The 57,671-nt window shown below is 34.0% G+C and carries 50 protein-coding genes and 1 other RNA gene (2 of these 51 running past the window's edge); 21 read left to right on the top strand and 30 right to left on the bottom strand.

What is annotated here, in order from left to right; all coding sequences use genetic code 11:
* The 6 genes from ACTSKG_RS04500 to ACTSKG_RS04525 form a co-directional block, all read right to left on the bottom strand.
* Window positions 1-125: the 5' end (the start) of a sensor domain-containing diguanylate cyclase gene (locus ACTSKG_RS04500; protein WP_464756953.1), read on the bottom strand. Its footprint begins 1,417 nt before the window's first position; the window shows 125 of its 1,542 coding nt (coding positions 1-125); the start codon lies at window positions 123-125; its stop codon lies off the left edge, out of view.
* A gap of 129 nt (window positions 126-254) precedes the next feature.
* The gene (locus ACTSKG_RS04505) at window positions 255-962 is read right to left on the bottom strand and encodes an ABC transporter ATP-binding protein (RefSeq protein ID WP_464757971.1); all 708 of its coding nucleotides are present in this window, start codon (window positions 960-962) and stop codon (window positions 255-257) included.
* Window positions 955-1,743: an ABC transporter ATP-binding protein gene (locus ACTSKG_RS04510; RefSeq protein WP_464756954.1), complete on the bottom strand. Its 789-nt coding sequence runs from the start codon at window positions 1,741-1,743 to the stop codon at window positions 955-957. Before ACTSKG_RS04510 ends, ACTSKG_RS04505 begins: the two co-directional genes overlap by 8 nt.
* Window positions 1,733-2,683 carry a branched-chain amino acid ABC transporter permease gene (locus tag ACTSKG_RS04515; protein ID WP_464756955.1) on the bottom strand — a complete coding sequence of 317 codons (951 nt, stop codon included), beginning with the start codon at window positions 2,681-2,683 and terminating at the stop codon, window positions 1,733-1,735. Before ACTSKG_RS04515 ends, ACTSKG_RS04510 begins: the two co-directional genes overlap by 11 nt.
* A 13-nt stretch (window positions 2,684-2,696) precedes the next feature.
* Complete coding sequence (locus tag ACTSKG_RS04520; protein WP_464756956.1) at window positions 2,697-3,572, bottom strand: branched-chain amino acid ABC transporter permease; 876 nt, start codon at window positions 3,570-3,572, stop codon at window positions 2,697-2,699.
* 86 nt (window positions 3,573-3,658) lie between these two features.
* The gene (locus ACTSKG_RS04525) at window positions 3,659-4,837 is read right to left on the bottom strand and encodes an ABC transporter substrate-binding protein (RefSeq protein WP_464756957.1); all 1,179 of its coding nucleotides are present in this window, start codon (window positions 4,835-4,837) and stop codon (window positions 3,659-3,661) included.
* A 438-nt stretch (window positions 4,838-5,275) separates the two neighbouring features.
* On the opposite strand from ACTSKG_RS04525, the gene pepF reads away from it, so the two are divergent.
* Window positions 5,276-7,087, top strand: a complete 1,812-nt coding sequence (gene pepF, locus ACTSKG_RS04530; RefSeq protein ID WP_464756958.1) for an oligoendopeptidase F — start codon at window positions 5,276-5,278, stop codon at window positions 7,085-7,087.
* Between the two features lie 964 nt (window positions 7,088-8,051).
* Here pepF and ACTSKG_RS04535 read toward each other — a convergent pair.
* Entirely contained in the window at window positions 8,052-9,521 is a 1,470-nt protein-coding gene (locus ACTSKG_RS04535) for a DHA2 family efflux MFS transporter permease subunit (RefSeq protein ID WP_464756959.1), read from the bottom strand.
* Between the two features lie 184 nt (window positions 9,522-9,705).
* Here ACTSKG_RS04535 and ACTSKG_RS04540 point away from each other — a divergent pair, with 184 nt between their 5' ends.
* The 3 genes from ACTSKG_RS04540 to ACTSKG_RS04550 all read left to right on the top strand — a co-directional run bounded on the left by ACTSKG_RS04540 (window position 9,706) and on the right by ACTSKG_RS04550 (window position 12,867).
* Window positions 9,706-10,587, top strand: coding sequence for a TetR/AcrR family transcriptional regulator (locus ACTSKG_RS04540; protein WP_464756961.1), 882 nt, complete (start codon window positions 9,706-9,708; stop codon window positions 10,585-10,587).
* Window positions 10,584-10,856: a hypothetical protein gene (locus ACTSKG_RS04545; protein WP_464756962.1), complete on the top strand. Its 273-nt coding sequence runs from the start codon at window positions 10,584-10,586 to the stop codon at window positions 10,854-10,856. Before ACTSKG_RS04540 ends, ACTSKG_RS04545 begins: the two co-directional genes overlap by 4 nt.
* A 748-nt stretch (window positions 10,857-11,604) precedes the next feature.
* Window positions 11,605-12,867 (top strand): MFS transporter, encoded by a 1,263-nt coding sequence (locus ACTSKG_RS04550; RefSeq protein WP_464756963.1) that lies wholly within the window; start codon window positions 11,605-11,607, stop codon window positions 12,865-12,867.
* Window positions 12,868-12,946: 79 nt separating this feature from the next.
* Here the strand turns inward: ACTSKG_RS04550 and ACTSKG_RS04555 are convergent, their stop codons facing one another.
* From ACTSKG_RS04555 to ACTSKG_RS04565, 3 genes are all read right to left on the bottom strand, one after another.
* The gene (locus ACTSKG_RS04555; RefSeq protein WP_464756964.1) at window positions 12,947-13,522 is read right to left on the bottom strand and encodes a YitT family protein; all 576 of its coding nucleotides are present in this window, start codon (window positions 13,520-13,522) and stop codon (window positions 12,947-12,949) included.
* A 92-nt stretch (window positions 13,523-13,614) separates the two neighbouring features.
* A complete protein-coding gene (locus tag ACTSKG_RS04560) occupies window positions 13,615-14,091 on the bottom strand; it encodes a PaaI family thioesterase (protein WP_464756965.1) in 477 nt (158 codons plus the stop codon).
* Between the two features lie 24 nt (window positions 14,092-14,115).
* The gene (locus tag ACTSKG_RS04565; RefSeq protein WP_464756966.1) at window positions 14,116-14,895 is read right to left on the bottom strand and encodes a carbon-nitrogen family hydrolase; all 780 of its coding nucleotides are present in this window, start codon (window positions 14,893-14,895) and stop codon (window positions 14,116-14,118) included.
* 85 nt (window positions 14,896-14,980) lie between these two features.
* Between ACTSKG_RS04565 and ACTSKG_RS04570 the strand changes: the two genes are divergently transcribed.
* The 7 genes from ACTSKG_RS04570 (at window position 14,981) to ACTSKG_RS04600 (ending at window position 20,696) form a co-directional block, all read left to right on the top strand.
* On the top strand, window positions 14,981-16,144 hold the full coding sequence (locus tag ACTSKG_RS04570) for an aminotransferase class I/II-fold pyridoxal phosphate-dependent enzyme (RefSeq protein ID WP_464756967.1): 1,164 nt from the start codon (window positions 14,981-14,983) through the stop codon (window positions 16,142-16,144).
* 154 nt (window positions 16,145-16,298) lie between these two features.
* The gene (locus tag ACTSKG_RS04575) at window positions 16,299-16,865 is read left to right on the top strand and encodes an SLOG family protein (RefSeq protein ID WP_464756968.1); all 567 of its coding nucleotides are present in this window, start codon (window positions 16,299-16,301) and stop codon (window positions 16,863-16,865) included.
* Entirely contained in the window at window positions 16,862-17,443 is a 582-nt protein-coding gene (locus tag ACTSKG_RS04580; protein ID WP_464756969.1) for a branched-chain amino acid aminotransferase, read from the top strand. The genes ACTSKG_RS04575 and ACTSKG_RS04580 overlap by 4 nt, the downstream gene beginning before the upstream one ends.
* A gap of 185 nt (window positions 17,444-17,628) precedes the next feature.
* Complete coding sequence (locus tag ACTSKG_RS04585; RefSeq protein ID WP_464757972.1) at window positions 17,629-18,276, top strand: spore coat protein; 648 nt, start codon at window positions 17,629-17,631, stop codon at window positions 18,274-18,276.
* Between the two features lie 106 nt (window positions 18,277-18,382).
* The gene (locus ACTSKG_RS04590; protein WP_464756970.1) at window positions 18,383-19,042 is read left to right on the top strand and encodes an HAD family hydrolase; all 660 of its coding nucleotides are present in this window, start codon (window positions 18,383-18,385) and stop codon (window positions 19,040-19,042) included.
* A 715-nt stretch (window positions 19,043-19,757) separates the two neighbouring features.
* Complete coding sequence (cdaS, locus tag ACTSKG_RS04595) at window positions 19,758-20,384, top strand: sporulation-specific diadenylate cyclase CdaS (protein WP_464756971.1); 627 nt, start codon at window positions 19,758-19,760, stop codon at window positions 20,382-20,384.
* 186 nt (window positions 20,385-20,570) lie between these two features.
* Window positions 20,571-20,696 (top strand): YjcZ family sporulation protein, encoded by a 126-nt coding sequence (locus ACTSKG_RS04600; protein ID WP_464756972.1) that lies wholly within the window; start codon window positions 20,571-20,573, stop codon window positions 20,694-20,696.
* A 222-nt stretch (window positions 20,697-20,918) separates the two neighbouring features.
* Here ACTSKG_RS04600 and hisF read toward each other — a convergent pair whose 3' ends face one another.
* From hisF to ACTSKG_RS04615, 3 genes are all read right to left on the bottom strand, one after another.
* Window positions 20,919-21,692: an imidazole glycerol phosphate synthase subunit HisF gene (gene hisF, locus ACTSKG_RS04605; protein ID WP_464756973.1), complete on the bottom strand. Its 774-nt coding sequence runs from the start codon at window positions 21,690-21,692 to the stop codon at window positions 20,919-20,921.
* A gap of 13 nt (window positions 21,693-21,705) precedes the next feature.
* A complete protein-coding gene (hisH, locus tag ACTSKG_RS04610) occupies window positions 21,706-22,305 on the bottom strand; it encodes an imidazole glycerol phosphate synthase subunit HisH (protein WP_464756974.1) in 600 nt (199 codons plus the stop codon).
* A 239-nt stretch (window positions 22,306-22,544) separates the two neighbouring features.
* Window positions 22,545-23,093, bottom strand: coding sequence for an NADPH-dependent FMN reductase (locus ACTSKG_RS04615; protein WP_464756975.1), 549 nt, complete (start codon window positions 23,091-23,093; stop codon window positions 22,545-22,547).
* Window positions 23,094-23,490: 397 nt separating this feature from the next.
* On the opposite strand from ACTSKG_RS04615, the gene ACTSKG_RS04620 reads away from it, so the two are divergent.
* From ACTSKG_RS04620 to ACTSKG_RS04630, 3 genes are all read left to right on the top strand, one after another.
* Complete coding sequence (locus tag ACTSKG_RS04620; RefSeq protein WP_464756976.1) at window positions 23,491-24,666, top strand: amidohydrolase; 1,176 nt, start codon at window positions 23,491-23,493, stop codon at window positions 24,664-24,666.
* A 220-nt stretch (window positions 24,667-24,886) separates the two neighbouring features.
* Window positions 24,887-26,149, top strand: a complete 1,263-nt coding sequence (gene ilvA / locus ACTSKG_RS04625) for a threonine ammonia-lyase IlvA (protein WP_464757973.1) — start codon at window positions 24,887-24,889, stop codon at window positions 26,147-26,149.
* Window positions 26,150-26,314: 165 nt separating this feature from the next.
* Window positions 26,315-27,793, top strand: a complete 1,479-nt coding sequence (locus tag ACTSKG_RS04630; RefSeq protein WP_464756977.1) for a catalase — start codon at window positions 26,315-26,317, stop codon at window positions 27,791-27,793.
* A gap of 98 nt (window positions 27,794-27,891) precedes the next feature.
* Here the strand turns inward: ACTSKG_RS04630 and ACTSKG_RS04635 are convergent, their stop codons facing one another.
* The 5 genes from ACTSKG_RS04635 to rlmN all read right to left on the bottom strand — a co-directional run bounded on the left by ACTSKG_RS04635 (window position 27,892) and on the right by rlmN (window position 32,895).
* Window positions 27,892-28,689: an ABC transporter ATP-binding protein gene (locus tag ACTSKG_RS04635; RefSeq protein ID WP_464756978.1), complete on the bottom strand. Its 798-nt coding sequence runs from the start codon at window positions 28,687-28,689 to the stop codon at window positions 27,892-27,894.
* On the bottom strand, window positions 28,682-29,716 hold the full coding sequence (locus ACTSKG_RS04640; protein ID WP_464756979.1) for an ABC transporter permease: 1,035 nt from the start codon (window positions 29,714-29,716) through the stop codon (window positions 28,682-28,684). Before ACTSKG_RS04640 ends, ACTSKG_RS04635 begins: the two co-directional genes overlap by 8 nt.
* Before the next feature lie 18 nt (window positions 29,717-29,734).
* Complete coding sequence (locus tag ACTSKG_RS04645; protein WP_464756980.1) at window positions 29,735-30,745, bottom strand: ABC transporter substrate-binding protein; 1,011 nt, start codon at window positions 30,743-30,745, stop codon at window positions 29,735-29,737.
* A gap of 510 nt (window positions 30,746-31,255) precedes the next feature.
* Window positions 31,256-31,636: a hypothetical protein gene (locus ACTSKG_RS04650; protein WP_464756981.1), complete on the bottom strand. Its 381-nt coding sequence runs from the start codon at window positions 31,634-31,636 to the stop codon at window positions 31,256-31,258.
* Window positions 31,637-31,827: 191 nt separating this feature from the next.
* Complete coding sequence (gene rlmN / locus ACTSKG_RS04655; RefSeq protein WP_464756982.1) at window positions 31,828-32,895, bottom strand: dual-specificity RNA methyltransferase RlmN; 1,068 nt, start codon at window positions 32,893-32,895, stop codon at window positions 31,828-31,830.
* Between the two features lie 459 nt (window positions 32,896-33,354).
* Here rlmN and ACTSKG_RS04660 point away from each other — a divergent pair, with 459 nt between their 5' ends.
* Window positions 33,355-33,723: a hypothetical protein gene (locus tag ACTSKG_RS04660; RefSeq protein ID WP_464756983.1), complete on the top strand. Its 369-nt coding sequence runs from the start codon at window positions 33,355-33,357 to the stop codon at window positions 33,721-33,723.
* Window positions 33,724-33,776: 53 nt separating this feature from the next.
* Here the strand turns inward: ACTSKG_RS04660 and ACTSKG_RS04665 are convergent, their stop codons facing one another.
* Entirely contained in the window at window positions 33,777-34,592 is an 816-nt protein-coding gene (locus ACTSKG_RS04665) for a sulfurtransferase (protein WP_464756984.1), read from the bottom strand.
* Window positions 34,593-34,596: 4 nt separating this feature from the next.
* Window positions 34,597-38,202: a dynamin family protein gene (locus ACTSKG_RS04670; protein ID WP_464756985.1), complete on the bottom strand. Its 3,606-nt coding sequence runs from the start codon at window positions 38,200-38,202 to the stop codon at window positions 34,597-34,599.
* Window positions 38,203-39,389: 1,187 nt separating this feature from the next.
* Here ACTSKG_RS04670 and ACTSKG_RS04675 point away from each other — a divergent pair.
* The 4 genes from ACTSKG_RS04675 to ACTSKG_RS04690 all read left to right on the top strand — a co-directional run bounded on the left by ACTSKG_RS04675 (window position 39,390) and on the right by ACTSKG_RS04690 (window position 42,428).
* The gene (locus tag ACTSKG_RS04675; protein WP_464756986.1) at window positions 39,390-39,842 is read left to right on the top strand and encodes a chemotaxis protein CheX; all 453 of its coding nucleotides are present in this window, start codon (window positions 39,390-39,392) and stop codon (window positions 39,840-39,842) included.
* A 182-nt stretch (window positions 39,843-40,024) separates the two neighbouring features.
* Window positions 40,025-40,147: a cytochrome c oxidase subunit 2A gene (locus ACTSKG_RS04680; protein ID WP_464756987.1), complete on the top strand. Its 123-nt coding sequence runs from the start codon at window positions 40,025-40,027 to the stop codon at window positions 40,145-40,147.
* 135 nt (window positions 40,148-40,282) lie between these two features.
* Window positions 40,283-40,759 carry a cupredoxin domain-containing protein gene (locus ACTSKG_RS04685; protein WP_464757974.1) on the top strand — a complete coding sequence of 159 codons (477 nt, stop codon included), beginning with the start codon at window positions 40,283-40,285 and terminating at the stop codon, window positions 40,757-40,759.
* Between the two features lies 1 nt (window position 40,760).
* On the top strand, window positions 40,761-42,428 hold the full coding sequence (locus tag ACTSKG_RS04690; RefSeq protein ID WP_464756988.1) for a b(o/a)3-type cytochrome-c oxidase subunit 1: 1,668 nt from the start codon (window positions 40,761-40,763) through the stop codon (window positions 42,426-42,428).
* A gap of 364 nt (window positions 42,429-42,792) precedes the next feature.
* On the opposite strand, the gene ACTSKG_RS04695 is transcribed toward ACTSKG_RS04690, so the two are convergent.
* The 10 genes from ACTSKG_RS04695 to ACTSKG_RS04740 form a co-directional block, all read right to left on the bottom strand.
* Window positions 42,793-44,292, bottom strand: coding sequence for a carboxypeptidase M32 (locus tag ACTSKG_RS04695; RefSeq protein ID WP_464756989.1), 1,500 nt, complete (start codon window positions 44,290-44,292; stop codon window positions 42,793-42,795).
* A gap of 47 nt (window positions 44,293-44,339) precedes the next feature.
* Window positions 44,340-46,241: an ATP-dependent DNA helicase gene (locus tag ACTSKG_RS04700; RefSeq protein WP_464756990.1), complete on the bottom strand. Its 1,902-nt coding sequence runs from the start codon at window positions 46,239-46,241 to the stop codon at window positions 44,340-44,342.
* 96 nt (window positions 46,242-46,337) lie between these two features.
* A complete protein-coding gene (locus ACTSKG_RS04705; protein WP_464756991.1) occupies window positions 46,338-47,465 on the bottom strand; it encodes a THUMP domain-containing class I SAM-dependent RNA methyltransferase in 1,128 nt (375 codons plus the stop codon).
* On the bottom strand, window positions 47,462-49,195 hold the full coding sequence (locus ACTSKG_RS04710) for a putative bifunctional diguanylate cyclase/phosphodiesterase (protein ID WP_464756992.1): 1,734 nt from the start codon (window positions 49,193-49,195) through the stop codon (window positions 47,462-47,464). The genes ACTSKG_RS04705 and ACTSKG_RS04710 overlap by 4 nt, the downstream gene beginning before the upstream one ends.
* Window positions 49,196-49,352: 157 nt before the next feature.
* Window positions 49,353-49,737, bottom strand: an RNA gene (gene rnpB, locus ACTSKG_RS04715) — RNase P RNA component class B.
* 63 nt (window positions 49,738-49,800) lie between these two features.
* Complete coding sequence (gene gpsB / locus ACTSKG_RS04720) at window positions 49,801-50,094, bottom strand: cell division regulator GpsB (protein ID WP_387580233.1); 294 nt, start codon at window positions 50,092-50,094, stop codon at window positions 49,801-49,803.
* 70 nt (window positions 50,095-50,164) lie between these two features.
* Window positions 50,165-51,460 (bottom strand): ribonuclease H-like domain-containing protein, encoded by a 1,296-nt coding sequence (locus ACTSKG_RS04725; RefSeq protein WP_464756993.1) that lies wholly within the window; start codon window positions 51,458-51,460, stop codon window positions 50,165-50,167.
* A complete protein-coding gene (locus tag ACTSKG_RS04730) occupies window positions 51,450-53,729 on the bottom strand; it encodes a DEAD/DEAH box helicase (protein ID WP_464756994.1) in 2,280 nt (759 codons plus the stop codon). Before ACTSKG_RS04730 ends, ACTSKG_RS04725 begins: the two co-directional genes overlap by 11 nt.
* Window positions 53,722-54,090 (bottom strand): YppE family protein, encoded by a 369-nt coding sequence (locus ACTSKG_RS04735; protein ID WP_464756995.1) that lies wholly within the window; start codon window positions 54,088-54,090, stop codon window positions 53,722-53,724. Before ACTSKG_RS04735 ends, ACTSKG_RS04730 begins: the two co-directional genes overlap by 8 nt.
* Window positions 54,091-54,165: 75 nt before the next feature.
* Entirely contained in the window at window positions 54,166-54,321 is a 156-nt protein-coding gene (locus ACTSKG_RS04740) for a hypothetical protein (RefSeq protein WP_387580223.1), read from the bottom strand.
* A 596-nt stretch (window positions 54,322-54,917) separates the two neighbouring features.
* On the opposite strand from ACTSKG_RS04740, the gene recU reads away from it, so the two are divergent.
* Both recU and ACTSKG_RS04750 read left to right on the top strand, forming a co-directional pair.
* The gene (gene recU / locus ACTSKG_RS04745; protein WP_464756996.1) at window positions 54,918-55,517 is read left to right on the top strand and encodes a Holliday junction resolvase RecU; all 600 of its coding nucleotides are present in this window, start codon (window positions 54,918-54,920) and stop codon (window positions 55,515-55,517) included.
* Window positions 55,518-55,538: 21 nt separating this feature from the next.
* On the top strand, window positions 55,539-57,671 hold the 5' portion of the coding sequence (locus tag ACTSKG_RS04750; RefSeq protein WP_464756997.1) for a PBP1A family penicillin-binding protein. The gene runs 504 nt beyond the window's last position; only the first 2,133 of its 2,637 coding nucleotides appear in the window; its start codon is at window positions 55,539-55,541; the stop codon falls past the right edge of the window.

The raw sequence follows: 57,671 nt of genomic DNA on the forward strand, positions 1-57,671 counted from the left end.
TCCAAAGAATTATTAATTAGACTTTTCTTTGTGACTAAATAACTAGAGAAAAAAGTACTAATTAATATTGCAATTAATGAAAAAGAAATAAGAGTAAGTATCCAAAATCTAAGAGTTTTAATCATTGTTCCTCCAAAAAAATGCATATTTTCCTATTATACCACTTAACATGTCAATAGAAGTACAAGAAAAAAGCTTTCATTAAGTTTTTTCACTTAATGAAAGCTTTAGATAAATTATTTAATGTGAATAGCTTAATGTCCACCTAAATAAGCTTGTCGTACTTCTTCACTTGTTTGTAAGTCTTTTGATGAACCAGAAATTACTACTCTCCCTGTTTCAATTACATAACCACGACTTGCAACTGATAATGCCATATTCGCATTCTGTTCTACTAGTAACACAGTTGTTCCATCTTGATTGATATCTTTTATTACTTCGAAAATTGTTTTAACCATTAATGGAGCAAGTCCCATCGATGGTTCATCTAATAATACTAGCTTAGGCTTTGCCATTATGGCACGACCCATCGCAAGCATTTGTTGTTCTCCTCCTGAAAGGGTACCAGAGTGTTGTTTTTTTCGTTCTAATAATCTTGGGAAAATCTCATATACTTTTTGCATGTCTGAATGAATGCCAGCTTTGTCTTTTCTTAAAAAAGCCCCTAATTCTAAATTTTCTTCAACCGTCAAATTTGCGAATACTCGACGGCCTTCTGGTACGTGCGAGATTCCTGATTTAACAATAGCTTGAGCTTGTTTTCCAGAAATAGATTTATCTAAAAACTCTATTGTTCCTTTTTTAGGCTTTAGCAATCCAGAAATAGTTTTTAATAGAGTACTTTTTCCAGCACCATTTGCACCAATAAGAGTAACTATTTCTCCTTCATTTACTTCGATTGAGACATCTCTTAGTGCCTGGATATTCCCATAAAACACATCAATATTTTCAATTTTAAGCATTGTCATCGTGGACTTCCTCCCCTAAATACGCTTCAATAACTTTAGGATGGTTACGGATCTCCTCTGGTGATCCTTCAGCAAGAAGTTGACCATGATCTAGCACATAGATTCTTTCACAAACACCCATTACTAAATTCATATCATGCTCAATAAGTAAAATGGTTAATTCAAATTTATTGCGTATAAAAGCGATTAAATCCATTAAATCTTTCGTTTCTTGAGGGTTCATACCAGCAGCTGGTTCATCTAATAATAGAAGTTGAGGACCGGCAGCCAATGCTCTAGCAATTTCTAATCTTCGTTGTTGACCATATGGTAGGTTCTTTGCTAGTTCATCTTTATATTTGTCTAGTTTAAAAATTTTAAGAAATTCAATTGATTTTTCTTCCATTTCTTGTTCACCCTTAAAATGAGAGGGTAATCGTAAAACCGAACTTAAAATAGAATGCTTCGCAAGAGAATGATAGGCAACTTTAACATTGTCTAATACAGATAAATCATTAAAAAGTCGAATATTTTGAAACGTACGACTTATACCTTTTCTTGTAACTTTATAAGGAGGTAACCCGTTGATACGTTCCCCATCAAACAAAATATCCCCTTCTGTCGGAACGTATACTCCTGTTAATAAGTTGAAACTAGTTGTTTTCCCAGCACCATTCGGTCCAATTAAACCAACTAACTCGCCTTGATTTAGCACCATATTTAAATTTTGAACTGCTTTTAAACCACCAAACTGAATACCTGCATTTTTCACTTCTAACAAAGGCTTATTTTCCATGTTGACCGCCTCCTTTTGGCGTTCTCCAAAGCTTGAAATAATCCGTAATTTCCATCGTACCCATTAATCCTTTTGGGCGATATAACATTACTAAGATTAATACAAGGCTATATATAATCATTCGAGTCTCCGGAAACCCTTGAAGATAAGTAGAAACTACGGTCAGCAAAATTGCAGAAAGAATTGCCCCTGAAATACTTCCAAGTCCACCTAGTACTACGAAAATTAGAATATCAAACGACTTCAAGAATCCAAATTGACTTGGTTGAATTATGTAGAAGTTATGTGCATATAAAGCTCCCGCTACACCAGCAAAGAAAGAACCTATTGCAAATGCTACTACTTTATAATAAGTCGTGTTAATTCCCATAGCATCTGCTGCAATCTCGTTTTCTCTTACCGAAATTGCTGCTATTCCATGCCGTGAATTTGTGAAGTTTACAATGACTATAATTGTAACTACTAAACAAACAAATGCATACGTCCATGTTGTTAAATGGGATACCTGCATACCAGCTGCACCACCAACATAGTCAATGTTTAAGAAAACAATACGAATTATTTCAGCAAAACCAAGTGTAGCTATTGCTAAATAATCCCCTTTTAATCTTAAACTTGGAATACCAACAACTAAACCAGCTAATGCAGCTACAATCCCACCTACCAAAATTGCTACTATAAAGGGAAGATGCAACTTCATGGTCACTATGGCAGACAAATAAGCTCCAACTGCTAAAAATCCAGCATGCCCTATTGAAAATTGCCCTGTGATACCGATTACCAAATGTAGGCTGACTGCTAAAATTATGTTAATGGCAATAAAAATCAGTGTATTAGAATAAAATTGATTCATCATTCCATTTGAGATAAGAACCTGAACAACTACATATACCAATACTGCCGCAATAACAAATGGCCAAAACTGTTTTGACTTTTTCATAATTATGTACCACCTACACTTTCTCTCGTGTATTTTTGCCAAAGATTCCAGATGGTCTGAAAATCAGAATTAATATTAAAATGACGAATGCCGCAGCATCTCTCCATAATGAGAAACCTAGCGCACTAACAACCGTTTCAACAACTCCGAGTACCAATCCACCTACCATTGCTCCAGGTATAATTCCAATACCACCAAGAACTGCGGCAACAAAAGCTTTTACTCCTGGAATAACACCCATTAGCGGATCAATCTTTGTATAATAAACTCCAAAAATAACACCGGCTGCTCCAGCTAAAGCAGAACCAATTGCAAATGTAGCAGAAATTGTGTTATCAACATTAATGCCCATTAATTTTGCCGCTTCAGTGTCATGTGAAACAGCCCTCATCGCTTTACCAGTTTTCGTTTTATGCACAATAAATTGCAATAAAATCATTAGTACTACAGAAACCGAGAGAATTAGAATAGATTGTATGCTAATATGAGCTCCCAAAAATTCAAATGAGCGTTTTGAAAATACATCCGGATATGCAACAGGTTGAGCCCCTCTAACATAAATAACACCATATTCAATTAGCAAAGATACACCGATTGCAGTTATAAGTGCGGCAATTCGTGTTGCATTTCTTAGACGTTTATATGCAATACGTTCAATAATAACACCGAATAAAGCACAAGCAGCCATCGATAAAATAAGAGCTGGAAAAAATCCTAATCCAAAGACTGTAATAGAATAAAATCCAATGAAAGAACCAACCATAAACACGTCACCATGTGCAAAGTTAATTAATTTTATAATTCCATAAACCATCGTGTATCCAAGTGCGATTAATGCGTATATACTTCCGAGTGAAATACCGTTAATTAATTGTTGCACCCATTCCATAAAGTTTCACTCCTTTAGTTCAAAATTTCAACTAGTTTAGAAATAGAAAAGGAGGGGCATTATCCCCCCCATATTGCTTGCTAATCTTAAGGATTAACTTTTGTGTTAAATACTTGTTTCCCATCAACAAACTCAATAATAGTAGCAGATTTAATAGGATGATGATTTTCATCAACAGAATATAGTCCAGTTACTAATTCTAAATTGTCTGTAGCTTCGATTGCATCTCTAATTTTTGTTCCATCTAGAGAACCAGCACGCTCGATAGCATCTTTTAATAGGTAAACAGTATCATATCCTAATGCATTAAATGAGTTAGGATCTTTACCATATTTCGCTTTAAACTTCTCAGCAAAAGATTTCGCTAAACCATCTGGATCTTCTGATGAGTATGCAGTAATAATGTAAGTATTATTTAATGCATCAGCTCCAGCTAAATCAACGATTGTCGGAGAATCCCAACCATCAGCCCCCATTAATGGAACTGTAATTCCTAATTCACGAGCTTGCTTAACGATTAACCCAACTTCTTCGTAATATCCTGGAATAAAGATGAAGTCTGGATTTGCAGCTTTAATGCGTGTAAGAGTCGAGCGGAAATCCGTATCTTTTGCAACATAAGATTCTTTTGCTACAATTTTGCCTCCAGCCGCTTCAAAATCTTTTATAAAAGAAGAAGCAAGACCTTTAGCGTAATCACTTGCATTATCAGCATAAACTGCTACATTTTTCACTTTTAATTTATTTGCTGCAAAGTTCGCTGCAACAGTTCCTTGGAAAGGATCAATAAATGCAGTACGGAATGTAAATGGATTCACTTTACCGTTATCTCCTACTGTTACAGTAGTACTAGTTCCAGAAGGTGAGACCATAGGTGTTTTGCTGTCAGTTGCAATTTGAACTTGTGCCACTGAGTTACCACTAGTTGCCGCCCCAATAATTGCTGTTACTTTGTCTTGGCTTGTCAATTTGATAGCAGCGTTAGTTGCTTCTGCTGCATCCGATTTATTGTCTACTTTAATCAATTCGATCTTTTTACCATCAATACCACCAGCTGCATTGATTTCTTCAACAGCTAAGTCGATAGCATCTGCTTCGGATGAACCATATGATGCTACAGCTCCTGAAAGCTCCAGGTTGGCCCCAATTTTAATCGTGTCTCCACCTTTTGAACTACTTCCCTCATCTCCACTCGAACATCCTGCAAGAACTCCTGCTAAAAGAGAAGTTGCAAGGAATAGTGAAGCAAATTTCTTTGTCTTCATGTGTTTACCCCCATTTTATTTTGATAGTTCTGAAAATATAAGTTATACTACTGTCTTTTTCTTGTATTTTAGCTTTTCAGAAACTATCAACTTATTAGTTAGAACAATCTCATTGTAAAACAAACTTTAAATTCAGTCTATACTAATTTTTCTCTTAATTTACAAATTTCCAACTTTAAATTATAAAAGTATTTCGACTCATCACTAAAGTCCTTGGTATTACTAGCAATATTAACAATTCGCTTCTCTAAATATAAGACTTTCGATATATATTTCTTTAAAATTTCCAACTTTAAAAATGGATATTCCTATCATTCTCACTAATAAAATATGTAATTATTTGAAAAATATATATAAAATGATTGTTTTTACTTTTCTGTCATTTACGGATATACTAGATGATAGTTCGATAACCGTAATAAAAAGGAGAGTATGAGAATGGTTAAAAGTTTACCAATTAGATCCGAAATACCTTTAGAAGAAACATGGAATTTAAAAGATTTGTTTGAATCTGAAGAAGATTTTAGTGCATTATTATTAGAAGTTGAGGAAGAAGTAAATGATTTTGAAGAGAAGTTTAAAGGGAAAATCGACAATCCAACTATAATAATTGATGCTCTAAAAGGATATTCTTCTATATATGAAAAACTTGTTCCAAGTGGAACTTATGCTAATTTATCACTGAGTACCGACCAAACGAATACTGAAGCACAACTGCGTAGCAGTAAGTTTGCCTCGCTTTCTGCAAAAGTAAATAGTAAGTTGTCTTTTATTAATAGTGAGTTAGTGGAACTACCAAATGAGATTCTACAAAAAGCAATCGAAGATAGTCCATCATTTGAAAATTATTTACAAAAACTTCTTATCAAAAAACAGTATCAATTACATCCGGAAGTTGAAAAAACACTTGCAGCTTTTTCTTCAACATTTAACGGACCTTATAAATTATATGATACGACGAAAATGTTAGACATATCCTTTAGTAATTTTGAAGTAAACGAAACTTCCTTCCCATTAAGCTACGTATTATTTGAAAATGATTGGGAAGCCGAGTCTGATACTGAAGTTAGACGTGCTGCTTTTAAAGCCTTTTCTAGTAAACTAAAGGAATATCAACATACAACAGCAAAAACATATGATATGCATGTACAAATAGAGAAAACAACTTCAGATTTAAGAGGATATAACTCAATATTTGATTATCTTTTGCTAAATCAAGAGGTCGACCGTACATTATATGATCGTCAAATTGATTTAATCATGAAAGAACTTGCGCCTCATATGCGTAAGTATGCAAAACTACTACAACAAGTACATGGTTTAGATAAAATGACTTTTGCAGATTTAAAAATATCACTGGACCCCTCCTATGAACCGAAAATAACTATAGAAGAATCTAAGAAATATATTGTAGATGCTCTTGGTATTATGGGTGAAGAATATTTAGATATGGTCGAACGTTCTTATAAGGAACGATGGATTGACTTTGCTCAAAATACAGGAAAATCGACTGGTGCATTTTGTTCTAGTCCATATGGTAACCATCCATATATACTTATATCCTGGTCTAGCAGAATGAACGAAGTATTTGTCTTAGCCCATGAATTAGGTCATGCTGGCCACTTCTATCACGCAAATAAGGAACAAAATATATTTAATGCTCGACCATCTTTATACTTTATCGAAGCCCCTTCTACAATGAATGAAATGCTTGTTGCAAATCATTTACTAGAAAACTCTGATGATCCTAAGTTTAAAAGATGGGTTATTTCTTCAATAGTCGCTAGAACGTACTACCATAACTTTGTTACACATTTATTGGAAGCTGCATATCAACGGAAAGTTTATGAACGTGTTGATCAAGGACTTCCAGTGAATGCAAATATTTTAAATGAATATAAACGTAGTGTTTTAGAAGAGTTTTGGGGAGATGCTGTAGAAATTACAGAAGGTGCAGAATTAACTTGGATGAGACAGCCTCACTATTATATGGGATTATATCCTTACACATATAGTGCTGGTTTAACAATTTCTACTCAGGTTTCTAAACGTGTTTTAAAAGAAGGTCAAGTTGCAGTTGATGAATGGACCGAAGTATTAAAGGCTGGTGGTACAAAGTCACCTGTCGAGCTTGCTAAAATGGCAGGAGTGGATATAACGACTGAAAAGCCATTGAGAGATACTATTGAATATATAGGGTCTTTAATAGATGAGTTAATAACTCTTACAGAAGAAATTGATAAGAATTAAGAAAAGCACCAGCGGAATTTAAGTGCATATTGTCTTCTTTATTTCTAGAGTGCTTTGGCCGAAACATTGGCTACACTACTACCATTAAAGTTTTGGATTGTGAAGTGACTGCGTCACTTCACGATCCATTTTTTTCGGTAATCAAGTGGCGAATGTTTGTCCGTCGCCTTCTTGGAATATGCAAAGACATATTGCATTTATTTTGGTTAATGAGAAAATAAATTCTTTCTATTCTTTTTAAAAGCGGACGAAAATACAATTTCGTCCGCTCTGGATTTCTTTATCAATAGATACTGTCTATTTTTTTGAGAAACGAAAGTTAAAAACTGTCATAGAGCAACTAATTGTAAGGAGAAAGCTACAGATTTCACAGTGACAGCAACCATTCTCGAGACGAAAGCAACCAATTTTATCGTGAAAGTAACTATTTCTCCATATAAAGAGTTAACTTTATGTGAGATGGCGCAAATCAGTGTTAAGAAAAAAAACTGCGCTACTAATACACTATGAATACAGGATTTTCAGTAGTCCAATTTTATATACTTGCTTGCCTTTAAAAAATGCACAAGCTTTAAGTGCATCTTAAGGTCACTAATTCCTAAGTGCTTTGAACTAACCATTTGCTCCACTTTTTCTGTAGAAGTACATTAGGGGAAAAAAGTGTTCCACCACCCCTTTATTTTTGGTAATCTTGTGGTGGCTTTATAAACGCTGTAAAAAAAAGCTAAACCGTTTCCGGTTTAGCTCAGGTTGTAGACAAAGTCATTTTTGATTGGTATCTCTTCAGACTGTCTTGAAAACGCTTGTCAGTCGAGGCGCGCCAGCACGAGGCGGAAGCGAATAGAACTAAAGTTCATGAGCTTACAACGAAGTGCAAACGTTTTTGTCTGCGACGAGCTTGCGCAGGAGCAAGCAACGAAGAATGCGAGCGTTTGTCAACAGTCTGAGCTAAACCATTTCCGGTTTAGCTTTCTTTTACCACTTTTACTCTCTTTACAAAAAATGATAAAACTAGAGCAACGATAGTCACAAAAGTAGCGACAAGGAACGTGTGTTCTATACCTTCTAACATAGCCTTCATACCAATATCGATTTTAAATTGAGCAAGACCTTCTGGGCTAGTAGGCATATTTCCAGCTTTAGCTGCATCTGCCGCAAGTACTTTTGCAGATGATTCCATTTTCGAGTTCATAATCGTTAGGAAAATAGCTGAACCAATTGCGCCTGATACTTGTTGCAATGTATTATTCGTAGCAGTACCATGCGGATTCATTTTCATAGGTAACTGATTTAATCCGTTCGTCATAATTGGCATCATTACCATTGACATTCCTAGCATACGAATTGTGTATATGAACATAATATAGTAATAAGTTGAATCCATTCCTAAATTACTCATTAAATAAGTTCCAATTGTAGTGATTGTTAGTCCAATAATCGCTAAAACTCGTGCTCCATACTTATCGAAGAGTTTACCTGTTATAGGAGACATTATCCCCATTGCAACTGCTCCCGGAAGCATTAATAATCCTGAATGGAATGGTGAAATACCTCTAATTGTTTGCACATAAAGTGGAGTTAATATCATTCCGGAAAACATTGCAGCTGATACAACAATTGAAATGACAGAAGACAATGCGAACATTGGATGTTTATAAATTCTCACGTTCAACAAAGGCTCATCTACTCTTAATTGTCTCCAAACGAAAAGGACTATTGCGATAAATCCAATTATAATTGTTCCATATACTATTGGAGCATCCCAACCTTTATCCCCTGCCGTACTAAATCCGTATAGAAGTGACCCAAAACCAATACTGGATAAAATAAGTGAAAATACTTCTAATTTTACATCTCTATTAGGAGTGATATTTCGCAACTTAAATATAGCTAAAAGTAAAACAATTACAGCAAAAGGCAATATAATTTCAAATAAAGCTCTCCATTGGTAATGTTCTAATATGAATCCTGATAAAGTCGGACCAATTGCTGGTGCTAATATCATTACTAATCCGAACATCCCCATTGCCGCTCCACGACGTTCAATTGGAAAAGCAGTTAACATAACATTCATCAATAATGGCATCATCATTGCAGATCCAACTGCTTGAATCATTCTTGCTAATACTAAAAATCCAAATGCTGGTGCAGCTGCAGCTAATATTGTACCTGCTGTAAAAAAGATCATAGCCGTTATAAATAATTTTCTATTCGTGAATTTTTGAACAAAAAATGCACTAGCTGGAATTAAAATTCCGTTTATAAGCATATATCCGGTAGTTAGCCATTGGACAACGGTTGGTTTCACATCGAATTCTCTCATTATTGTAGGTAATGCTACATTTAGTAGCGTATTATTCAAAAACGCAATGAATGCACCTACAAAAAGGATTGCAATCATTGCATACGGTGGCTTGTGTTGCATTTCTTTCATTAATTGGTTCCTCCTATTATACTAAACTTCTTTTTAGCCCTGTTTTATAACACTTTGACTATTTTATACTCATAGTTCAAAAAAAGCAAATATAAATTCCATATTAATTAAAGAAAGTTTGATAAACATTGATATAACAGTTAATATATGATTTATACTACTAGTCTAAAGGTGATTAAAAGATATGAATACAAAAAAACGAAATGTTTTATTAGCAGCACAACGACTCTTTATTGAAAAAGGTTTTAGATCCACTTCTGTTCACGATATTATCGAGGAAGCAAAAATCTCTAAAGGTACTTTTTATAACTATTTTACGTCAAAGACAGAATGTATCATTGCTATAATTGAAAATGCTAGAGAGGAAACATTGATTAAGAGAAGAGACTTACATACTCAACATAATGAGTCCAATGTGAGTATATTGATTGAACAAATGTCTATTCGGATGAATATATATCGTGAATATAATTTATTCCCCCTTTTCTCATCAATTATTCATTCTCAAGATGAGGAACTCCGAGATATCATTAAAAAGAATTACTTCGAAGAAATTAATTGGCTTTCGAAACGATTAGAAGATGTTTTCGGTGAAATAACAAAGAATGTGGCAATAGATTGTGCAGTACTTACACTAGGGATGATTCAACAATTACAGCATCCATGGATAAAACTAGAGGATATTTCTTTCGAACAATTAATACGATTTGTCTTGAGACGAATTGAATCTATGATTTACGAGATGGCAAAAACAAATGATTCACTTCTTTTAAAAGCAAATTTCGAAATAAAAACAGAGGATTCACTTATTTCAAAACAACAAGTTATGGATGAATTAGAGGCATTTTATTTAGAAGAGAAGAATAATCTTCAGCAGAATGAGCAACAAGCTATAGAGTTTATTCTTGAAGAGTTATCAAAAGAAAAACCAAGAACTTTTCTTTTAGAAAAAATTGTGCCTGCTTTTTCAGAAGCATTTTATGGCTCCTCTCTAGAAAATAAGACCATTTCTATCATTCACAATCTTTGGGTGCTTATAGACGAATGGGGAGTGAAGAGAAGTTGAAGGATAAAATAATTCAACAATATCAAGAAGATGAAAACATTATGATTCGGTTATTTACACAGTGGTGTATTAATCATAGTATTGATGCACTAACCTTATATAAAAATGCTTACCCTTTTCAAGTTGAGAACGAAATACTAATAAGGATTATGGAAGAAACCGAAAAAGATTTTTTACAAGTAGACACAGAAACAGTACTTCATATACTGGAGTTATTCGGTAATGAGGATTTAGCTTTTGAAGTATCACAAGCTGCGATTAAACTATAGGTTAAACTGTTATTTGTTCTTCTATGTAATCCTTTTGAGAATAGGTTAGTTGAAATCTAACTTATAGGTCATTCCACTATTGCAAAATCGGAGTGGCAATTTTAGATAGAATTTATCGAGTATATTTTCAATTAAACCACCTTTTATTAGGTGGTTTCAGCTTGATGACAAAAGTATTTTAAAAACCGATATGTATAGACAGTTATTTTTTTAAAGAGGTTTCTTCATCCGATAAAAGTGACCCACGAAGACTCCTGTGGGAATAGCTTGAGCAGAAGACCCCTCATCAACGCAATATAGGAAGGAAGACTAAGAGCGCCTCGTCCTGAGGAGATGCCCTTCATGACCAACATCATGTTGGCCTAGGAGGCTGAAGCCAAGCCCACGGAAAGCGAAGTAGTAGCCCTTGCCGAATTTAATATACAACTCCATACATCCAAAATTGAGTTTGTCTACAGTCTGAAACCGCCTATTATAAGGTGGTTTTTTTAAAAGAAAAAAGTATATTAATTAATTTTTGTGCAATGAAAATAGTATTTATCCTACTCAGATCATATATGTGGTTTTAAATTATCTCCTCTCCTCTAGTACCTAAAAACAGTGACCTCGTCTTTTACCCTTTTTTTCGAAAAACGGAATATGAATTGGAAGTAATTAATTGTTAATATTAAGTAATTTTTAAGAAGATTTGACCAAAATGTATGACTTTCATGTAAAATATGAATTAATAAGGGGGGAATAAAATAACATGGGTAAATTTACAAAACAAGAAAATAGTTGGGCTATGTATGATTGGGGTTCTTCTGCCTATTCAATTATTATTACAACAGCTGTTTTCCCTATCTTTTATAAGTCATCCGCGACTGCAGCAGGTGTTAGTGCTGCCAATTCCACAGCATATTTAGGTTATACGATCGCAATCTTCACGTTTATTTTAGCGATGCTAGGTCCAATTTTAGGATCAATTGCTGACTATCGTGGTATGAAAAAGAAATTCTTCACATTTTTCTTTGTACTCGGCGTTGTATTTACCGGTTTACTCGCTTTCATTCCATTTGATAATTGGATGCTTCTATTAATTTGTTACACCATAGCCGCATTAGGAGCAACAGGTTCAAATGTGTTTTATGATGGTTTTATTGTTGATGTAACATCCAATAAACGAATGCATGAAGTATCTTCAAGAGGTTATAGTCTAGGTTATATCGGTAGTACTATTCCGTTTTTAATTAGTATTGTTATTATTTTGCTTGCTAGCAGTGACGTAATTCCCATTTCAAGTATAACCGCAAGTCGAATTTCGTTTATGATTACTGCAATATGGTGGGTTGTATTTTCGATTCCAATTATAAAAAATGTTCATCAAATACACTATATAGAACGAGATGGAAATCAAATTACTCAAAGTTTTAAGCGTTTAGGAAAAACATTTAAGGAAATTAAAAAATATCGAGCTCTTTTTCTATTTTTACTAGCATACTTTTTTTATATTGATGGAGTTGGTACAATTATTAATATGTCTACAGCTTATGGAACAGATTTAGGATTAGATACAAACAACCTACTCATTATTCTTTTTGTAACTCAAGTAGTTGCTGCTCCTTTCGCTATCATTTTTGGTAAGCTTGCAGGTAAATTTTCGGAGAAAAAAATGCTTTATGTAGGAATATTTGTTTATATTATAGTTTGCTCCTATGCATTCTTCTTAAAAACAGTTGTAGATTTTTGGATTCTAGCAATGCTAGTCGCTACATCCCAAGGTGGAATCCAAGCATTAAGCAGATCATATTTTGGGAAACTAATTCCCAAAGAAAATTCGAATGAGTTTTTCGGGTTTTATAATATTTTTGGTAAATTTGCTTCCATTATGGGTCCTTTATTAGTCGCGTTAACTACTCAATTAACTGGAAAGTCTAATTATGGAGTTTTCAGCTTAATTATTTTATTTATTATTGGAATAATAATACTATCTCGTGTTCCTGAACCAACACCAGCTGTAGTTGTAGATTAAAGGTGTTTAAAAGATAAAGAGAGTAGTAGAAATATCTGCTACTCTCTTTTATATATGTATAAACGCATTAATAGTATTATTAATGTTTTCTCACCATGAATGATGTTGTTATACCAACCGTTAATACAGTTAAACTTGAATAAAATATTGAAACAGAGTCGACGAATATGCTCCCTAATAAGACTACGAATAAATCTATTAAAAAAATACTTATTCCCGCGTTCACCTTCACTAACTTTGAGACTATTTGTGCTAATAAGTCTGTTCCACAAATGGTAGTGTCCCATTGTAGCATTAATCCAATTCCTAAACCTACTAAAATGCCACCACATAATGCTCCAATTACACCATTTGGTACTATCTTCTCCCCTAATCTATGCAGAGGATAGAAAAAATCAATTATTAAGGAAGAAATCAGCAGACCATGTATTCCATTATAAAAAAATGATCTATAATTCACCCAAGCAACTAGAAAGATTGGTAGACTTATACCAATAATTGCAAGTCCTACTTTTACGTTAAATAAATAATGAATTATTAACCCTAACCCAATTCCTCCACCATCTAATAGATGAAATGGTACTAAAAAAAAGTTAATTCCAATTGCAACCAAAATACTTCCAAATACAATAATCAGAGATTTCTTAAAATACATTCTCCCCACCTTCCTGCTAATTTATATATATGTTTTTAGAACGAAAAAAACACAGGAATAATTGATCCTGTGTTTTATATTATAGAAAACTTTTATTGAGCAAATGTCGCAGGCATTACTACAGCTATAACTTCTCCTTTAGCACATAGTGTATCTCCAGCAAAAACCTCTGTTATCACTTTCCATTTCTTTGGATGAATTTCTTCAACCGTTCCAATTGCTTTTAAAGCTACTTTTTGCGGGGTCGGTTTTAAGAAATCAACATGTAGTGAACCCGTGACAAAACGAGGTGGATTCTCTCCACTCCCTGGTTCAAATCCATTTTTACGATGTAATGCAAGCGAAGCCGAACCTGTCCCATGGCAATCTACTAATGCACCTATCAGACCGCCATATACAAATCCAGGAATAGCGATATGCTCTTCTCTCGGTTCATACACCGTTTCTGTTTGGTCTCCATTCCAGTATGTTCTAAAATGATAACCATTTTCGTTCAATCTTCCACAACCGTAACACCATGCAAAATCATCTGGATACTCATCTTGAATCGCACGAATATTTTCTTCCATCGATCATACTCCCCCTTGTTTATTTTATTTATATAATACTTCTCTTCTATCAAGAAAAACAGGTATTGTATTTCTTACTTGTTCAATTTCATTTAAATTTAGGTCTACAATATGAGTAGTTTCTTCATTTTCACCTACCCATAAAACATCTCCCCAAGGTGCAATAACCATCGAATTTCCGTTAAAGGAATTATTCGGGTCATGTCCAACTCTATTAACAGCAACAATAAATATTTGATTTTCAATTGCTCTTGCTTGCAATAAAGTCTTCCAATGATCAATTCGTTTATCTGGCCACTGAGCGGGAATAAATAAAACTTTTGCTCCATCTAATACATGTACTCTAGTCCATTCTGGAAAACGCAAATCATAACAAATGATTCCCCCCATATCCATCCCTTCAATTGAAAATAAGTTCCTTTGATTCCCTTCTTCTAAATAAAGATGCTCATCCATTAATTTAAATAGGTGTGCTTTATTATATTCAGAAATTATGTCCCCTGAATCACTCGTAACGTACATCGTATTGTAAAACTTATCCCCTTTTTTAGTTGATACAGAACCACCGACAATATAAATTTTAAGTTCCTTAGACAACTGGGAAAAAAGTTTTTTTGTATCGTGACCTTCTACATCCGCAATTTCATCTAATCTTGTTAAATCATAACCTGTGTTCCACATTTCAGGTAATACTACTATTTTTGCACCTAACGAAGCAGCTTCTCTAATCTTTCCTTCTACTTTGTGAAAATTTTCTTTTGGGTTACCAAAAGCAATATCTAATTGAACGCATGCAACTTTCATTTCGCCACCACCTATAGACATAATACTAAAAAGATTATAAGATTTGTCTAATCTATGCAACTATTATGAAAATGAGGTATCATCTATGGAATTTTCAAATCGTTTAAAAGGTTTACCTACTCAGTTTTTTGCAACACTTGTCCAAAAGGTATCAGGTGCTATCGCAGATGGAAGAGATGTGATTAACTTGGGTCAAGGAAATCCAGATCAACCGACACCAATACATATCGTCAACGCTTTGCAAGATGCGGCTTTAGATCCACAGTCACATAAGTACTCCCCATTTCGAGGAATTAATGAATTAAAACATGCTGCTTCAGATTTTTATAAAAGAGAATATGGTGTAGAAGTTTGCCCAGATTCAGAAGTAGCAATTATGTTTGGAACGAAAATTGGACTTGTGGAATTACCGTTAGCAATTATGAATGAAAATGAATTAATGTTATTACCAGATCCAGGTTATCCCGATTATTTATCTGGTGTTTCTTTAGCAAATGTAAGTTACGAAACCATGCCTTTGTTGGAAGAAAATAATTACTTGCCAGATTACAGCAAATTAACAGAAGAACAAAAAAATGATGCTAAATTAATGTATTTAAATTATCCAAATAACCCAACTGGGGCAACTGCAACGAAAGAGTTCTTTGCAGAAACAGTTACACTTGCAAAGGAATCCGATATTGCCATTGTTCACGATTTTGCATATGGCGGAATTGGATTTGATGGAAAGAAACCAGTCAGTTTTTTACAAATAGAAGGTGCAAAAGAAGTTGGCATTGAAATGTATACACTTTCAAAAACTTATAATATGGCTGGTTGGAGAGTTGGTTTTGCAGTTGGAAATTCGAAAATGATTGAGGCTATTAATATTATCCAAGATCATTTATTCGTTGGTCTCTTTCCCGCTATTCAATCTGCAGCTGCAGCAGCTCTTAACGAAAGCCAGCAATGTGTAAACGACTTAGTTTCTTTATATGAAAGAAGAAGAAATGCATTAATTGATGCTTGTACTAGAATAGGTTGGGATGTGAAGGCACCTCAAGGCTCATTCTTCGTGTGGCTACCTGTTCCAAAAGGTCACACAAGTGAAACATTTGCAGACTTACTTTTAGAAAAGGTGAATGTAGCAGTTGCACCTGGTAATGGTTTCGGTACATTTGGGGAAGGATATATCCGTGTTGGTTTATTAGTAGAAGAAGATCGATTAATAGAAGCGATAAATCGAATTGAAAAACTACAGTTATTTTAAGTAAAATAGTAGTTCTCTTAAACCGGATGCTCTTGCACTCGGTTTTTATTATTATCTTCTTCGTATTTTTAAGTACTAAAAAGTGATGAATATTTATATAGCGTTGAAAAAATGTTATGATAAACTGAGTTGTTAAACAAAGTAGGTATATCAAATGGTAAAACGATTAGTAGTAACAGGCTATAAAGCACATGAGTTGGGTATATTTAATGATTCTCACCCCGGTATCCCAATTATTAAAAAAGCTATTAAAAATCAATTAGTTGCATTAACCAATGAAGATTTGGAATGGGTTATATTAAGCGGACAACAAGGCGTCGAATCGTGGACTGCTGAGCTTGTTTTGGAAATGAAAGAAGAATTTCCACACTTAAAATACGCTATTATTACCCCCTTTTTAGAACAAGAAAAAAATTGGAATGAACTTAAACAAGAAAAATACCGAGCCTTATTATTTCAAGCTGATTTTCAAACAAGCCTTACGAAAAAACCATATGAGGCTCCTTGGCAATTCATTGAAAAAAACAAATTTTTATTAAGAAATTCGGATGGAATTCTTATTGTATATGATGAAGAAAATGAAGGTTCACCTAAACACATAAAAAAACTTGCTGAAAAATATGCTGAAAAAGAAAATTACTCTATTTTCTTAATAGATGCATATGATCTTCAACTAATGGCAGAAGAAATTGCAGAAGAAGAGAGGAATAATTTTATATGATATCAAAAAAATTATTGAAAAAAATCGAAGAAACAAATAGTGAAGTGGAATTATTTATTGAAGAAAAGGAATTTGCCGAAAGAAATAATTTACTTCAAGAAGATCAAACTGTAGTTATTATAGAAAAAAATAATCAGTTTTCAGATGGGATTATTGAAAGATACAATAAAGAAACGGACGAACTTATTTCCAAGGAATCTTCAGGATTTTTAGATTCTCCGCTATCATACTTTAAAGAAAATCAAAATGAATATTTATTTATGGAATCAGAAAGCTTTGATATCATAGGTGTAGATGCTATTGCATTAGAATTCGATGAAGTATTTCATGTGCACACTGCAATGTTTGGGTTAGCAGTTCAAAAGAAGTTTGGGCAAACTTTACGCGATTATCTAAACGAACATTTCAATTCTGAAAAAATGAACTATAGCTTAATGTTTTCAGGAGAGGATGGTTTATGGGAAGTTAACCTCCCACTAAATTATCTAGATCAGTTTAAAGAGAACTTTACTTTAAAAGAGACTATGCACTTTTTGTTCACATTTTTATTTTCAATGGTCGAAGCTACTGAAAAATAAATATATTTCCAAACAGTCATGAATATTAAAACATTCATGACTGTTTTGTTTGTTTCGGTGCCAGGCACTTGTAATATATTTGTAATATGTTATGAATGTTAGAAAAAGTGATGCATATGTCAGATGACTTTGGCCAAACTAATGAAGATGTTTCATCACATTTTCTACAAGGAGGAAAAATTGGAATGACTCAAAACCCATTTGGACAAAATCAAAATCAAGGTCAAACTCATCAAAATATGCAAACAGGTAATATTTCCCAACAAATGAATCACGGTGGACATGAAGTGTTTGATGTTCACGAACTTTTATCTAGTGCAATAGCTGGGCTAAATTTAATGACGATACTTCGCCCCCATGTCAAAGACCAAGAATTACTGAGTATTCTAGATCGCCAATATACATTTGGAGTGGATGAATACAATATTATAGTTGAATCTTTCAAGACAGGAAAAGACCCTTCTCACCCTACTTCTAGCTATAAAATGCAAACTGGTAACGATTTTGTTTATGGGATGAAACCATCACAACCTAAAAAGCCAATGCAAAATGCTAACGAAATTTCTGATGAAATGATCTCGGGGTATTTACTTGGTGCAGCCAAAACTTCTGCTACAACCAAAACAACTGCTGCTTTAGAAACTACGAATCCAGTTCTTCGAAGAGTAATTGCAGATTCGATACCAAACTGTATTGAAATGGCTTATGAGCTTTCAATTTATCAAAACAAACACCACTATTATCAAGTTCCACAACTAGATCAACAAAACATGCAGGAATTGCTTAATGCTTATGCACCTGTCCAAGGTCAAACAATGAATAAAATGCAGTAATCTCTTTTCGTCCCTATTTCTTTAGGGGCGATTTTTTAATTGTTTCTTTTACAAATTAACATATAATAGAATAAAGTAATTATTATGTAAAGAAAAGGTGAAAAACATGCGTGTTGCAATTTTCGATTTTGATGGCACACTATATGCTGAAGAAACATTTAAGCTTCTCATGAATCATTTAAAGGAGCATTCGGTTTACCAATCGAGATACAAAAAATTTTACAGATCCATAGTCCCTCCTTATATTGCAAATAAACTAAAGCTTTTTTCTACCGCGAAAATGAAAGAGCTTTCGATGCAATTGTATTTGGAAGTTTTTGAAGGTTTATCTGAACTGGAAATGGATGCTTTTTTTGAAGAACTAACGGAAAAAATGCAAAAAGATTTTAATAAAGAAGTTGTTTCCAGGCTTAAAAAACATCAAAAAGAAAACATACATATATTACTTGTTTCAGGTGCCTATACACAATTTTTACATCAAGTAACATCAGGAATTTCTTTTGATCAAATTATTGGTACAGATATATTATATAAAGAAAACCGAGTGAATACAGAAACTCGAATTAAACATGTCAATGGTATTCAAAAAACTAAAAAGATATTATCTGCATTAGAAGGCTACCCTATTGACTGGGAAAATAGTTATGCATACGGTGATAGCTATTCTGATTTCCCTGTACTTGAACTAGTAGGAAACCCAGTTGCGGTAAGACCGGAGATTAAACTTCGAAGCGTCGCAAAAGAGCGTGGTTGGGAGATTATTTAATATGTAAGAGAGGGGGATTTCCTATTAAATGGACTCCCCTATTTTAATAACACTACAGTTAATATTTCTAAAATAAGATGTATTATTATTATTATTTTAGACTGTTTCATTACCTTGTATAGTTTTCTATTTTTTGTGTAAGAAATTGGTACCTGTGCATATCTAGAAACGAAAAAACGTACAACGGATTCTCGATAAATTAATTTAATATTTCCGATGACGTTAATACATTCAGGGACTCCTAATAAATTATTCAACTTGATGCCATTCATAAATAAATCTGAATCCACTACCAAACACATCAATCAGATTAGTATGAGGTAAGATTAAAACTGTCTATCCTCAGATAATTACTTCCATGTGAGATTTAACGAACTTAATAAAAGATTGTAATGTTTTCCTAGTTATTGCATCTAGTCCTTTAACATATTATCTTCTTCAGATGTTCTTCCCGAGGAACTAACTCTGTTTCAATAAATTCGGTTTTAACATAAATATTTTTTGTACCAATAATTTATTAATTTGTTTTAAATAATTTGTTTGTCTTTTCCCCACATGTATATTTCCGAAAAGCATCTCTCCTTTTATTCTAATATCTTTAGTCCAAAACCATGGATTCTTAACGAACTTTTTCTTTCCCATTCAAAAGGAATTAATGATTGGTATTAGGTTAAACTAAACCATAATTCAATCTATTGGAAAGAGGAATATTTATATGGAAAAAAATAATTGCGATTTTTCACCACTAAAAGAAAAATTAAAAAAAAGGCTCGAGAATATCTCGATAGAAGTTAATATAGGCTTAAAAACTTTAGATAATGATAACTTTTGTCTTTTAGGAAAACTTGCTACTATCAAAGAACAATTTGAAAAAGCAGAAGCAATGGCAGCATCATTTTATTTAAACTGTTATTTGTCTCCATTTACTGATAAGTATCTAGATATCTCTACTTGCATTCAACATCTATCTAATCAAAGACATGGTGCGTTAATTGTGATTGAAAGAGAGGACCATCTGGATTCTTTCATTCGCCCTGGCACAGTAATAGGTGCAAAGTTAACACATTCATTATTAGAATCAATCTTTTATCCTGGTAACCCACTTCATGATGGGGCTGTTTTAGTTCGTAATAGCCAAATATTTTCCGCAGCAAATGTACTCCCTTTATCGAATGTAATTGTCGGTGAAAAAAAACTTGGTACACGGCACCGTGCTGCTATAGGTTTATCAGAAAAAAGTGACGCTCTAGTTCTTGTTGTTTCCGAAGAAACAGGAAGAGTTTCTTTTGCTATGAATGGGGAGCTACATCCTATAATTACTACTAGCTCATTATTAGTTTAACTAAATAAATCTGTTTGGAGATCAAGAATCATATATATTCAAAACTACAAACAATTCTATAAAATTTATAAACAATTCCACAATCTATAACACATTAGTCCAATTCCATTCTGATTTATCACATAACATATCTCTAAGGGTGTAATCTTTTAACCCTTAATCTCAATATGGTGGGTGGTGAAATTTATGAGTTATGCAAATGGTGGTAACTATGGCGGTGGTTATAGTGGAATGAACTCAAACTTCGCTTTAATTGTAGTATTATTTATTCTTCTAATCATCGTAGGGGCAACTTTTATGGGAAACTACTAATCTCACTTCCCACTTAATTCCCAAAGTACCCGTATAAGAACAAAGGGGTAGATTTAAAAATCTACCCTTTGTTATGTACATAATTAGATTATTATAAATTACCTTTAGATTAATATACGAATTTATATTTCCGTATCGAATGGAAGAATACCTTCAGAAGTTTACAAAGTAGTACCATATTAAATAAGAATCGCAACACTCAACGACTCTTTTTATCTATCATTAGAGACGAACATCAATGTTTTTTTCTTGAAGAAATGTTTTAATTTCCGAAATTGTATAGTCCCCGTAGTGGATCATCGAAGCAACAAGTGCTGCATCCGCATTTCCTTCAGTAAATACATCTTCTATATGCTCCAACCTTCCTGCTCCACCAGAAGCGATTATTGGGACATTTACTTTTTCTGAAAGTAATTTTATTAGATCTATATCGTAACCATTTTTCATACCGTCTTTATGAATGCTTGTACAAATGATTTCGCCAGCTCCAAGTTCTGTTGCCTGTTGCGCCCATTCAATAACATCCATTCCTGTATTTTCATGACCTGAATGCGTGTATACTTCCCAACGAATAATTTCCTGATATTCATTATAAATGGGCATAGCGTCTAATCCTAAAACGACACATTGCTTTCCATAAATTTCTGCAGCTTCTTTAAGTAACTCTGGCCGCTGAACTGCAGCAGAATTTACACCTACTTTGTCAGCCCCTGCTCGAAGCAGGTTTTTAAAATCATTTACGGTTCGCACTCCACCTATAACGGAAAAAGGAATGTAAACTTGCTCTGCTACTTTGCGAATCCATTCAATTTTAAGATCTTGGTTTTTCAACGAAGCTGTTGTGTCTAGATAAATTAATTCGTCAGCACCATCTTTAGTGTACTTTTTTCCTAACTCAGCAGGAGCTCCAATAATAGTAGGATTTCTGAATTGTACATATTTTACGGCTTTGTCATTCAATACATCAATTGCTGGAACTATTCTTTTTCTAAGCATATATGTTAACCCCTTATTTACAATAATTGTCTAATAGTTGAATGCCATATTTCCCGCTTTTTTCTGGATGAAATTGAACTCCCATGACTTGTTCATTGCCTATAGCACTAGCAAAATCTATGCCATAGTTTGTTAATCCAAGAAGATCTTTTGCTTCCAAAGGCCTCGCGAAATAAGAATGAACAAAATAGAAATCAGTGTTATCAGGAATATTGTTGAACAAAACATTATTTTGAACATCTTTTACTTGATTCCAACCCATATGTGGAATTTTTTCAGCTTCCCCTTTAAACTCCGGAACCGTTCCTTTTAGAAACCCTAAACAGTCCACATTGCCCTCTTCACTGGATTCTAGAAGTAGTTGCATTCCTAAACAAATTCCTAGTAAAGGAGTTCCTTTCGCAACCTCATTTCTTAAATAATCACTTAAACCAGTTTCATTCAAAACATCCATAGCGACTTTTGCATTCCCAACTCCAGGAAGTATTAGCTTGGAAATGGAATCATCATGATCCATAAATTTTGTTATGAGTTTGGTTTCATAACCTAATCCGGCTATTGCTTTCAACACACTATGTAAATTACCTGCTCCATAATCTATAATGCCAATCATGCTCTTGCCCCCGCTTTTAGTATGCTATTATTATGCCATCTAAAAACAAAAAATAAAACAAAAACTTTAGCACACTAGCAGAGTAAAACAAAAATAATATCATTATTACAATTGTGTTGCAGGTGCCTGGCACCAAAACAAACATAATAATTATGATATTCATGAAAAATAAAACAAACATGAAAATCGTGAATTTCACGTTTTTCATGTTTGTTTGTTTGTTTGTTTTAATACATCAATTATTTTACTTTGTTATAAAATTCAACAAAATTGTTTACAACTTGATCAAGGAAAGCAATTGTTCCTTCGTCCGTTAATTCGTTTTGCTCATTCATTTTAGTATGAATTGCGCCAATGTATACTTCATTATTTGGAAGTAATTTTGGTTGTAATGTTGGATTTGTAATGATTTCTCTTAAATGCATTTGTGCACGCACACTTCCTAGTACACCCATTGAAGAACCAACAATAAAAGTTGGTTTGTCTTTCATGTCATGTCCACTACGAGACATCCAGTCTATTGCATTTTTTAATGCACCTGGAATTGAGAAATTGTACTCTGGTACTGCAAATAAGATTGCTTCTGTATTGCGAACCTTTAATTTAAAATCCATTGCACCTTTAGGTGGATTTTCTTCAATATCTGCACTAAACATTTCTACATCATTAATAGACACGATTTCAATATCTAATTTATCAGCATAACGTTCCTTCATATATTTTACTAGCTTTAGGTTATAGGACTCTTTTCTATTACTTCCAATAATTGCTGCTACTTTAATTGCCATCAGTAAGTCTCCTCTTTCTATTTCTAATCTATTTAATTTCTTGCCAAGAAAAATTCTTAGCGAATTATGACGTTTTTTAGTATACCACGTGAGTATAAATTTATGCTTGTCCTATGCTCATGCACTTCCGTGAATTATTTGAATTTACTTTCAAAAAAGTGTATTCATTATCTCCAGAACATATTGACAAACTTCAACACGAATATATAATTTAAATTAAACGTTTCCATCAAATGGAAAAGAAATTTAATGGCGACTTAGCGTTATTCGGTATTCCGTTTACAAAGTGGCTAAAATGGGTTTTCCCATTCGAGGTATTAAAGTCTCTTTATTATCTTTTTTAATGTTTGCTCAATACACAAAATATGGACAATTTTAATCATTGGAGGTAATAATATTGGCAATTAAACAAGAATCAATTAAAGAAGAAATTATTAGTTGGAGAAGACATATTCATGAAAATCCAGAACTAGGTTTTGAGGAAGTTGAAACATCTAATTTTATTTTTGAATTATTACAAGCATTTCCTAATTTAGAAGTATCAAGACCTACAAAAACAAGTGTTTTAGCAGTATTAAAAGGTAAAAAAGTTACCGAGAGACCTCTTACTATTGCATTTCGCGCTGATATAGATGCACTTCCAATTGTAGAAGAAACAAATGTTTCATTCAAATCAAAAAATGTAGGTGTAATGCATGCTTGTGGTCATGATACGCACACTGCTATGTTACTAGGTGCTGCAAAAGAGCTTTCCACGAGAATAGAGGAAATTAGCGGTGAAATTCGATTTATCTTTCAGCATGCAGAAGAAGTTAGTCCTGGCGGAGCTCTTGGATTAGTAGAACAAGGAGTAGTAGATGGAATAGATCATATTTTCGCATTACATGTAGATCCATATTTAAAATCAGGAACAATTGGAATGAAGGATGATGTATGGTGTGCTGCTATCGATGACTTTGAAATAACTATTATCGGTAAAGGCGGACATGCTGCAATGCCTGAAAAAGCAATAGATCCAATTGTAATTGGTGCAGAAGTTGTAACTAACCTTCAACAAATAGTAGCTAGAAAAATTTCTGCGTTACAAGTACCAGTTTTATCTATTGTTGTCTTCCAAAGCGGAAATGTTTTAAATGTAATTCCTGAAACTGCATATATTGGAGGTACATTGCGTTCACTTGACCATTTAAGTCGAGATGAGGCAAAAAAATATGTCAATCAGATTGTCAAAGGAATTACAGAGGCACACGGAGCATCTTATAAAATTAATTGGATGGAAGGATATGATCCAGTTATAAATGATAGAGAAACGGTAGCAATTTCTAGAAATGCAGCAATAGAAGTGTTTGGAAAAGAAAATGTTATTCATCAAGATAAACCAATGTTTGGTGGAGAAGACTTCTCTGCTTATTTACAAAAAGCGCCTGGATCTATGCAATTTATCGGCATTTATAACGAAAAGCTTGGTAATGACTTCCCTCTTCATCATCCTAAATTTATGGTAGACGAAGATGCTTTACAATTCGGCACAGACTATTTTGTTAAAATAGCTGAAAACACATGTATGAAATAAATATAACTAACAGGAGGTTACCAATAATCATCGGTAACCTCTCTTTTATTATTACAGGAGTGTTACTGGTGCCAGGCACCAGTAACACTCCTGTAATAATAAAATCATAATTTATAATTTGTTACATTATTTCGAATTCTCCAAACTATTGTGGTAATTCACCACTGTGGTGTGTTAAAATTTAAAAATATTTAATATATTGGAGGTTTGCAATATCATGATGCAAGTAGCAGATGTGAAATCGATTCAAGTAGAAAACGTGCTAATTGCACATCATTTTCTAAAAGATGTTGTGGTCCACACACCATTACAAAAAAACGAATATTTATCTGAAAAATACAATTGCACCGTTTATATTAAAAGAGAAGATTTACAGCATGTTCGCTCTTTTAAATTACGTGGAGCATATTACAAAATTAAGTCAATTGAGAATGAAGCTCGAGAGCAAGGTGTGGTGTGTGCAAGTGCTGGGAATCATGCACAAGGTGTTGCATATGCTTGTGCACATTTAAGAATAACAGCCAAAATTTTCATGCCCCTCACTACCCCTAAACAAAAAATTGACCAAGTGAGAATGTTTGGTCGTGAATTTGTTGAGATAATACTTTCAGGAGATACCTTTGATGATTCCGCACTAAGCGCGATTGCTTACGCGGAAGAAGAAGATCGAATTTTCATCCACCCTTTCGATGACTCGGATATCATTGCAGGTCAAGGAACAGTTGCTGTTGAAATTATGAATGACATTGAAGAACCTATAGATTTTGTATTCGGTAGTATTGGTGGCGGTGGTTTAATTTCCGGGGTTTCTACCTATATAAAAAATCTCTCTCCACAAACAAAAATTATTGGTGTAGAACCAGCTGGTGCTGGTAGTATGAAAGCCGCTTTAGAAAATAATGGCCCTATTGTTCTTGAAACAATCGATAAATTTGTAGATGGAGCAGCAGTTAAATGTGTAGGAAGTCTCACTTATGAAATTTGTCAAAAATATGTGGATGACATTGTGCTCGTTCCAGAGGGGAAAGTTTGTTCAACTATTTTAGACTTATACAATAAACATGCAATTATTGCTGAACCTGCTGGAGCACTTCCTATTTCAGCTTTAGACTATTATCAGCAACAAATAAAAGAAAAGACTGTAGTTTGCGTAATTAGTGGTGGGAACAATGATATTGGTAGAATGCAAGAGATTAAAGAAAAATCATTAATACATGAAGGACTTCTATATTATTTCATTGTTAGCTTCCCTCAGAGAGCTGGAGCCTTACGAGAGTTCCTTGATAAAGTACTCGGACCAAACGATGATATTACAACTTTTGAATATACTAAAAAAAATAATAAAGAAAGTGGACCTGCACTAGTTGGAATTGAATTGAAAAATAGTAATGATTATATCAGCTTAATTTCTCGAATGATTGAGAATGGATTTTCTTATAAAGAAGTGAACAAAGATAGTACTCTTTTCGACTTATTAATTTAATATAACTTAAACAACACTTGTGATATCAATACTCACAAGTGTTTTTATTACGAAACATAGTGTATTTTGTCGAAAACTTTTATATTTCGTTCCTAGTAATATACTTATTACTTTGATATAATCATTCTTGTATTATAAATATTCTAATCTAGGGGGAAATAGTCAATGACAGAGAGTCAAGAAAACAACAAATTGACAACCGCAGCTGGAGCACCAGTAGTAGACAATCAAAACTCTATGTCTGCGGGACCACGTGGACCATTATTACTTCAAGACGTTTGGTTATTAGAAAAACTGGCGCACTTTGATAGAGAAGTTATTCCAGAACGTCGTATGCACGCGAAAGGTTCGGCAGCATATGGAAAATTTACTGTTACTAATGATATTACTCAATATTCAAAAGCAAGTATTTTCTCCGAAATTGGAAAAGAAACTGAAATGTTTGTGCGTTTCTCCACAGTAGCTGGTGAGCGTGGAGCTGCTGATGCAGAACGTGATATTCGTGGATTTTCAATGCGGTTTTACACTGACCAAGGAAACTGGGATTTAGTCGGAAATAATACACCTGTATTCTTCTTCCGTGACCCTCTTAACTTTCCCGATTTAAACCATGCAGTAAAACGTGATCCACGTACAAATATGCGTAGTGCTAATAACAATTGGGATTTTTGGACATCATTACCTGAAGCGCTTCATCAAGTGACCATTGTAATGAGTGATCGTGGTATACCTGAAACATATCGTCATATGCATGGTTTTGGTAGCCATACATTCAGTATGATAAATGCGAATAACGAACGAGTTTGGGTAAAATTCCATATGCGCTCTCAGCAACCAATTAAAAACTTAACGGATCATGAAGCAGAGGCTCTTGTAGGGAAAGACCGTGAAAGTCATCAACGTGATCTTTTTGAAAGTATCGAAAAAGGTGATTTCCCAAAATGGAAAATGTATATTCAAGTGATGACAGAAGAACAAGCAAATAATATGCCGTATAATCCATTTGATTTAACAAAAGTTTGGTACAAAAAAGATTTCCCTTTAATTGAAGTTGGAGAATGGGAACTAAATCGCAATCCTGAAAACTATTTTGCAGAAGTCGAACAAGCTGCTTTCACACCAGCTAATGTAGTACCAGGTATTAGCTTCTCTCCTGATAGAATGTTACAAGGACGATTATTCTCATATGGTGATGCACAGCGTTATCGTCTTGGTGTTAACCATCACCAAATTCCAGTCAATCAACCAAAATGCCCTGTTCACTCATTCCATAGAGATGGCGCAATGCGGACAGATGGTAACTTAGGTGGAACACTTCACTACGAACCAAACAGTTACGGACAATGGAAGGCACAACCTGAATTTAAAGAACCAGCTCTTGCGATAAACGGTGCAGCTTCTATTTGGGACTTCCGAGAGGACGACGATAATTACTATGAACAACCTGGTAAACTGTTCAATTTGATGAGTTCAGAACAACAGCAAGTATTGTTTGAAAACACCTCTCGTAATATGAATGGTGTAGAAGAGTATATTAAAGTTCGTCACATTATTCATTGCTACAAAGCTGATCCTGCATATGGAAAAGGACTTGCCGATGCAATGGAAATTCCTTGGGGGAATATCGAAGCAGCGATGTCTTAACATAAACTAAATCGAGTGTGATAGCCCTATTTATTTTAATCAAAAAAAGAACTGTCCTTAAGTCGAATAAGACTTTAAGAAACAGTTCTTTCGCTTTTTCATACAGATAAAAGCGTACGGTCACTTGTTAACTTTTCACCACGGATTCGTTGAAACTCTTCCATTAGTTTTGCAATTGTTAGGCCTTTCTTCTCTACTTCATCAACTTCTAAAATAATTTGACCTTTATCCATCATGATCAATCGATTGCCTAGGTCTAGAGCTTGTTGCATATTATGCGTAACCATAAGGGTAGTAAGTTGGTCCTTTTCAACAAGTTGCTTCGTTAAATTAGTGATTAATTCTGCTCGAGAAGGATCAAGCGCTGCCGTATGCTCATCTAATAATAATATTGACGGTTTTGTAAAAGTCGCCATTAAAAGAGAAAGTGCTTGCCTCTCTCCACCGGATAACATACCTACTTTTGCATTTAAACGAGTTTCTAAATTCAAGTGCAACATTTCTAGTGATTGTTTGAAAAACTCTCTTCTATTTTTATCCACGCCGATTTTTAATCCACGCTTTTTATTTCTCGAAAAGGCAAGTGCAAGATTTTCTTCTATTGTCATAGAAGGTGCAGTTCCTGCCATTGGATCTTGAAATACTCGACCGATAAACTGAGACCTTTTATATTCTGGTAATTTAGATACCTCTTTACCGTCTATTACTATCTCTCCAAAGTCAGGTGTGAGTGCTCCAGAAATCATATTCATCATGGTGGATTTACCTGCACCATTACTTCCAATTACAGTGACAAAATCTCCAGCTTTTAATTCTAAATTAATTTGATCTAATGCAATTTTCTCATCTGCAGTTGCTTCATTAAATATTTTATTTATCGATTGTAGTTTAAGCAAGATCGTTCCCCTCCTGTTTTAGGACTTGAACTTCGGAAATAGTACGCTGCATATGGCGTCTTGCTTTTCTTCTTTTTTCTCGTCGTTTATCAATGTATTGCGGCAATATTAGAGCAGCAATAACAATTATTGCTGTTATTAATTTCATATCCCCTGTATCTAATAAATCTACACGAAGGGCAAGTGCTAATACAATACGGTAAATAATCGCGCCAGATATAACAGCTAACGTAGTACGAACAATCGTCTTCGTTCCAAAAATTGCTTCTCCGATAATTACGGATGCTAATCCAATTACTATCATTCCGATGCCCATTCCTATATCTGCGAACTTTGCGTATTGTGCAATTAATGCCCCAGAGAGCGCGACGAGTGCATTTGAAATTCCTAATCCTATGATGACTAAATTGTCAGTATTCGCTGAAAAGCTTCGGATCATTTTTTTATTGTCACCAGTTGCTCGAATGGCAAGACCAACTTCGGTTTTCAAAAACCAATCTACTATTAATTTGATGATTAATACTATAATAGCAACTAAAACAATTGTCCCCCATGTACCGGGAACGTACTGAACCCCAATACTTTTTAGTAAACTATTTATTGATTCATCGATTCCTAACTTACCCCACCACCCATAAAATAAGCTAAACATAGTTTCTGAATTTAAAAGGGGAATATTTGGACGACCAATCGAATTTTCTGAAGTTAGACCCATTATTCGAAGATTGATAGAATATAAAGCAATCATCATTAAAATTCCTGATAATAAAGGATTTATTTTCCCTTTAGTATGTAATAAACCTGTTAAGCATCCTGCAATAAACCCAGCTACAATAGCAGTTAAAGTTGCTAGAACAGGGTGATATCCTAATACAATCATCGTGGCAGCTGTTCCAGCCCCTGTAACGAAACTCCCATCTACCGTTAAGTCTGGAAAATCAAGCACTCGGAATGTTATATATACTCCGAGTGCCATAATTGCATAAATGATTCCTTGCTCAACAGATCCAAATATAGCTGTAAACATAAAGAATCAATCTCCTATCTATTTCACAAATTCCGAATTCCACTCGTCTTTAACTTTTAGACCAAGGATATCAGCCGTTTCTTTATTTAATACAAATCTTAAGTTTTGAGGATATTGTACTGGTAAATCAGCTGGTGTACTCTCGCCTTTTAAAATTTTCACAGCCATTTGCCCTGCTTCATAACCGATATCAAAATATTCAAATCCATATGCGCCTAATCCACCTCTTTTAACAGAGTCAAACTCACCAACCATCATCGGTATCTTGTGATCGTTCGCAACAGAAATAACGGACTCAAGAGCAGATACCACTGTATTGTCTGTAATAATATACAATGAATCTATTTTGCCTATCAGTGATTCAGTTGCTTGTTTCACCTCAGCTGAAGTAGAAACAGAAGCTTCCACTACATTTAAACCTACAGCACTCATTTGTTCTTTCACTGCATCTACTTGTGCACGTGAATTTTGTTCTCCAGCATTAAATACCATGCCAACATTTTTTGCGCCTAGTTCATCTTTTAAAAATTTTATAGTACTTGGAATTGCTTCTGGTTGTGTATCTACAGTACCAGTTACATTACCACCTGGTTTTTCCATCGATTGAACAAGCTCAGCACTTACTGCATCCGTAACGGATGTAAAAACAATTGGAATATCTTTCGTTACACTCGCTACAGCTTGAGCACTTGGAGTAGAGTTAGCGAAAATTAAATCAACACCTGAGCTCACTAAATTATTTGCAATCGTTGTATTTGAACTATTATCATTTTGAGCATTTTCTACTTTATAGTCAGCATCAATCCCTGCATCTTCCAAAGCTTTTTTAAATCCATCAAATGCAGCATTTAATGATGGATGCTCTACAATTTGTGTAACACCAATTTTAAATTTTTTAGTATTATTGCTTGAACTTGCTCCTTCACTTGATTTAGGAGACGAACTTGAATTTTCATTTCCTCCACAAGCAGCCAATAACAGTACTGCCCCTATTAGCATAAACGCTAATCTTTTCACACTTTTTCTCATCTTTATCAAAACCCCCTAGTAAAATCATTTACTCTAACGATTCAACTCGCTAAAGTGTCAATTTAAAGATATGTTACACTGCATTCGAAAGATAGTCAATACCATTATATTTCAGGTGCCAGGCACCAAAACAAACGTGAATGTTTGAACTTTCACGTTTGTTCGAACAATTACAACAGATAGAAAAGTTCTAATACTACTTATGTGCTCTGTGTTTTCATTAATTACAGTTTATTTGGAGCTAAATAACAGCTACACTTTTTTTGAAAAATTTTTGTTTTTTCGGTAAGCTTTTGAAAGTTTGTTTTACGTCGTTGTCTTAAAACTTGTATATGTATAATGCATAAGGTTGGATAATTAATCCTTAATCCCCCTTATAAAAGGAATTAGATAATAGCTTTGCACTTCTATATAGATAAAAGCTAATTATTTCCCTTAAGTTTCATCAACTCAAAAATATTTTACGCATTATTAAAGCCGCATAAACCATATTGGTTATGCGGCTCTAATTTATTTGGTCCAAATGATTTTACTCTGTTTGGATTTCCCTAGTAAGACAATTTTTTCTATACTCGAGAAATTTCCATTAATAACGATATTATCCTCGGATATTGATTTCCCCAATCCATTTACTAATGTTCCCCTAATTTTTATAGACACTGTTTTATCTTCCTTAGTATAGTCATAACCAGTAATCATTTGTCCGCTATTTGGATTAAAAGCTTTAATAACAATAGAATTATCAGAAACATTCACATTATCTATACTAAGCCAATCTATATCCTGGGTCATTCCACGAAAAAAATATACATAAACCCCTACTACAACTACCAATGTAAAAACACCGATTATTCCCAATACAATTTGAGATCCCGACTTCTCTTTACTCATTAATAACCTCCTTTTTGTACTTATTACTTACATTTTACTTTTAACAACGTAATAATTAAATGAATTATTTCCCTTTATTATTTGTGCTCTAAATATCATAGAGTTTTTCAATAACCTTCAAATCCATATATTAGTACAAAAGAAAAAGCACCGCTAAAAGCGATGCCAAATATATTATTTAATTTCTTTTCTTATACAGTAGTTTTTTCTTTTTTAATTTGTTTGCTTCGAAGTTGACCACATGCGGCATCAATGTCTGTACCTTGTTCCATACGAACACCACAGTTAATACCTCTATTTTTTAACGTTTGGAAGAATGCGCTGATTGATTCTTCGGAACTACGTTGATATTGGCCATGTTCATCTACCGGGTTATAAGGAATCAAGTTTACATAGGATAAATGACGTTTATTTTCAAGAAGTTTAGCTAGTTGTTGTGCTTCTTCCACATGGTCATTTACATCTCTAAGTAGGATGTATTCAAATGTAATTCGTCGGTTAGTTTTTTCTAAATAATAGTCAACCGCAGCCATTACTTTTTCGATTGGGAACGCTTTGTTGATCACCATAATACGTGTACGAAGCTCATCATTTGGTGCATGTAATGATACTGCAAGATTTACTTGAATGTTTTCATTGGCAAAGTCCATTATTTTCTTCGCAAGCCCACTAGTAGAAACCGTGATATGTCTTGCTCCAATTGCAAGTCCTTTTTGATCGTTTACGACACGTAAGAAACTCATTAAATTGGTGTAGTTGTCGAATGGTTCGCCAATGCCCATAACTACTATGTGGCTAACACGTTCATTCTTGTTCAAATTATCTAAATGCTCTTGTACTTTCATAATTTGACCAACGATTTCCCCGGAATCTAGATCACGATTTTTCTTAAGTAATCCACTTGCACAAAAACTGCAGCCGATATTACATCCAACTTGAGTTGTTACACAAACGGATAGACCATAATTAAATCGCATTAACACAGTTTCAATTAGATTGCCATCTTGCATTTCAAATAAGAATTTTATCGTTCCATCCGCAGATTCTTGCTTTACAGACTGTTTCAATGTTTGGATGACAAAATTATCCTCTAAAATTTGAAGACAGTCTTTGTTCACATTATTCATCTCTTCAAAGCTCTGTACTCTTTTAATGTATAACCAATCCCAGACTTGTTCCGCTCGGAATTTTTTCTGCCCTCGTTCTAATAACCACTCTATTAACTGGTCCTTTGTTAGACCATATATCGATTTTTTCATGTAAATTCCTCATTTCATTCGTATACAATTTGCCCATTATACTATAAATGTTTACATACGACAATTAATTATACCTAAAATGTATATAAAAAGATATTATTTTGTTTTTCTAAAAAAGTATAATAATTTCTTACTCAGTTACTGTCCAACTACAGACTCAATATTCTCCTACGGTTATATCCCAGAGAAAAATTTTATTTCTCTCAGATACATCCAACAATGGCACTACCACAGACGAAAACATCGAGAAATGTAAAAACGGGATACTCATAAATGTTTTCTGCCACTTTTCGGTCAATGGAGTGTTCTATTGTAGCTTTCTCAACACTTTGATTTCCCTAACGAATAGTGGTTAGGAATGATGGATTAATTTTAGTAGGCATTGAATAATATACTAATACACTTACTATTACTTTGAAAAAAGATTAAGATGCAAAACGTGAATTGGAGTTGTTCAATATGAATAAGAAGAACAAAAAAATTATTTCTCAAAAAAAAAGGCAGGCATACTTAAAATTGGCAATGCTAATAATTGGAATTTTAGCATTTTTGCCTTCCAGCTTCTTAGAAACAAATTTCTTGGATTATGAGGATAATAATAGCAGAGATATTGCAATGAACGTCATGAAAATGACTACCGATAAGTTTAATAATTCTTTAGATCAGCTTTTAATTGTTTCATATGAAATTGAATCCATTGATGAAGAAAATGGAGAACTTATTTCATCAGTAGTTATCGCCTACACAGTTTTTGGTCTCCCTTATGCCGAAATAATAGCCAACAAAGATGGGGCATATGTTAATAAAAAATTTCTCTTCAATCAATAAGAAAAGGAACTCAAATGACTTCCTTTTCTCTGATTTACATATAAATTACATTCTTACAAAGAGGTTTCCACCTCTTGTTCTCTTATCCAATCACTGTAACTACCAACATATAATTTAACGTTATCATATCCAGCTTCCTTTAAGCTTGCATACAATGGAGCAGCTGTAACACCACTTCCACAATAAGCAATAACAGGCTTTGATAAACCGGTTAAACCAATCAATTTTTCTTTTAATGCTTCTTGTTTCAAAAACATTCCTTCCTGCTTTAACTGTTCCCAATCAAAATTAAGAGCAGTTGGAATATGTCCTGCCACAGCATCTATTGGCTCATTTTCCCCTCGATATCTAATAGAAGAACGAGCATCAATTAATTGAGCTTCTATTTCACCCGCAACAATTTTCTTAACCGTTTCTATATCAACGTATTGTTCATCTTTCCAATTCAACTTTACATTCGTAGGGGAATAATTTGGTCTCACCTCTGAAACTGGAAGAACCTTTTTTGCTTCCTCATATCCTTCACGAAGGACATGAATATTGGTAAAGCCTGCCCAATCTAATAAAAAATATGCTCTTAATGCAAATGGAGATCCACCTTGATCGTAAATGACAATCGAATCATCTATTAATAGACCCGCTTGCTCTACAAGGTTTGTCATCTTATCTTTTGAAATCATTGGATGACGACCAAATATACTTTGCATATCGGATAAATCCTTTTCCAAGTCCCAATAGATAGCCCCTTCTAAATGCCCCGCTTCATACATAAGTCTTCCAGTATCCCCATTTCCAAGTTCAAAACGAGTATCAATATAACGGACTTTTTTTGCATCTAAATCTTTTAAATCGATAAAAACTTTGCTCATCCTCTTATCTCCCTTCTTTTGTAATACTTGCATAGATTTCTTTCCATTTTTCAAGTGTTGCTTCTTGTTCCAATAATTTACGCTCAGAATCAATCTGTATAATAGATTCATTAAGCCATTTCAAACGAACTGATTCTGTTTCCGCATCGACATATTGCTCTACCCATTGTGTAAGTCTTTCCTGCTCTTTATTCAAGTAGCTTTGTGCTTCTACTTTTGTTTGTTCGGACAAAGCATCCCGCAACTTTTCTTTTTCATTTTTTTCGAAAAAGGATTTCGTATTTTTAAAATAAGATTTGACGTTTTCGTATTTTGTTATTTCATTAAAAGGACCTACATATTGTAATAAATTCCGATTTTCACTCTCATGTGGCGTAAATGTAAAGCTAGCATTCCAATCTTTTAATACCCGTATTTCTTCTTTTTCCAACTGTTTTATTTGTTTTTGAATAAATTGCAATACCCGAAAATTGGTCACTCGCATTTCTTGTTCTAAATCAAATCGAAGCATGCCAAGTATATCTTTTAATGCTATTTCTAACGCTACATGAGCAGATGTATTGGTAAATAAAGAAGGATTATATGCCTCTTTAAAAAATTCATTAAAACGGTAGTACACACGTTGCAAAACGTAATATAACAACGTTTCAAGCTCTTGCTTTGCTTCCTTCATAACAACAGAAGACAATGAGTTAGAGTAACGCTTACGTACATTTTGCTCTTGTTCTCGCAATTCATTTAGCCTTGTATCTTTTCTAGCAAGGTTCGTTTCCGTTTGTTCTATTAATGTATGCAATTTTGTCTGCTGACGAATAGCTTCCTCTTCTAATGAGGTCACAGCTATTTGCTTTAGGTCCTTTTCCAAAAATCGATGGAATGCTTCTTCAAATTCCACCATGCCCTCATGTAGTCCAACATGGTCCAGCTTTTCTTTTAAAGCTTGTAAACTAGAGACTCCGTATACCCTCGGAAATCGAATACCAAATCGTTGAAGTTCCCCCTGTACATATTGTTTCACCAGACTAGCTTCTTCTTCGGTATCTGCAAGGTCGATAGCATTTACAACGAAAAACATTTTATCAAGTTCAAAGGCATCTTTTACACGGCCAAGTTGTATTAGAAACTCTCGGTCTGCTTTCGCGAATGCATGATTGAAATACGTCACAAACAATACAGCATCAGCATTTCGAATATAGTCAAAAGCAACACCAGTATGTCGAGCATTAATAGAATCTGCCCCTGGTGTATCCACTAAAGTAACGCCAAGTCTCGTCAGTTCACAATCATAATAAAAATCAATAAAGTCGACAAAACAACTTCGAGATTCTTCTGCAACAAACATCCCAAACTCTTCACCAGAAACTCGAAGGACTTTTCCTAGCTGATTTTGGAAAGTTGGATACCCCTTATGAAACGCTGTAATAAAAGATTTATGCACTTCCGCTGTTACAGTTTCGTTCAATACCATGCTCGCTTGATCAAAAGCCTCTTCTAAGGACATAACGGTAATCCCTAGTTGGCTATAGGCAAATGATACATCTTCTAATAATTGATCCTTCGATTTGAAAGTAACATCTGCAGTATTATGCGGATGTTTTTCGGAAATAGGATGAATTTTGTTAATAGCAGCAGTTGTTGGGTTAGGTGAAACTGGTAAAACATTTGCACCCATTAATGCATTTGAAAAACTAGATTTACCTGCGCTAAATGCCCCGAATAGAGCAATCGTAAATTGTTGCTTTTCTACTCGCTTTGCCTTTCGTTTAATCACATTGGCTGCTTCTTTGAAAGCTTGAAGTTCTTCTAATGCTTCCGCAATTTTATTTGCTCGTTTTAATACAGCCGCAGGTGAAAGTAGTATATCTTCTTCAGGCTTTTCCATAGAGGATGGTGTTTTCTCTATACTTTTTTCCTTAACCTCTATAGATGGATCGTATTCTGTAATGGAGTTTCGGAAATTTTGTCTTTCTTCTTCCCATTCAACAATTAATTGATCTCTTTCTTTTCTTAGAGCTAAATCCGGCGTTTTTATCGCTAGTTCGAATGAATGAAGTTTTATGTCTATCTCTTCTACCGTTTGAATTGCCAACATCTTTTCATTTAAAATTTGTGTTTTTTGAGCAATCTTTTCTGTTTCTTCTATCGGATGTTCATGCATAAAACGCATTGTTTGATCTTTCCAGCTGTCTGTTTCTCGAATAAAAAAACGTGTAACCGCATCTTGAACACGATTTGCATAATGTAGAATTGCATCACCAGTTGTACTAGCTCCATCATGTAACGGCTCACTAACTAACGAGGAAGAGATTCCAAATACTCTCTCATCTATTTCATTCGTCCGTTCAGTTGTTAAAAGTGAAACATCCTTCAACATGCCTTTCATCAATTGTTTCAGATGAACTGTTATATTCGTTAATATTACCTTTTCAAGTAATTGTCTTGCTTCTTCAAGCCTCCTTAGTCTTTCTTCTTCTGTTTTCTTTTTGCTTCCTAAAAATCCTACTTTAAAGGAACCCTGCATGCTTTCAGCGAATAATTTAAGGGAGTCTCGCATTTCATATGGCATTATAGAGGCATTTTCTAATATATCTTTCCGTTTTTCTTCAAAAGTTTTTTTCCAAAGACTTAGATCTTGAAGCTCTACTTGCTTTTGAGATATTTTTAATTGTTCTTTTATCTCTTCTTTATTAGTCCATTCATCTTCTGTTAACTGATCTTCAAATGTTTCTAAACAAATTTCTTTTTCATCTTTTAGAAACTGCATATGTTCATCCTTTAACTTCTCAAGAGTGGCTTTTGCAGAAGTAAGAAAATAATGCTCCTTATTCTGAATCGAATGTTGGACAATTTGTTGCACTTTTGAAAAATCATTATGTAAAAAGTTTTTATCTTTTAAGGAAGTATAGAAAATATCTTTTGGTTCGACCGCCCAAGCTTTAAATGCACTCGCAACTGACTGTTTAAATGCATCAAACGATAATTCTTCTTCTCGGTGTTTATCAACTTGGTTCACTATTAGATACACATTTTCGTTGTAATGAAGTAACTGCTTTGTAAATTGAAAATTTAGCTCAGACTGTACATGATTATAATCCATCACATAAAAAACAATATCGGCAAGATGAAGTGCTGACTCCGTAGATATTCGATGGGCATCATCTGTTGAATCCACTCCTGGAGTATCCATAACTGTTATCCCTTCAGGCAAACGAGACCCTGAATAACCAATTTCGATTTGAGAAACTTTACTTCCGTCTTTTGAGTATTTTTTTACCAATTGAATATCATAATCACCCGAAAATTTTACTGGTGCTCTGTCAATAAAATGAACAAGCGCATAATTTTCAACACTCTTTTGTACAGTCACAATATTTGCGGAAGTAGGAATCGGACTTGTCGGAAGTAAGTGTTCATCTACTAATGCATTAATCATACTAGATTTACCAGCTGAGAAATGCCCTGCAAATGCAATTGTAAACGTGCCTTTTTCGAGTTTATCAGCAAATAGTTTTGCTTTTGCATATCGTTCTTCATCTTTATCATGTTGGAACAACGTAGCAAGTAACGCATTTTGCTCTTTTATATAATGTAGCTCATCCATATTAATCATTTAAAAGTAAATCTCCTTTATAATTCGACAATGTATGTATATCATAGCAAAAATCTAATGAACACAAAAGCGTTCATTAGATTTTTGCGACGAGCTTGCCAATAAGTATATATGTATAAGAAAAACGCAACTGGTCTTTACTATTTCCTAAGTGCTTTGGATGAAACAAAGCTACATTATTAACTAATATTTTTATGGAGGATCTGGAAGTGACTATGTCACTTCCAGATCCTCCTTTTTCGGTAATCTTGTGGCTTATGTTTGTCCGTCGCCCTTGAAATATGTAGAGACAAGGTGCATTAGGTTTGGATAATGAGAGAATAAATCCTTTCCAATACGTTTAAAAGCGGACGAAGATACAATTTCTTCCGCTCAGCGCTTCTTAATCAATGGATGCTGCCTATTTTTCTCCAATTACACAGGATTACTGATATTATTAAGTTTACATGGCTCCACTAAAAAGTTAAAAACTGTCATAGAGCGACTAAATATAGATGAAAGCTACAGATTCTACATTGAAAGCAACAAACGCCTTGAAGAAAGCAACCAATTTTATTGTGAGAGCAACCATTTCTCTATGTAAAGAGTTAACTTTATGTGAGATGGCACAAATTAGCATTAAAAATTCTGTGAAACTAAAAACACAACACAATGAACACGATATTTCATATACTTAATCTTAATCTTAATCTTTATGAAAAGCGCAAGCGCCCTTTAGGTGCAGATTGCCTTCACCATTACCAGAGTACTTTGGATGAAACATTGGTAACACTATTACAGCGGAGTTTTGGATCGTGAAGTGGCTACGTCACTTCACGATCCATTTTCTCGGGAATCTTGTAGCAAATGTTTGTCCGTCGTCATCTTGTTGAGAGCAATGGTAGTTTTATTCATAAAAAAATGACTCCATTTGTCTTTCTAAAGAAGAACAAACGAAGTCATCAATATTAATACTGTTATTTTGCATGCGGCGTTGTTGAGCGTAAAACATAAGCTGTAACCCCACTATATAATAAGATTGTTGATGCAATTAATAAAAGAATCATACAAATCGCCCCTTCAATTGAACTTGAAATTCATTCTCATTTAAATAATAGCACAGTATTTCGACATTTTCTACATAAAGTATTCATTTGGGATTACTTTTATGATAAAATTAAGCCATCTTTACTAGATGGAGGGAAAGAATGAGTGAGTCAAAACACATACAAACTATACTAAATGGAACAATACAATCATTAAAATCTGTTATCCCTCTTACGATGGAAATAAAATCCCCTTCTTTAATGGTACAACCATTTGAGCAAAAAGAGATGGCTGTTCTTATAGGGATAATTGGGGATGTTAAAGGACGAATAATTATAGATTCAACTGCCAATTGCTTCTCATCTATTGGTGCTACTATGTTTGGCATGCCACTAGAAGGTGAAATGCTAGAATCGTTTACAGGTGAGTTAGGAAATATGATTGCAGGTAATTTATGTACTTCCGTTGCGGGAAATGATGTTGAAATCGACATTACCCCTCCTACGGTAATAGTTGGAACTACCAAATTATTTGGCTTTCAGCATGCTTTTAAGCTACCTGTCGAAATATCTGACATTGGTGATTTAATGATTATCTTAACTATTGATGAATAATTATTTTCACGGACTTTCTACTTAGAGAAAGTCTTTTTTTAATTGAAAATTATTTTAGGCTTCTCCTTTCTTCACATTTAGTTCACATTATCCCCTTCAATTGTGACATTTATCACATCATCTCACTCTATTTCTATTTAATATTAATTACACAGGAACTCTTTCCCAGGAGGTGTTAGTATATGTCGAAAAAGCACGAAAAAGAGCCGGATTTAAAAGGTACATTGTATTCTGTAGGAGTTTTAGGTGCATTCATTTTAGTTACTTGGTTCTTGGCATTTAACTTGTTTATTGATCGATTTTAACTCCAATCAATGGAAGTTACCTACTTCTATGAGTTACGAGTTTAAAATTGATAACACTTTAGAGGTGATTCTATCCGCTTCTGAAAATATTTAAGGGTTTAGAGAAGTTCAAGATTAAATCGGAGGTTTAAAATGATGCATATTCATAAGTATGAAAAATGGTGGTTAATATTTGGTGTTAGCTCACTTGTATTATTTTTAGTTGTGGTTGGTTTTAGTGCATTTCATTATGGTTCTCACCCGCCAAGTGCAAAAGTATATGTTGATCCTGTAAGAGTAGACGAAATTGGCCCATTCAATAACCCTGGTGTCCATAAAGTAGAAGGAAAGGACTGGGATTATGAGGTAGTTTTTGTTGCTTCGGCATTTTACTATAATCCTCCAGAGATTGATATTCCTTTAGGCTCAAAAGTTAAGTTTATTGCAACTACAAAAGATGTAGTGCATGGCTTTGAGGTAGCCGGAACAAATATTAACATGACGCTTGAGCCAGGCTATGTATCTGAATATGTAACAACAGTCAATAAAGCTGGTGAATACTTAATATTATGTAACGAATATTGTGGACTTGGGCATGCGTCCATGACTTCCATGTTAAAGGTGGTAGAGTAAAATGACAAAAATTTCAGAAAGAACAAAAGATCTTGTAAAAGTAGATAAAAGAGATGGGAAATTAGCACTCGCTCATATATATGTTTCATTTATAGCATTAGCAATTGGAGGTCTTTGTGGTCTTTTACAAACATTAGTCCGTTCCGGTCAACTTACGCTCCCTTGGGGAATTAATTATTATCAAATTTTAACTGTACATGGTGTTTTACTTGGCCTCATTTTAACAACATATTTTATTTTTGGTTTTCAAATTGCTGCAGTAAGCAGAACTTCTGGAACATTAACAGACAAGCAACGTTTATTAGGCTGGATTGGCTTTTGGACTATGACGATTGGAACCGCTTCAGCTTCAACAATGGTGTTGCTTAATAAAGCAACTGTATTATATACATTTTATGCACCATTACAAGCCCACTGGATATTCTATGTTGGTTTAGCACTTGTTATTGTTGGTTCATGGATAGGTGGATTGGGACAAATTCTAAAATACACAGAATGGCGTAAGGCTAATCCAGGACAACCGAGTCCCCTTCTTACTTTTATGGTTATTGTGAACTTAACAATGTGGATTATTTGTTCTTTAGGTGTGGCTGTTGAGGTTTTATTCCAGCTAATTCCTTGGTCTTTAGGATGGGTTGATAAAGTAGATGTATTACTGTCACGTACTTTATTTTGGTATTTTGGGCATCCCCTTGTTTATTTTTGGCTATTACCAGCATATATGGTTTGGTATGTAGTTATTCCAAAAATAATTGGAGGAAAAATTTTCTCCGATTCTCTTGCTAGATTATCATTTATTTTGTTCCTTTTGTTTTCAATTCCAGTAGGATTTCATCATCAATTAGTTGAACCTGGAATCAGTTCTTTTTGGAAATTTTTGCAGGTGGTCTTGACCTTAATGGTGGTTATTCCTTCCCTTTTAACTGCTTTCTCGATGTTTGCAACTTTTGAAACTCGTGGACGTGCATTAGGTGGGAAAGGTTTATTTGGATGGGTAAAACAATTACCTTGTGGAGATGCACGATTTGTAGTTCCTTTTATCGGAATGGTTGCATTTGTACCTGCCGGTGCAGGAGGTATTATAAATGCTTCTCATCAAATGAACCAATTAATTCATAATACGATTTGGGTAACAGGTCATTTTCATTTGACAGTGGCAACTACAGTTGTTTTAACTTTTTTCGGAGCATCCTATTGGCTAATCCCTCACCTTACAGGAAGAATTTTAACAAAACAAATGAATCGACTTGCTATAATTCAAGCTATTGTATGGACAGTTGGGATGTCAATCATGTCGGGTTCCATGCATATCGTTGGATTACTTGGAGCCCCACGTCGATCTACTTTTTCTACTTACGGTGATTCTACTCAAGCAGCGGAATGGATTCCTTATCAGATTGCGCAGGCTGTTGGGGGAACAATTCTTTTTATCGGTATCGTTTTAGTTCTTTATATTATTGCAAACATATTATGGTTTGCCCCAAAAGGTGAAACAGAGTTTCCTGTAGGCGAAGTCTCTGAGCATGCAGAAAAAACTCCGATGGCACTTGAAAACTGGAAAATTTGGCTGACTGTTTGTATTGTATTAATATTGTTTGCCTATACAGTTCCTGTTATTGATATTATTCAAAATGCACCTCCGGGATCTATTGGATATAAGTTCTGGTAAAAGAAAAGCATCTCGTCCTTACTATCGAAGGAAATTAAAAAGTAGAGCGTGGTTAAATTCCTCCCCTACTTTTCCATTTTTAGGGATTAAATTTCATAATTCTCTTTTCGGTAATCTTATGACCATGCCCGCAGAAAGCGAGCGCAGGAAGGGAAAGCAACAACTCGTTGAATGGATTACTTTCTTTAATTTGCTTTTTATAGAAATTACTATTGACTAGAGGTAAGTGTCCGCCTGCAGCGGAAATCAACCTGTTCATTGCATAAAAATGTTCTGAAAAAAATTGAAGTCAAACTCAGTATTATCGAGTTTGACTTCAGTCTGTGAGAACTAGGCTTTAAAGGCTCAGTTCTCTTTATATATTTTATAATTGATATATTTTCGAATATTTTTCTTCTAAATAATCAGCAAGGTAATTGCCGTTTAGCCCTTCCCCTGTTGCATCTTTTAATATTTCAAGTGGTTTTTTCACAGCTCCATATTGATGAACATTTTGTGTAAGCCAATTTTTTATTGGAGATAAATCTCCATTTTCAAATAGCTCATCAAAGTTTGGAATTTCTTTTAACATTGCCGCTTTTAACTGAGACGCGTACATATATCCTAAAGCATAAGATGGGAAATAACCAAAACTTGCCCCTGCCCAGTGAACATCTTGTAGAATTCCTTCTGCATTAGTCTCTGGTCGAACACCAAGATATTCCTCATACTTATTATTCCATATTTCTGGTAATTCTTCTACTTTGAAATCTCCATTGAATAAACCCTTTTCGATTTCATAACGAATCATAATATGTAATGCATAAGTTAACTCGTCTGCTTCTATTCGAATTAATGAAGGCTTCACCTCATTAATCGCTCGTAAAAAGTCTTCCATTGAAACGTTTCCAAATTGCTCAGGAGAATAACTTTGTAATTTCTCATAGTTTTGTTCCCAAAACTTCGGATTGCGTCCTACAAAATTCTCGTAAAACAGTGATTGAGATTCATGAATTCCCATAGAAGCGCCACCGGATAAAGGAGTTCCAGTTAACTCTTCTCCAACATTTTGTTCGTAAAGTGCGTGACCACACTCATGAATTGTTCCAAATACAGCAGAACGGAAATCTGATTCATCATATTTTGTTGTAATTCGAACGTCTCCACGATTTAAACCAGTAGCAAAAGGATGAACTGTTTCATCTAGTCTACCAGCATCGAAATCATAACCTAATTGTTTTAGTATATCTAGACTGAATGCTTCTTGTTGCTTTTTATCAAAATGTTTAAATAAGAAATCTGTTTTTGGTTGGTTTGGTGAATCCGAAATTTTCTTCAATAAAGGAACAATACGGTTTCTTAAGTCACCAAATACTGTATCCAAAACTTCCGTTGTCATACCTGGTTCATATTGATCTAAAAGGACATTGTACGGATTACCATCCTTAACTCCCCAATATTCAACGAATTTCTTTAACGTATCAACTATTTCTGTTAAATAAGGTTGGAACATATTCCAATCATTTTTGGATTTAGCTTCTTCCCAAACAGATTCGGACTTAGACTGAAGAATTACAAACTTTTTATATTCATCAGCTGGTATTTTTTTACTTAATTCATATTCTTTTTTTACTTCTTCAAATACACGTTTAGTTACAGTATTTCCGGAATCAATCGTAGGTTCTAGCTCATCTAATAATTGTTTTAATTCATCTGATGTAGATAGATTAAAAACATCTGTTGCAAGTACACCTACTACTTCAGAACGTTGATCTATGCCCTTTTTCGGTGCCCCAGTGCGCATATCCCAGTATAAAACCCCTAATGCTTCATTGTATGCACCAATCTTTTTTACAAAGTCTAGAAACTGCTGCTCAATCGTCAAAATTATTTCCCCCTTTTTCCCTCTATTTTAAGCTTACCATATGTTTATTAGCTCTGAATAGATGTAGGCAAAATATTCACAAAACGATTTTCTGTTACAGCCTCTTCGTCATTAAGCAATATATGGATTTCTCCATAATCATTTGAAGTTCTAATAAGCCTTCCTATTCCTTGTTGAAGTCTTAAAAGCATGAAAGGTAAATCTACCTCCTCATATGGATTATTTGAAAACTTACGCTTTGCATCAAATAATGGGTCAACAGGCGGGAACGGTAAATCAAATATAATGACTCTCGTTAAAGCTTTCTCTGGTAAATCTAAACCTTCCCATAAATGATAGGAACAAAGAGTTGCAAAGTCTCCATTTTGAAACTCTTTCACAATTGTGGAAAGCTCTCGATCTCCTTCAAATACGATATCCATTGTAGATAAGTTTGAAAATCGGAATTGGTCCATAGCTGCTTTTGATTTAAATAAAATCAGAGTCTGTTGTTTATCTTCTAACAGTTTATGAACATGTGCTATTTTCTTTTCTTGCTCCATTTTGTTTACATAGATTTTCATTACTTCCTCATAGTCAAAAGGCGATGCTACTGAAAACGATTGATATTTATCAACTCCTAATGAGTCTGCAATATACGTAAAATCCTTTTGTATAGATAATGTAGCAGAAGAAAATATAATTGGCATTTTAGATGAGAATAGTTTTTCATCTAATATATCAGTAACTAAACGCGGCATAATGATTAGCGTCTCATGTCCATCAATTATTTCAAGCCATTCAACACCATCCCCTTTTTCCGTGAATAAGCGTAAAGAAAAAGAATATTGCTCTAAAAATTCTTCTACCATTCGAAGTTCATATTCAGGAATAGTGAATAGTTCAGATTCGAAAACAAACTCTTCTAATAAGTCATCAGTGATCTTTATGGCTTTTTTACATGTTTGAATAAGTAGATCGGATTTTTCTATTGTCATGCGCTCACTATCTTGAGATATACTATTTTTTCTGATTAAGCCAAAAATCTCATCATGTGTTTCTTGTAATTGCTCCATTAAATATAATGTTTTTTCTCTTATACCATCCACCATAATTCTTTCCAATAGACGTACAAGTGTTTCACTTTGAACTTCATACGTAAGAGCCTTTTGTGCTGCAAATTCCAATAGATGGCCTTCATCTAATACTGTCATCGAGACTTCTGGAAGTAATGGTAGCTGTCCTTCTCTAATTCTCGATTCTTTCGTCCAAATATGTTCCATTAGAAACTCATGAGAACAAATGATTAAATCTGAGGACTCTCGGTAATTTTGTCGATGAATTGTTTGCCCACAGCGATTTCTCATGTCACAAACCATGCATTGTTGTGTAGGATGATAATTAACTTTTTGCCAATCTTCATCACTTACACGAGGAAATTGACTACGTTCCCCATATGGATATATTTGCTGAAGCGAAGAATGTCCATAGACAAAATCAGGAATTAGGTCCTCTATTTCCTCTAAGAAATATTCATTTTCTATATCTTTTTGGGCATCTTCTAATCGCTTCAAACATAAATACTGATTTCTAGATTTTGCCAAACGAACGTCAATTTTAATATCTAAGTAATTCTGTATTTTGAATATATCTCCTGCTTCTTTTACCAATTGTTCAATCAATGTCTCGTCTGCACAAGCTATCAACGCAGGTTTTCCAGTATAACGAGCGTATGAAATTGCTGGTAATAAATAGGCAATTGTTTTCCCAGTCCCTACACCTGCTTCCGCAAACAAAACGTTTTTTTCTTTCAACGCTTTTTCTATTTGATATGCCATAAAAATTTGTTCATCACGGCATTCAAAACCTTTCTCTGGTAACTCATCGTACAATACATCTCCCATCCAATCACCTAATGATTCGAAGAAAGAACGGTCTTTTGATAATTGAAAAGGTAACGCTTTTTTCATATATTAACTCCTCCAAAATAAAATAAGAACGGAAAGGAGATATTCCCTTCCGTCAGACTGAGACTTTTGTCCCCATCATTTTTAAATAATCTTCTATTAAGATCGTTTACCCCAGAATTGATAAAAATCTGTCCGTATAAATCCATTAAAGAGTTTTCGTTTTTTTGTTGCTCTTTTTCCATATAACTGTTCGAAGTTTTCCATTGATGACAACATGTAAATGGACCAAGAAGGATATTTTTCCATTATATATCCTAAGTCACTGATTAATTTCTCGATTTCTTCGACTTCTCCAATTCGTTCGCCATATGGAGGATTACCAATCATGACACCATCAGTTAATGTTGTAGAGAAGTCAGTTGCTTGCATTTGTTTAAATTTAATAATATCTGCAAAGCCGGATTCAAATGCATTCTTTTCCGCAACTTGAATCATTTTATGATCAATATCAGAACCAATAATTTGAAGGTCTTGATCATAATTTGCAAGTGATTCTGCTTCTTCTCTTACATCTTCCCATATTGTCTTAGGCATCCATGACCATTCTTCACTGTGAAAGTCCCTGTTAAATCCAGGTGCAATATTTTGCCCAATCATAGCAGCCTCTATCGCTATTGTTCCAGAACCACAAAATGGATCTACAAAAGGACGATCTGGGTTCCATTTGGAAATTTTCACAAGAGCAGCTGCAAGTGTTTCTTTTAATGGCGCTTCCCCTTGTTCATGGCGATAACCTCGTTTATGAAGACCCGCCCCACTAGTATCAATTGTAATGGTCGCTATATCTTTCAAAATACTAATTTCAAGTTTGTAAGTAGCACCTGATTCATCCAAAAAACCAATGCGTTTATGGGCTAACTTTAGTCGCTCGACAACAGCCTTTTTTACAATTGCTTGGCAATCTGGAACACTAAATAAAGTAGATTTGACTGATTTTCCTTGAACCGGAAAAGCAGCATCTACAGGTAAAAACTTTTCCCATTGTACTGCTTTTGTTTTTTCAAAAAGCTGATCGAAAGTCTTAACAGGGAACTGAGCTGCCACTATTTTTACACGGTCCGCTACTCGTAACCATATATTAGCTCTAGCTATTGCCCTCTCATCACCCTCAAAATATACCTTCCCATTTTCCGTTGTTGTCTCATATCCTAATGCTTTCACTTCATCCGCAACAATCGATTCTAGCCCCATTGCTGAAGTTGCTACTAATTTAAATTTTGTCATAGTACATTCCTTTCTTCCTTATGAATTTCCCATAGTTCGAAGAAATCCAATAGCTCATTACTAGGAATTGGTCTGCTATAATAATATCCTTGGATAATATCACAATCCATTTCTTTTAAAAGCTTTACCTGATCCTTAGTTTCTACACCTTCTGCTACAACTTTAATATGTAATCGATGCGCCATCATAATTATGCAATCTACAATAGCTTGTTTATCCTTTAATGATGTTATTTGCTTCACAAAGCTACTATCAATTTTCAAATAATTAAGCGGAAATCGATTTAAGTAGCTTAATGAAGAATAGCCAGTACCAAAATCATCTATAGAAATTTTAAAACCCATTTTCTTTAATTTGATTAGTTTTTCGACAATCCCCTCTGCATCGTTCATAATTGTCCGTTCCGTCAACTCTAATTCCAATTGATTTGGACTACAATTATATTGCATGAGGATTGCATTTATTCTTTCAATAAAGTCATCTTGTTGAAAGTGTAAAGATGCTATGTTTACTGAAACTAGAAGATTAAGCATCCCTTTCTTTCGCCATTCAATAATATCCATGCATACTTTTTCAATAATTACTTCACTTAATGGAATGATTAGCCCTGTCTCTTCTGCATAAGGGATAAATTCTCCCGGAGATACAGCTCCTAATTTATCATTTTGCCATCTTACTAATGCTTCTACACCAATAATTTCCTGTTTTTCTATTGAAATTTTCGGTTGATAATAAATATGGAATTCCTTTTTCTGAATAGCTTTTCTAAGTTCTGATTCAAGATACAGTAATCTTTTAGAATCACGCTTTAATTCTTCAAAATAAAATGCATATTGGTTTCGGCCATTTTGCTTGGCAAAATACATAGCTTTATCCGCTTTATGTATTAGTTTTCCTGCACTTATACCATCTTGCGGATAAATACTAATTCCTATACTAGAGGTTATATATATTTCTTCCCCATTTATATAAAAAGGCTTATTTAACATCTTTATTATTTTTTTTGCGTAATTAGCAGCCTCTTTTTGATATTGAATATTACTTAATGTTAATAAAAACTCATCTCCACCATATCTTGCAAAGAAATCTTTTTTTTGAACAATTAAATTAATTCGATTAGCAACATCGGTCAAAATCAAATCTCCTGTATCATTTCCAACCGATTCATTTAGCTGTTTGAACCGATCTAAATCAATGAATAATACAGCATGTAAATTATCAAATTGTTTAGAACTATGGATAAGATTATTTAAGGATTCATTAAAGGAGTTGCGATTTGCAATATTTGTTAAAGGATCAGTAAAAGTAAGCTCTTCTATTTCTTTTTCTACAGTTTTTTTATGAGATATATCTGAAAAAACCCCAAAAAAGTTTGTAACTTCTCCTTGATCATTTAAAATACTTGCAATAGACAGGTGTTCTGGATAAATTTCTCCGTTTTTCCTTTTGTTCCAAATCTCACCGCGCCAAACACCCTTTGTTTTTATTGCATCCCACATTTTTTTATAGAATTCTACATCTTGCTTTCCAGATTGTAAAATTCGTGGATTTATCCCTCGAACTTCTTCTAATGAATAACCAGTAACCTTTTCAAAGGAAGAGTTTACAAGTGAAATGTTCATCAGATGGTCTGTAATCATAATGCCTTCAGTAGTTGAATGAAAAACTTCGTCCACTAATTTATTTGGGTACAAATAAAATTGATCTGGTGGTTGCTCTTTCTTCATCATGGGATACCTACTTTCACGAATGATTAAGAAAATAATTACATTCACTCACTATGTATTTTATATAAACCCTTTAGTTAAAAGTATTTATTATGTAAGAATAGAAAAGCTCTCCTAGAATGGAGAGCTTTTTAATCATTTAATTTTATCCACTCATACATTCAATAAGCCATGTTTTGTCTCTACGGTACTCAAACGGTGATTTACCTCGTACGATGTAGATGGCAACCATCTATCTACAGAATTACTTCTGTTCTTCTATCCGTTCAATTCCTTCAAGAAAATGCCCCTACCATAATTTGGGTTTCTCACTCGTGGGGTTTACCTCGTTCCACCTGTAAAGTTTCCTATACAGCATCGTCACTGTGGCACTTTCAGAGATTTTCAGCCATATCCTAATGGACTTAGGCCTTCATCCCGCCGTCAGCTAATCTAGCTGCCTTAGTTTATTTTTTCACTAAGCACGAACACTACATTCATCGCAGAATTGTGTGAGCATGGACTTTCCTCTACAATGTCTAGCATTGCAGCGATTGCCCGAATATATAAGTGGTATTATCATTATAAACGATATTTGGACTAGTTACAATGCCTAAGAATTAATATAATTATTCGTACAATTTACTTCCAAAAACATGTTTTTCTAAATGAGACAATCTTTTTAATATATCGAAATTAGTTGCTCCTGTTTGTGGAGCTTGTGGGACTCTTTTAGGAACATCTGCTAATTCATCTCTTAATTGTTTGTTTTCTAATTGAAGTTGGGAAATTTGTTTCTCAAATGCCTCATAATCTTGAATAATATCATCTAAAAAGATATCAACTTCTTCTTGGTTATAACCTCTTAATCCTGTTTTAAATTCTTTCTCTAGGATATCCGAAGCTTTTAATTTCATTTCCATATTGTATCTTCCTTCCATCTGCATTTCGCTATCAGTATTATAGCATAACCATGTCGATTAATGGAGTATTTTAAGGCAATACAACGCGCTTTTTGTTAACTTGTGCGCTTTCCCGGGAAATATTTAATTTCCTAGTTATTCTCTCTTTTCTTTTTTGAAGATCTTGTTTAAACCTTAATAGCTTTAACGGTGACAATTCACTTACTATTTTCTCCATGTATACTGAGCATTGGAACGTTATTTCCAAAGCTAATTCATAATTTTTCTTTTGATGTTCATATAATTTCGCCAATTCAATATAAACTATCACTCGATATTTCCCGTCTATTTCCTTTAATGACGTTTGAAATGCTTGAATGCTTTCATCAAATAACTGGTTTCTTTTTAAATGTAAGCCTACATAATAATAAGCTAGGCAAGCATCTTCATTTGAAAAGTGGTTTACTACAAATTGAAACCACTCGAAACTTGCTTCCTTTGTTTTTAAATCTTTAAACCACTTTCCAATATTCGTATATGTTAGGGCAGATTCCATAACTTCATCATCTTTTAGTAAGTCCACAGACAATATATATAAGGTAATTAAGGAAAGAATATCCCATTCATTATGCTTTAGAACTTTCATTAAGTTAGTTGGATTCCCACTCTTTACTGCATCAAAATAAATGATAGGAGCTAGATGACCAGGGATATCTTCTTTTCTTACGAAACCTAACTTCTGTTCTTCCACTTGTTTCAACTTGAATCTCTCCAGTTCACCTTTCCAAATTCTTTTGGAAGAGTGCATTAAGTCAATTTGTTCATGTTGAATTAGTTTTGGTAGTATGTTTCGGTTCATCGTCCAACGAGTTTGTAATTGTGGAAGATCAAAACTTTTTCCGTTATACGTAATAACAGTTTGTACATCTTTCCAAAAATCTGAGGCAAATAAAAATGCAGCTTCATGACTAGGATCTGCAAGAACAAATTGGCTTAAAAGAAAACCATGATCCACTTTTTTTAATAGTCCATTTAAAAAAATGAGTACACCTGTCCCTTTTAAACCAGTAGTTTCAGTATCATAAAAAGTAAAAGGGTAATTTTTATCTATTGTGAGTGGATGATTTGGATAGTTTTTGTTCATATACGCTATCGCACTTGAAAGTTTGCTGAGTGCAATATTTCCATGTATATGGTGTTCAGAGTAAAAAGTTTCTTTTAGAAAAAATAATCCGTGTTCATTTTGAATTGGTTTTAAACCTGCGTTCATCCATGCATCTGTATAAAATGGAACCTCATTGCTTGTTACTAATTCTTTTGGTTGCTCTTTTATAAGGTTCTTTTTTACAAGACCCTTCATTTGCATAAGTTTTTTTTCATATGACATTTTCATTTACCTTTAGATAGTAAAGTAATTTCAATACTTCTATTTTCAAATTTAACGATGCATCCTGCGCACCTATACATGCAGGACATCCTTTTGAACATGAACAATTTTCCACTTGTTTCGTTACTTTTGGAACTAATTCATTCCATAAATCAAACATTCTTTCCGATAAACCGATACCACCTGGATAACTATCATATATATAAAAAGTTGGTTTTTCCTTATTTATAGATTTTACTTGAGGGACAACGTGAATGTCCTTTGCATCACAATGAATAAACAACGGTATAAAAGAATGAAGTGCATAAGCAACCCCTGTCATTGCATCCGATAGTAATGTATCTGTCCAATTTTCTGGTTTATTGAAACTAAACCAAGTAGATGAAGTATGCAATTCTATAGGAGGTAATTGAATTTTTCCTGATCCAATATTATCGTGCGTATCAAATTTAATTTTTTTAAATATGGTTGGCTGAGCCAGCACTATTATATCTCCAAAATGCAATGTTCCAAAATTAACTTCTTTTTCTTTATCCTCACTCAACACCTTTAACTCTATAGCAATATTGGCATCTGTAAAATAATCTACATCTACTTCTCGTACAAATGCTTTCTTTTCGTCCCAATCTAGTATTTCTACCTGGAATTGGGTTCCTTGATGTAGATAAATTGCTTCTTCATGAAGAAGAGTCATTGCACTATACAGGTCCATCTCACCTATTACTCGGGTTTTTGCTGGTATTGACTGATCAATAATAACAACGTTTTCCTGAGAGGCAGATCGCAAACTAATATTGCTAGCCGGGAAACTTTCTGACATCCAATGCCATTTCTCTGCTGTTTTTAATAAAACGCCTTCCTCCTCTAAAAATGATAATAAATCCTGAACATTAAATTCAGCATATAAATCAATAGCAGTGAATGGTAACTCAAAGGCAGCGCACTTTAAGTGATCCATTAAAATAATCATATTATCAGGGTGGATTCTCACTTCTTCTGGAGATTGGCCTAAAAAGTATGCTGGATGGTTCACAACATATTGATCAAGCGCTGTAGACTGTGCAACATAAATAATTAGCGCTTCGTCTTGTCTTCTCCCAGCTCTACCTGCTTGTTGCCATGCACTAGCAATATTTCCAGGATAACCAGTCATAATGCAGGCTTGTAATTGTCCAATATCAACACCTAACTCAAGTGCATTAGTACTTACAACTGTTCGAATGACTCCTTCTCTTAATCCTTTTTCAATTGTTCTTCTTTCAGATGGTAAATAGCCACCTCTATAACCTCGAATTGATTGATCGTTTATCTTTTTACTTACCATTGCTTGTAAATAAGTAACTAGCATTTCTACTCGAACTCTACTTTTAGCAAATACAATCGTTTGGATGCCATTAACATATAACTCCTGGGCTAAATCTCTTACCTCTAATATTGCACTCCTTCTCACATTAAATACGGGATGAATTATTGGGGGATTATAAAAGACAAAATGTTTTCTACCGGCAGGTGCACCATTATTATCGATTAATGTATGCGATGTATTTGTTAATGATTCCGCAAGTTCTTTTGGATTTTTAATAGTTGCGGAAGTACAAATAAACTGTGGATGACTACCATAGAAAGCACAAATTCTTTGTAAACGCCTAATAACATGTGCAACATGACTACCAAATACACCTTTATATGTATGAATTTCGTCTATCACTATATATTTTAGATTTTCAAATAAAGACACCCATTTAGTATGGTGAGGAAGTATTCCAGAATGGAGCATATCTGGATTTGTTAAAACAATATGACCTGACTTTCGAATTTTCTGTCTAATTCCAGGCTCTGTATCCCCATCGTAGGTAAAACTTAGAATTTCTTCCTCGCTAGCTTGAATAAGAGCGTTCAAATCACTTTTTTGATCTTGTGCTAATGCTTTTGTTGGGAATAAGTAAATGGCTCGCGAGGTAGGATCGTCTAAAATAGACTGAAGAACTGGAAGATGATAACAAAGAGATTTTCCAGAAGCCGTAGGAGTAATCGTCGTATATGATTTTCCAGATAATGCAGTGTCAAAAGCCAGTCTTTGATGCATATACAATTTTTTCACTCCACGGCTAATTAATGCTTTTTGAATGGAAACATGCATATTATCTGGAAAAGGTGCATATTTTGCCTGTTTTTCTTCTGTTGAATGAACATGTAAAATTCTATTATTTCTATTTTCGTCTATTTTCCAATCATCTAATAATTGACGGATGCTTTTTTTCTTATGCAAACTCATCACCCACTTCTCTAATAGCTTGTATAATTGTTTCAATTGTATATTTTGATGAGTGAACCGATTTTAAAAATCGTTTCTTACTTGTACCTTTGTAATAAGATTGAACAATAAATTGCTTCATGGACTCTTCCAAAGAATCAACCTGACTTGGATGAACATATTTTGGACGTTTCATCTGTATCCACTTTCGAACAAGTTCTTCCCATTCTTGTAACAATACATCAATTTGATAAGCATGTGGTTTAACGTCTTTAAAAAAATCTGGATCTTTATCTTCTTCTCTATATGTTTCAAAACGGATGATACAATCATCACATTCTTTTAATAGCTGCAAACTTAATTTTAATAATGACAAAGTAATCCCTCGCCTTCTAGTAACAGTTTAGCAAATTCCTAAACATAATACTAGCTTCAAACGAACATACATTCCTTATAATTTTTTTTCAATTTTTTCAATCTTCGCTAGAAGTTGAAAAGATGATTTACTAAAGTTCTCCTTAAATTTATCCTGTTCGTCATGTAAACGATTTTCCAACAAATACTCTAATAGTTCCAATTGGTCAATTAAACGTTCAATTTTATTCATACTAATTCCTCCCTTTTTAGAGTATGTTCCTTCTTTTCTATGTAAATACCTTCCCTAACGACAAACGTTCTCTCAAATGGACAAAACTAGTGAAGTGTCGACATATAGCGATAGCTGACCAATAAGTTCTTGAACTCACTAATTCCGTAGTGCTTTGGACGAAACATTTGCTCCTGCGGTTACTCATCGCAGAAAAACTGATCTACACTATTAGCTTTGGAGTTCCAAATTCTCATTTTCGGTCATTTTGTGGCGGATGTTGTCCGTCGCCATCTTGGAATTTGTGAGGATATGATGCGTTTGTGTTTGGATAATTAGTGAATAAATACTTCCTACACTTATAAAGCTACCGCCTGCAGAAGCGAGTTAAAAGCTTATGAAGACCTAAAATATCCTATATATTAAAACAAGAATATTAACCTCGTTTATTCGAGTGTATCTACGTTTAAGTATCGTCATATACTCGATAGAGCTCTTTGCAACTAATATAAGTAGGAGTATAATATTTTAAGATTTTGCTCGTAAGTGAAACTAAATCGGTAAGCTTTTCGTCTAATTAACTTGTGATAAACTAATAGCATAAAGAGGTGATCTACTTGGCTATTCATTATCCAAATGGAAAAATATACACGCCAAAGAAAGAACAAATAAGAATAAATAAAAAGGATTATTCTTTTAGTAATAGGGGTAAAACGTTGGAAGATGAGATAAATGACGCGAATGACTATTATCTTTCAAATGAAATAGCTGTAATTTATAAAAAACCAATTCCAATACAAGTAGTAAAAGTTGATTATCCAAGTAGAAGTAGTGCCGTTATTAGAGAAGCATATTACAGAACTCCTTCTACAACTGATTTTAATGGTGTGTACCGAGGGAAATATATTGACTTTGAAGCAAAAGAAACGGAAAATAGAACAGCATTTCCTTTGAAGAATGTTCATTCACATCAAATGGAACATATGAGAAAAGTAATGAAACAACATGGCTATTGTTTTTTACTTGTTCGTTTTTCGGCATTTGATCGTTATTTTTATCTTCCATTCGAACAATTAGAATTGTTTTGGGATAGAATGCATACAGGAGGTAGAAAATCTATTGCTTTAACTGAATTTGAGGATCAAGCGATAGAGATTACCCCAAGATATACGCCAAGAATTGATTATCTCAAGATAATTGATAATTTGATCGTATAAAGTGAAAGTGAGGAGACGTTTATGAGTGAACAAAAAAGAACTCGTGAACAAAGAAGAAAAGAATTAAAGCAAAAAAAACATTCGAAAAAACCTGTGAAAACATGGATTAAACGTATTATTGCTACTATCTTAATTGTAGGAGTATTAGGGCTAATTGGTGGAGGATCTCTTTTTGCTTATTATGTAAGCTCTGCACCAAAGTTAGATGAATCTTCTTTAAAGGATCCTATAAGTCCAAAGCTGCTTGATGCAAATGGAGACTTATTTGCAACTGTTGGGTCGGAAAATCGAGAATATGTCCCATTTGATAAAATTCCAAAGCAAATGGTAGATGCTATTATCGCAACAGAGGACTCTCGTTTTTATCAACACAATGGTATCGATTTCTTGCGATTAGGAAAAGCAGTCATTGCCAACGTGACTGGAGGATTCGGAGCCCAAGGTGCAAGTACGATTACACAGCAAGTTATTAAAAACTCTTTCTTAAAAAACGAAAAAACATTAAAACGAAAAGCACAAGAAGCATATCTTGCTTTACAATTAGAACGTAAATATGACAAAAATGAAATCTTTGAAATGTATTTTAACAAAGTATTAATGTCAGGAAGAATTTATGGATTTGGAACAGCTGCAGAGTATTTCTATGGAAAAGAATTAAAAGATTTATCGCTAGATCAGTTTGCTGTACTTGCTGGTATGCCGCAAAGTCCGAACAATTATAATCCATTTAAAAATCCTGAACTTGCTCAAAAACGTAGAAATGTCGTTCTACACTTAATGAACTTACACGGCAAAATTACGGACGCTGAAATGAAAAAAGCACAAGCGGTTTCAGTAGAGAGTTCTTTACTTCCTGAAGATCAGCGAATTGCTAAGAGGAATTCTAAATACGATGCCTTTATTGATATTGTATTAGATGAATTAGAAAAAAATGGTGACGGTGATTCAATTGCTGATGGTATTACAATTTATACGACCCTTCAACCAAATGCTCAGAAACAAGTAGAAGCGAGTCTTAACTCTAATATTTTCCCGAATAAAGATATTCAATCAGGTATCGCTGTAATTGATACAAAAACGGGAGCAATCGCTGCAGTTGGTGGAGGACGAAATTACGGGGCAGAACGTGGATTTAACTATGCGCAAGATATGAAACTTAGATCTCCTGGTTCTACTATCAAACCATTACTTGATTATGGCCCAGCAGTAGAATTTTTAAATTGGTCAACCGGACAAACAATTGTAGATGATAAAATTACGTACACTGGATCTGATCAAGTAGTAAGAAATTTTGATGGAAAATATAAAGGTGCTATGACTATGCGTGAAGCACTTTATAACTCTCGAAATGTACCTGCAGTAAAAACGTTGAAAGAAGTAGGTACAAAAAATGCTAAAGAATTTATTAATCGTTTCGGTATTGATATTGGTAATGTAACAGAAAGTAGTGCAATTGGTGGGACTTCAAAATCGATGTCACCAATTCAGATGGCTGGAGCTTACGCAGCTTTTGGTAATAACGGTGTGCATACAGAACCTTACTCTATTAATAAAATTGTATACCGTGATGGAAAAACAGAAAAAAATTATCGTCCTGAGTCAGTTCCAGTTATGAAAGACTCTACCGCTTATATGGTGACAGATGTTTTACGAGATGTTTTAACAAAAGGAACTGCAACACGAGCTGCGATAAGTGGATTAGATATTGCGGGTAAATCTGGTACATCCAACTATGATTCAAATCAAATCAAACAATGGAACTTACCAAGTAGTGCTTTCCCAGATGTTTGGTTTGCAGGATACACTACAGATTACTCCATTGCGATATGGTCTGGTTACCCTGATTTAAAAACACCAATGACTACAAACGAGGAACGATATTTACCTCAGCATATTTTTAAAGAAGTGATGACTAACATTTCAAAAGGAAAAAATACTGGGCGCTTTAAAAAACCTAGTTCAGTTGTTGAAGCAACGATCGAAAAAGGTTCTAATCCGCTTCAATTAGCAAGTGAGTTTACACCAGATGATTTAAAGAAAACGGAGTTATTTGTAAAGGGTACAGAGCCAACTTCTGTATCGAATATATACGAGAAACCTGTACTAAATGCTCCGAGTAATTTAAATGTAGATTATGATGAATCGTCATTATCT

The sequence above is a fragment of the Psychrobacillus syltrankelensis genome (assembly GCF_055454035.1).

Excerpts from the sequence above, each read along its gene's own strand:
- ACTSKG_RS04555 (WP_464756964.1), bottom strand. The coding sequence starts at position 13,522 with ATGTATTTTAAGAAATCTCTGATTATTGTATTTGGAAGTATTTTGGTT.
- ACTSKG_RS04675 (WP_464756986.1), top strand. The coding sequence starts at position 39,390 with ATGAGTGAGTCAAAACACATACAAACTATACTAAATGGAACAATACAA.
- ACTSKG_RS04520 (WP_464756956.1), bottom strand. The coding sequence starts at position 3,572 with ATGGAATGGGTGCAACAATTAATTAACGGTATTTCACTCGGAAGTATA.
- ACTSKG_RS04705 (WP_464756991.1), bottom strand. The coding sequence starts at position 47,465 with ATGACAAAATTTAAATTAGTAGCAACTTCAGCAATGGGGCTAGAATCG.
- ACTSKG_RS04505 (WP_464757971.1), bottom strand. The coding sequence starts at position 962 with ATGCTTAAAATTGAAAATATTGATGTGTTTTATGGGAATATCCAGGCA.
- ACTSKG_RS04525 (WP_464756957.1), bottom strand. The coding sequence starts at position 4,837 with ATGAAGACAAAGAAATTTGCTTCACTATTCCTTGCAACTTCTCTTTTA.
- ACTSKG_RS04725 (WP_464756993.1), bottom strand. The coding sequence starts at position 51,460 with ATGTCATATGAAAAAAAACTTATGCAAATGAAGGGTCTTGTAAAAAAG.
- ACTSKG_RS04565 (WP_464756966.1), bottom strand. The coding sequence starts at position 14,895 with ATGAAAGTTGCATGCGTTCAATTAGATATTGCTTTTGGTAACCCAAAA.
- ACTSKG_RS04600 (WP_464756972.1), top strand. The coding sequence starts at position 20,571 with ATGAGTTATGCAAATGGTGGTAACTATGGCGGTGGTTATAGTGGAATG.
- pepF (WP_464756958.1), top strand. The coding sequence starts at position 5,276 with ATGGTTAAAAGTTTACCAATTAGATCCGAAATACCTTTAGAAGAAACA.
- ACTSKG_RS04510 (WP_464756954.1), bottom strand. The coding sequence starts at position 1,743 with ATGGAAAATAAGCCTTTGTTAGAAGTGAAAAATGCAGGTATTCAGTTT.
- ACTSKG_RS04645 (WP_464756980.1), bottom strand. The coding sequence starts at position 30,745 with ATGAGAAAAAGTGTGAAAAGATTAGCGTTTATGCTAATAGGGGCAGTA.
- ACTSKG_RS04740 (WP_387580223.1), bottom strand. The coding sequence starts at position 54,321 with ATGAATAAAATTGAACGTTTAATTGACCAATTGGAACTATTAGAGTAT.
- hisH (WP_464756974.1), bottom strand. The coding sequence starts at position 22,305 with ATGATTGGCATTATAGATTATGGAGCAGGTAATTTACATAGTGTGTTG.
- ACTSKG_RS04700 (WP_464756990.1), bottom strand. The coding sequence starts at position 46,241 with ATGAAAAAAGCGTTACCTTTTCAATTATCAAAAGACCGTTCTTTCTTC.
- ACTSKG_RS04710 (WP_464756992.1), bottom strand. The coding sequence starts at position 49,195 with ATGATGAAGAAAGAGCAACCACCAGATCAATTTTATTTGTACCCAAAT.
- ACTSKG_RS04685 (WP_464757974.1), top strand. The coding sequence starts at position 40,283 with ATGCATATTCATAAGTATGAAAAATGGTGGTTAATATTTGGTGTTAGC.
- ACTSKG_RS04550 (WP_464756963.1), top strand. The coding sequence starts at position 11,605 with ATGGGTAAATTTACAAAACAAGAAAATAGTTGGGCTATGTATGATTGG.
- ACTSKG_RS04680 (WP_464756987.1), top strand. The coding sequence starts at position 40,025 with ATGTCGAAAAAGCACGAAAAAGAGCCGGATTTAAAAGGTACATTGTAT.
- ACTSKG_RS04615 (WP_464756975.1), bottom strand. The coding sequence starts at position 23,093 with ATGGCAATTAAAGTAGCAGCAATTATTGGAAGTAATAGAAAAGAGTCC.
- ACTSKG_RS04650 (WP_464756981.1), bottom strand. The coding sequence starts at position 31,636 with ATGAGTAAAGAGAAGTCGGGATCTCAAATTGTATTGGGAATAATCGGT.
- ACTSKG_RS04670 (WP_464756985.1), bottom strand. The coding sequence starts at position 38,202 with ATGATTAATATGGATGAGCTACATTATATAAAAGAGCAAAATGCGTTA.
- ACTSKG_RS04590 (WP_464756970.1), top strand. The coding sequence starts at position 18,383 with ATGCGTGTTGCAATTTTCGATTTTGATGGCACACTATATGCTGAAGAA.
- hisF (WP_464756973.1), bottom strand. The coding sequence starts at position 21,692 with ATGCTTAGAAAAAGAATAGTTCCAGCAATTGATGTATTGAATGACAAA.
- ACTSKG_RS04660 (WP_464756983.1), top strand. The coding sequence starts at position 33,355 with ATGAATAAGAAGAACAAAAAAATTATTTCTCAAAAAAAAAGGCAGGCA.
- ACTSKG_RS04535 (WP_464756959.1), bottom strand. The coding sequence starts at position 9,521 with ATGAAAGAAATGCAACACAAGCCACCGTATGCAATGATTGCAATCCTT.
- ACTSKG_RS04540 (WP_464756961.1), top strand. The coding sequence starts at position 9,706 with ATGAATACAAAAAAACGAAATGTTTTATTAGCAGCACAACGACTCTTT.
- ACTSKG_RS04640 (WP_464756979.1), bottom strand. The coding sequence starts at position 29,716 with ATGTTTACAGCTATATTTGGATCTGTTGAGCAAGGAATCATTTATGCA.
- ACTSKG_RS04570 (WP_464756967.1), top strand. The coding sequence starts at position 14,981 with ATGGAATTTTCAAATCGTTTAAAAGGTTTACCTACTCAGTTTTTTGCA.
- rlmN (WP_464756982.1), bottom strand. The coding sequence starts at position 32,895 with ATGAAAAAATCGATATATGGTCTAACAAAGGACCAGTTAATAGAGTGG.
- gpsB (WP_387580233.1), bottom strand. The coding sequence starts at position 50,094 with ATGGAAATGAAATTAAAAGCTTCGGATATCCTAGAGAAAGAATTTAAA.
- ACTSKG_RS04560 (WP_464756965.1), bottom strand. The coding sequence starts at position 14,091 with ATGGAAGAAAATATTCGTGCGATTCAAGATGAGTATCCAGATGATTTT.
- ACTSKG_RS04515 (WP_464756955.1), bottom strand. The coding sequence starts at position 2,683 with ATGAAAAAGTCAAAACAGTTTTGGCCATTTGTTATTGCGGCAGTATTG.
- ACTSKG_RS04690 (WP_464756988.1), top strand. The coding sequence starts at position 40,761 with ATGACAAAAATTTCAGAAAGAACAAAAGATCTTGTAAAAGTAGATAAA.
- ACTSKG_RS04575 (WP_464756968.1), top strand. The coding sequence starts at position 16,299 with ATGGTAAAACGATTAGTAGTAACAGGCTATAAAGCACATGAGTTGGGT.
- ACTSKG_RS04580 (WP_464756969.1), top strand. The coding sequence starts at position 16,862 with ATGATATCAAAAAAATTATTGAAAAAAATCGAAGAAACAAATAGTGAA.
- ilvA (WP_464757973.1), top strand. The coding sequence starts at position 24,887 with ATGCAAGTAGCAGATGTGAAATCGATTCAAGTAGAAAACGTGCTAATT.
- ACTSKG_RS04585 (WP_464757972.1), top strand. The coding sequence starts at position 17,629 with ATGACTCAAAACCCATTTGGACAAAATCAAAATCAAGGTCAAACTCAT.
- cdaS (WP_464756971.1), top strand. The coding sequence starts at position 19,758 with ATGGAAAAAAATAATTGCGATTTTTCACCACTAAAAGAAAAATTAAAA.
- ACTSKG_RS04665 (WP_464756984.1), bottom strand. The coding sequence starts at position 34,592 with ATGAGCAAAGTTTTTATCGATTTAAAAGATTTAGATGCAAAAAAAGTC.
- ACTSKG_RS04630 (WP_464756977.1), top strand. The coding sequence starts at position 26,315 with ATGACAGAGAGTCAAGAAAACAACAAATTGACAACCGCAGCTGGAGCA.